Origin of the sequence: Serratia sp. EWG9 (genome assembly GCF_019913725.1) — a bacterium.
Classification (GTDB): domain Bacteria; phylum Pseudomonadota; class Gammaproteobacteria; order Enterobacterales; family Enterobacteriaceae; genus Serratia; species Serratia ureilytica.
Genome location: NZ_JADNRO010000012.1, coordinates 1 through 56525, shown reverse-complemented (window position 1 = coordinate 56525; position 56525 = coordinate 1). Strand labels below are relative to the sequence as shown.

Genomic DNA, 56525 nt, shown 5'->3' with positions numbered 1-56525 from the left:
CTCTACACCCTGGAGTCCACTCCAGAGTCAAGCGCCGGATGAGAATTATTGCTAACGGCGTACGGGCGTTATGGGGGGATTCATTCAATAATGAATAATGCGAATTTTAATCTATTGCTTTTTCTTATTACCTATTTCGAGAAAAAGTCTCGCCGCCGTTAGTTTAAATAAGAAAATAATATTCCTATAGAAACTAAAAAGTCGCCCGGTCTAATAATAAAGAGTTATTTATCTATAACGCGTTAGCAAAATTTATCTTTTTGCGCCTGATTAGCCAGCATGATTCGCTTGTGTCTGCAAGCCGCATTGCTATTGAAGTTTGGTGCCAACTTCTCCTCTCTAAGTTTCATTTGTTTTGTAAATAAGCGCAAAAAGTAGCATAACAAACTTTCGTTGCGATAATAAATGGTTGATTATTTTATGTGCAGTTTTGCGGTCCTGCCTATAATTGGAATCGATTACCATTTTTAATGGTGATCTTATTTGCTGATATATATGCATTAATTCTACCAAACACACTGCCGGCAACGGCGCATAAGCCCCTTCCAGCAAGCTTAAGGTTCATTAACCGTGGCTTACGGGGAGGTTATGTCTATCTGTCTGATTGATATCAATCAGGTAATGAGTGGAATCGAACCAATGCAATCTACTAAAAAGGCAATTGAAATTACTGAATCCAACTTCGCGGCCGCCACAACCGGCTACGATGCTGTAGACGACCTGTTGCATTATCATGAGCGGGGCAACGGGATTCAGATTAATGGCAAGGATTCATTTTCTAACGAGCAAGCTGGGCTGTTTATTACCCGTGAGAACCAAACCTGGAACGGTTACAAGGTATTTGGCCAGCCGGTCAAATTAACCTTCTCCTTCCCGGACTATAAGTTCTCTTCCACCAACGTCGCCGGCGACACCGGGCTGAGCAAGTTCAGCGCGGAACAGCAGCAGCAGGCTAAGCTGTCGCTGCAGTCCTGGGCCGACGTCGCCAATATCACTTTTACCGAAGTGGCGGCCGGACAAAAGGCCAACATCACCTTCGGTAACTACAGCCAGGATCGTCCCGGCCACTATGATTACGGCACCCAGGCCTACGCCTTCCTGCCGAACACCATTTGGCAGGGGCAGGATCTGGGGGGCCAGACCTGGTACAACGTCAACCAGTCCAACGTGAAGCATCCGGCGACCGAAGACTACGGCCGCCAGACGTTCACCCATGAGATTGGCCATGCGCTGGGTCTGAGCCACCCGGGCGATTACAACGCCGGTGAAGGCAACCCGACCTATCGCGACGTCACTTATGCGGAAGACACCCGCCAGTTCAGCCTGATGAGCTACTGGAGCGAAACCAACACCGGTGGCGATAACGGCGGTCATTACGCCGCCGCTCCGCTGCTGGATGACATTGCCGCCATTCAACATCTGTATGGCGCCAACCTGTCGACCCGCACCGGCGACACCGTGTACGGTTTTAACTCCAACACCGGTCGTGACTTCCTCAGCACCACCAGCAACGCGCAAAAACTGATCTTTGCGGTGTGGGATGCGGGCGGCAACGATACCTTCGACTTCTCCGGTTATACCGCTAACCAGCGCATCAACCTGAACGAGAAGTCGTTCTCCGACGTGGGCGGCCTGAAAGGCAACGTCTCGATCGCCGCCGGTGTGACCATCGAGAACGCCATTGGCGGTTCCGGCAACGACGTGATCGTCGGCAACGCGGCCAATAACGTGCTGAAAGGCGGCGCGGGTAACGACGTGCTGTTCGGCGGCGGCGGGGCGGATGAGCTGTGGGGCGGTGCCGGTAAAGACATCTTCGTGTTCTCTGCCGCCAGCGATTCCGCGCCGGGCGCTTCAGACTGGATCCGCGACTTCCAGAAAGGGATCGACAAGATTGATCTGTCGTTCTTCAACAAAGAGGCGCAGAGCAGCGATTTCATTCACTTCGTCGATCACTTCAGCGGCGCGGCGGGTGAAGCGCTGCTGAGCTACAACGCGTCCAACAACGTGACCGATTTGTCGGTGAACATCGGTGGTCATCAGGCGCCGGACTTCCTGGTGAAAATCGTCGGTCAGGTAGACGTCGCCACTGACTTTATCGTGTAACGCAGCAACGGAGCGCCCGGCGCAGTCTCGGCCGGGCGTGATGTGGGAGCCGGTATGAAAGGTACTTTAACGCGCGCCGCCCTGGCGGCGGGAGGCATGATGGTGACGAGTGCGGTGATGGCCGGCAGTCTGGCGCTGCCGACCGCGCAGTCGCTGGCGGGGCAATGGCAGGTAGCCGACAGCGAACGGCAATGCCAAATCGAGTTTCTGGCCAATGAGCAAAGCGAGACCAACGGCTACCAGCTGGTGGATCGGCAGCGTTGTCTGCAAAGCGTATTTGCGGCCGAGGTGGTGGGCTGGCGCCCGGCGCCGGACGGCATCGCCCTGCTGCAGGCGGATGGCAGCACGCTGGCGTTCTTCTCGCGCGACGGCGATCTGTACCGCAATCAACTGGGTGCGGGTGATGCCCTGACGTTGAAAGCGCTGGCTTGATGAAGAAACGGGTTCGGCGCGCCGAACCCGCGGCAGGTCTCTACAGGTAGAGCGAACGCACGATCAGGAAGTGGCCGGAGAAGTAACAGAAAGCCACGATGGCGTCCGCCGCGCGGAAGGTGAAGCGGTAGCGGTTGAGCAGCCAAACCACGTTGGCCAGCAGCAGCAGCGAGGTGCCGGTCAGCAGCGAGAAGCCGAAATCGGTGCTGCGCAGGAAATATTGCTCGCCCGCCAGCCAGACCATCAGCAGCGTCATCGCCACATAGGTGACGATCGGCCAACGCATCTCTTCCAGCCGGGTCCAAAGGGCGGCCAGCAGCAATGCGCCGATCGCCAGCAGCGCCAGCGGCAGCGGCCAGAACAGACTGAACGTCATCTGGCTGGCGAAACTCAGGGTGTACAGCAAGTGGGACAGGAAAAAGGCGCCGATGGCGTACAGCACCCGCTCGCGCGGCAACAGAAGCAGCGCATCGCCGATCAGCGTTGCCAGCAGGCCGAGTACGATCAGATAGCCCGCGGCGCTGAGCACCGGTGCCTGCCAGGCCAACAGCAACAGCAGCAGCAGCGTGACGGGTTTGAACACCCAACGCTGCCAGCGCGGCCCACGGTAAGAGGCGTCGACGAACAGCCAACCGGAAAAGAATACGGCAAGGAACGGCCAACTCATTTATGTCTTCCTTATGTAGGAGGGAGCCGCAACCACCGGCTCCAAACTGTCACCCATGTCACTTCTTCATTTCAGTGTAGGTAGCCTGCCGACGATCGACAATGCTTTCTTGCGTGTGTGCGTGCGGCGGCCAGTCTGATGGGCAGTTTCTCTTGTGAGTGGCATTCTGGCAAGGGGGAGTATGCGCTATCGCATTTTGAATTAAAAAAACAGCGAGGGAGATATTCCCCCTCGCTTTATTATTAGCTGCGGTGTCACGGCACTATTTCTGCGTGGCGATTTTTGCGATGACTTTTCCAAACTCCTCCTGCTGATGCTTTCTTTTTAGGATGGTGCTGGTTCTATCAACGCCGCCAGATTTGATTTGCAACTTAAATGATTGAGGCTTGTCTTGTATCAGCGTGACATCGCTTATTGGAATGATGAATGTTTCGGCATATAGCGCCGGCGTGATAATCAATTTATCCTGTGAGAGGCCGATCATTATGCGGTTTTCCAAGCGGGATGAATTGATCAGTGCTACCACCCCGACGGCAACTATCAGCCAACCGACGTTGATACCGATCAGGCCGATAACGATGCCGAGGACGATACATAATATCCCGGATAATGAAAATTGCTTCAAATTGAACCCCAGGCTGACATCAAGCGGAGGGGGAACATCGGCGTTGAAGGGCGTCAATCCTCGGTTGTAACGCCATTCATAGCTGAACAAATAGCCGATGAAGAAGATCATGCTCAACGGCAACATCAGGACAGTGCTGATAAAGGCGAGCACGCGGCCCGCTTTTGGCGCTTTAGATAAGAGCAGCAGGCTGATACCTTGCATAGGTATTGATATTGCAAATATAATAAGCAGTATTGAAATGAATTCGTCGAGAAGTTCTTCTTCGTAGCTCTCAACCAACCCATCCTGAGATAAATAAAGAACGATGACCGTCGCCACAGCGATATTAATCGCCAGGCCGGCCCAAGCCAGCTTGCTGATTTTCATTATGTCAAATTCCATTTTTAAGTTTGATTGTTTAGCTGGCTTTTATATTCTTCGTTTTAGGAAATTAAATATGCCGCTGATTTCAGGTTAGCATAATAAATCCATCACTTTCAAATGGAGGCGTATCCTGAGCGCCGTTCTTATTTTGGGAGGCCAACATTCGTGGATTAACGCTCCGGGATAAAAGGGAAGGGCACACCAGGCATACGGGAGTGTGCTATGTTTACGCCGATTTGACCGTGAAGGAAATGGGAAACCGATGAGTAAGCCACCGCTATTTTTTGTCGCCGTCATTGCGTTGATCGCCGTGCTGGCCACGCAACGTTACTTCAAACAGCGCCAGCAGGAGGCGGAAAACGATCGCGCGCCGATGCGCAGTCTGCAGGTGACGGTGAGCGACAAACGCGCGGTGCCGGTCGCCAAGACCCGTGCGCCGCAGCGCGAGCCGTTGGTCAACGAGCCGATGTATTACGAGGTGGTGTTCAGCCCTAACCAGGGCGGTGAAGACATTACGCTGCGGCTGAAGCAATGGCAGTACAACCCGATAGAAAAAGGCGCGCAGGGCACGTTAAACATGCAGGGCACGCGCTTCGTCTCGTTCACCGTTCAGCCGTAGCGGTCACTTTTTCTTGATGGGCGGCTGTTTCTTTTGCCAGGCCAGCAGCTCGAACACGCCAAAGATAAAGATCTTGGCCTCTTGCCAGTAGCTGATCGGCTGATCCTTCGGCTGGGTGGATTTCAACAGCACCAGCTGCAGGCCGTGCATCACCACCATAAAGAACAGCGCCACGTCGATGAAATACTTCAGCGGCTTGGGAAACGGATGGAACAGGTTAGAGAGCAGGAAGCCCCACACGCACAGCATCAGCAGGCGGCCCAGATTAATCAGCATGGTCGGTTTTCTCTTGCGAACGAAGATAAAGGCGATAAGCCACCTGGCCGGCGACCTTCTCCCGGTGCAACTGCCAGCTGGCAGGCACGTCCGCCGCGGCGCTTTCCGCCTCGGCTTCTACATAGATCCAGGCCTCGTCGGCCAGCCAGCCCCGCTGCTCCAGCAACAAGACGGTTTCCGCCAGCAGGCCTTTGCGAAACGGCGGATCGAGGAACACCACGTCGAACGGTTGACCGTCGCCCGCCAGCCAGCTCAGCGCGTTGGTGTTGATAACCACCCCTTTGCCCTGCAGCAGCGCCAGATTTTTTTCCAGCTGCTGCGCCACCGGCCGCTCGAATTCCAACAGCGTGGCGCTGCCGGCATAGCGCGACAGCGCTTCCAGCCCTAATGCGCCGCTGCCGGCGAAGCAGTCCAGGCAGCGCGCGCCCTGAATCACCGGCGCCAGCCAGTTGAACAGGGTTTCGCGTACCCGATCGGTCGTGGGGCGCAGCCCCGGGCTGTTCGGCACCGGGAGCTTACGGCCGCGCCATTGGCCGCCGATGATGCGGATCTGTCCGGCTGCGGCCTGGGGCGGTTTTTTGGCCGCCGCCCGTGGCGAGAGTCTTGTCATAAGCGTTGTTTGATTTCTTTTGCGGCGCGGGGCCGCAGAGGTCAATGAAAAGTTGTCCCTATTCTACCGGTGACGGGCGTCGGGGGGAACGGTAAAACTTTGTTGTCTGATTTCACACCGGAAAGCATGCCGGATGCGTGTTGCTGCGCGAGGGAAAGTGATAGACTCGGCGGATTATTGTCAGCATATATCCTTCAGGTATGTAGGGTAAGCGAGCCTTCGGTACGGAGTAGAGTCATAACATGGCAAAAGATAAGAAACGTGGGTTTTTCTCCTGGCTGGGCTTTGGCCAGAAGGAAAAGGAAGAAGAGCAACAGCAACCTGAGCAGCCGGTAGAGCAGGCGGAAGCTCAGGCCGCGGAGACGCCGGCTGCACCGGCCGCCGCCAAGCTGGACGACAAGCTCCCCGCCCAGGAATCTGAACCTGCCGCCTCCGTCGACACCCCGGGAGAGTGGGATAACGGTCAGGCCGGCGAGCAAATCGCGGAAAATTTGCCGGCGGCGGCTGAACAGCCGGCGGCGCAAGCGCTGGCCGAAGAGATCGTCAGCGTCACCGAACAGGTGGCGGTGCAACAGCAACCGGTCGTTGAACCTGAGCCGGTCGTTGAGCCTGAGCCGGTCGTCGAGCCTGAGCCGGTCGTCGAGCCTGAGCCGGTCGTCGAACCTGAGCCGGTCGTCGAACCTGAGCCGGTCGTTGAGCCTGAGCCGGTTGTTGAGCCGGTGCCGGTCGTTGAACCTGAATCCGTGCCGGAAGTGGAAGAAGAACCGCTTGAGCCGGTGGTGCCGGCCGCGGCGCAAGAGCAGGAGCGCCCGACCAAAGAAGGCTTCTTCGCCCGCCTGAAGCGCAGCCTGCTGAAGACCAAACAAAACCTCGGCTCCGGTTTTATGGGGCTGTTCCGCGGTAAAAAGATCGACGACGATCTGTTCGACGAGCTGGAAGAACAGCTGCTGATCGCTGACGTCGGCGTGGATACCACGCGCAAAATCATCACCTCCCTGACCCAGCACGCCAGCCGCAAACAGCTGAAAGACGCCGAAGCGCTGTACGGCAAGCTGAAGGAGGAAATGTCCGAAATTCTGGCCAAGGTCGATCAGCCGCTGGATGTCAGTGGGAAAACCCCGTATGTCATCTTGATGGTCGGCGTGAACGGCGTGGGTAAAACCACCACCATCGGCAAGCTGGCGCGTCAATTCCAGGCGGAAGGCAAGTCGGTGATGCTGGCGGCGGGGGATACCTTCCGCGCCGCCGCGGTGGAGCAGCTGCAGGTGTGGGGTGAACGTAACCGCATTCCGGTGGTGGCGCAGCATACCGGCGCGGATTCCGCTTCTGTGATCTTCGATGCGGTGCAGGCCGCCAAGGCGCGCGGCATCGATGTGTTGATCGCCGATACCGCCGGCCGTCTGCAGAACAAATCGCACCTGATGGAAGAGCTGAAGAAGATCGTCCGCGTCATGAAAAAACTGGACGACCAGGCCCCCCATGAGGTTATGCTGACGCTCGATGCCAGCACCGGCCAGAATGCGGTCAGTCAGGCGAAATTATTTAATGAGGCCGTGGGCTTAACCGGCATCACGCTGACTAAACTGGACGGTACCGCCAAGGGCGGGGTGATCTTCGCCATCGCCGATCAGTTCGGTATCCCGATCCGCTATATCGGCGTCGGGGAAGGCATCGAAGATTTGCGGCCGTTTAAGGCTGACGATTTTATTGAGGCACTTTTTGCCCGAGAGGATTAATACGGATGATTCGCTTTGAACAGGTCAGTAAAGCTTATCTGGGCGGACGGCAAGCGCTGCAGGGGGTTGATTTCCATCTGCGCCCGGCGGAGATGGCGTTTCTGACCGGCCATTCCGGCGCGGGGAAAAGTACCCTGCTGAAACTGATTTGCGGTATCGAACGGCCCAGCGCCGGCCACATCTGGTTTGGCGGTCACGACATCAGTCGCTTGAAAAACCGCGAGGTGCCGTTCCTGCGTCGGCAGATCGGCATGATCTTCCAGGATCACCACCTGCTGCTGGATCGCACGGTGTATGACAACGTGGCGATGCCGCTGATCATCGCCGGCGCCAGCACCGAAGATATCCGCCGCCGCGTTTCCGCCGCGCTGGACAAGGTCGGTTTGCTGGATAAAGCGAAAAACTTCCCGATTCAGCTGTCCGGCGGTGAGCAGCAGCGCGTGGGCATCGCCCGTGCGGTGGTGAACAAGCCGGCGGTGCTGCTGGCGGATGAACCGACCGGTAACCTGGATGATGCGCTGTCGGAAGGCATTCTGCGCCTGTTTGAAGAATTCAACCGCGTCGGCGTGACCGTACTGATGGCGACGCACGACACCGGGCTTATCGCCCGCCGCAATTACCGCATCCTGACGCTGAGCCAGGGCCGCATGCAAGGGGGCGCTCACCATGGCCAATAACGCAAAAACCGCCAAGAGCAAGGCGCTGCGCGGCGGCTGGCGCGAACAGTGGCGTTACGCCTGGATGAACGCCATCAAAGACATGCTGCGTCAGCCGTTGGCGACGCTGCTGACGGTGATGGTGATCGCCATTTCCCTGACGCTGCCGAGTGTGTGCTACATCGTGTGGAAAAACGTCAGCACCGCGGCCAGCCAGTGGTATCCAACGCCGCAGCTGACCGTTTATCTGGATAAATCGCTCGATGACGACGCCGCGCTGAAAGTGCTCGACGCCATCAAGGCGGAAGCCGGCGTGGAGAAGGTCAATTACCTGTCGCGTGAAGAAGCGCGCGGCGAGTTCCGCAACTGGTCGGGCTTTGGCGGCGCGCTGGACATGCTGGAAGAGAACCCGCTGCCGGCGGTGGCGATCGTCACGCCGAAGATGAGCTTCCAGAGTTCGGATACCCTCAACACCCTGCGCGATCGCGTAGCGGCGGTGCAGGGCGTGGAAGAAGTGCGTATGGATGACAGCTGGTTTGCCCGCCTGGCGGCGCTGACCGGGCTGGCGGGCCAGATCGCGGCGATCATCGGCGTGCTGATGATCGTGGCGGTGTTCCTGGTGATCGGCAACAGCGTGCGTCTGAGCATCTTCAGCCGCCGCGACACCATTAACGTGATGAAGCTGATCGGCGCCACCGACGGCTTTATTCTGCGGCCGTTCCTCAACGGTGGGGCGATGCTGGGTTTTGCCGGCGCGCTGCTGTCGCTGGTGTTGTCCGGCGCGCTGGTGTGGCAGCTGGAGTCGGTGGTCGCCGGGGTGGCCAAGGTATTCGGCACCACCTTCACCTTGCACGGGCTGGGCTGGGATGAGGCGCTGCTGCTGCTGATCATCTCCGCGATGATCGGCTGGATCGCCGCCTGGCTGGCGACGGTGCAACATTTACGCCGATTTACACCACAGTAAGATTTTTTTGGTATACTCTTCTCCTGCTGCTTTTGATCGCGTTGCGGGAGAAGAGTGACCTCAAGCGAAGTCAGCACCATCCCTCTCTTCTTAGCGCACAAATTCCCTATCGGCCTGCACCCTCGTCACGTATTGTCAGCAACAATGCTTGCAAAAAAGGGTGAACTTTTAGGGCGGAGTACGGTCAAAAATTGCAGCAAATGTTAAGGTGCCCGGCGTGTGGAACCGCTTTTGCTTCAGCAACTGCCGTAGAATCAATCATTTCCCCGCTGTAATAATCACCTGCATGATTTTGTATTCTCATAGAGAGGGTTTGAATGACCAAAGAAATGCAAACTTTAGCCTTAGTACCCCAAGGTAGCTTGGAAGCCTATATCCGGGCAGCCAACGCCTATCCGATGCTGACGGCAGAGGAAGAGCGGGAGCTGGCTGAACGGCTGCATTATCAGGGCGATCTGGATGCCGCTAAGCAGCTCATCCTGTCTCACCTGCGCTTTGTCGCTCATATTGCCCGCAACTATTCAGGCTATGGTCTGCCGCAGGCGGATCTGATTCAGGAAGGCAACATCGGCCTGATGAAAGCCGTTCGCCGCTTCAACCCGGAAGTCGGCGTGCGTCTGGTTTCCTTTGCGGTGCATTGGATTAAGGCGGAAATCCACGAGTACGTATTGCGCAACTGGCGCATTGTGAAAGTGGCGACCACCAAAGCGCAGCGCAAGCTGTTCTTTAACCTGCGCAAAACCAAACAGCGTTTGGGCTGGTTCAACCAGGACGAAGTGGAACTGGTGGCCCGTGAGCTGGGCGTCACCAGCAAAGACGTGCGCGAGATGGAATCGCGCATGGCGGCGCAGGACATGACGTTCGATCCGACTCCGGACGACGAGGCCCGCGATGGCCAGTCGATGGCGCCGGTGCTGTACCTGCAGGACAAGAGCTCGGACTTCGCCGAAGGCATCGAGGAAGATAACTGGGAAAGCAACGCCGCAGACAAACTGGCCTATGCGCTGGAAGGTCTCGACGAGCGCAGCCAGCATATCATCCGCGCCCGTTGGCTGGATGACGACAATAAGTCGACGCTGCAGGAGCTGGCCGATCAGTACGGCGTTTCCGCCGAACGCGTGCGCCAGCTCGAAAAGAACGCCATGAAGAAACTGAAAATGGCGATCGAAGCCTGAGTCGATGCGAGATTCGATAAAAAAAGCCCGGCAAGCCGGGCTTTTTAGTGCCTGAAATTCGGCGTTATGGCGCCACGGTGGCGAAGTCCGGCGCCGGGCAGTCGTAGCCGAATTTCGCCGCCCACGGATAACGGGTGCCGGTGTTGATATAGCGCTGATAAAGCGCCCGGCCGGTTTTGGCATCGCGTTTGATAACCCAGCTGGCGGCGTTACACAGCACGGCGGCATAGGCCTGGCTCTTCGGCGGCAGCAGATCGGCCGCCTGTTGCGCCAGCCCCACCGCCTGCCAGCGATAGTGCAGGAAACGGTTGTCTTCCTCCGGTAGCGCTGCCTTGGCGCGCGCCGCTTCGGCGCTGTCGATCCAGCTTTTATGCTTCAGCTCGCGGGTATCGAACGCATCCCCCAGATAGGAATAGCCGGCGCCATAGATGGCGTAATCCGGCGTCATCTCATAGCCGGTAAACTCCAGCCCCTGGGCGCGCAGCAGGTTGGCGGCGCGATAGTAAGCCTGTGCGCGCGCCAGCGGCGCAGCGGATTTGTCCTTGGCGGCCTTCAGCTCGTCGGCGAACTGCTGCGCCGCTTGCCGGTAGTTGGGGATATCGAAGTAGGCCAGCGCCTCCGGCGATCGCCCGGCGCGCATCAGCCGCCGCGCCAGCAGTTCGCGCAGCTGCACCTCCGGCGTGATCTGCTGGCCGCCGTAATCGTCCGGATTAACCGGCTTGAGCGGCGTCGTCGGCGCCGGGGCGTGCTTATCGACAAAGCCTTTCAACTCATCGACGGTCAGCACCCGTTCCGCCACGTCGGCCACGTCGGCCCAGTAGAGCGCTTTGCCGCGATACAGCAGGTCCATCGCCTGCAGATAGTCGCCGCGGTTCAGCGCCAGGATGGCCTGTTCGCCGGCCACCCGGCACTCGGGCACGATGGTTTCCGCGACGAAGTCGGCGTTGCGCTGTTCACCCCAGCTTTCGTCGGCGGGGAACGCGCTTGCCGCCTTGGCGTAGGCGGCGGTGGCGGCTTTCACGTCACCGTCGCGCAGCGCCATTTTGGCGCGCAGCCACCATGCGAGGCCGCTGTCGCCGGCGTTTTTCAGCAGGCTCGCCGCCATCGGGTACTGCCCCGAACGGTAAGCCAGCGCCGCCAGCCGATCGCTGCCGGCGAAGCCGCTTTTCACTGAGCCGTCCAGCAGCGTCAGGATCTGGTTGATGATTTGCGCGGAGCGGCCGTTGTCGTCGGTATCCGCCATTTGCAGGTTGCCGCTGCGGGCGAACAGCTCAATGGTCACCAGCTGCTGGATCAACGGATCGCCGATAATCCGTTTCAGCGTGTCCAAATGGTCGGGGTTGACCAGGAAGCTGGAGACGTACTGCAGCGACTGCCCGCCGCTCGGATCGCCCTGCGCCGCCTGTTGCGCGTACAGATGGGCGGCGGGGGCGACGTCACCCAGCCACAGGTGGATGCGCGCCTGCTGCCCAAGGCTGCTCAGCGCCAACTGATCGGGATCGGCGGCGCCGCTTTTCACCCGGTCGATCACCTGCTGGAATGCCGTCAGCGCCTGTTCAAGCGCGGCTTTTGGCGGGTGCTCGGCGGCGGGGGCCGCTTCACCGGATTCGTTTACCGGCGTCCCGTGGTCAGCCATCAGTACGCGGCCAAGCGAATACTGCGCCCGCAGTCCCCAGTCGCCCTGCTCGGCGGCCGGTAGCTTCAGCACCTGTTGGAAATAGTCTGCGGCGCGCGGATCGTGGCTGGCGAAAGCCACGGCGCCCAGTTGATAGAGACGCGCGGCGTTGGACAACCCCTGCGTATTGACGGCGTCAGCCTCTTCCACCGTTTTGGCGGCGCGCATTTTGCCTATCGCTATCGTTTCCGGCGATTGCGGCATCGGTTTCGGCGGCATCGGCGGCGGCGGGGCTTGCCAGTGCGGCAACTGTTTATCCATCGGCACCAGCCGGCCGGCTTCGAAGGCGAAATTGCCCTCCGGCATATACAGCAGGGTGCCGTTGCGATCGATCAGCAGCCGGTTAGGAAAATCCGGGCCGCAGGCATAGCCGCCCAGCGGCAGTGCGGCGCCGATCAGCATGGCCAGCGGAAGAAGGCGGCGGGTGTTCCGTGCCGCGCGCGAATCAAGGTGTGACAAGGGTGCCTCCTGGCGTCAGTTGTTGGCAGCGCAGCCAGCCCAGCGGCCGGGATTGCCCGGCGCGCAGCTGGTCGCTGCTGATGCGAATAAAGCGTTGCCGTTGCGGTGCGGATTCCAGCCGGTAGTTGCCGACCGCGTCCGCCGCCAGGCAGTCGTCGGCGCGGATGACCACCTCTTGCGGCAGCGGGGCGTCCACCGGCCCGTTGTTATGAATTATCAGATCATACAGCCCGTTTTGCTGCGGCTGAGGCCTAAATTTTACCTGCCAGTCGACATTCAGCGGCCGCCGTTCGATCACCGCTCGTAGCGTGGCGAGCGACCAGGCGCGCCGATCGTCCGCCAGCGGCAGTCGGAACCAAATCACGCCGCGCAGCCGGGGCGGCGTTTGCTGCGCCAGCGTTTGCAGAAAATCGGCGATCTGCTGCGGCGCGACCGTCAGTTCGCGGCCGTTGCCGGCCACGCGCAGCGAGGATTCGCTCTCCACCTGCGCGCCTTGCGCATCAAACCCCAGCAGCGCCATGCCATAGGCCGGCAGCGCGACGCGAAACGGTTTCGGTGTGACGGCGGCGTACTGCCGCACCCAGCGCAGCGCCAAGGGGCCGTCAAACAGCCCCTGCTGCGGTGAGAGCACCGCATGCACTTGCAGAACGGAACTGTCGGCCTGTTGCAGTACGCCGGGCAAGTTGGGCGAGCCGATCCAGGCCGGCAGGGCGGTGATGCCGAGTTGCAAAGCGGCGGGCAGCCGTTGGCGCAGCCGCTGTAGAAAGCGTTGGTAGTCCGGCAGGCGAGCCGTGGCGGCGTCATGATCGATCTCGACGCCGGTGACGGGCAGCCCGGCCGCCTGCCAGCGCTGGGTGATCGCCAGCAGACGCTGGATAATGGCTTCTTGGTCCAGCTGCGGCAGCTGGCCGTCGAGGCGCGCTACCAGCCAGAGCGGGCGGCCGTCCCGCTTCAGCAGGCTGAGATCGGCCGGGATTTCCCGCCAGCCTTCGCGTGGATGCACCTGCAGCGCCAGCACCCGCAGCGCGCCGAACAGATCGCGGCTGCGCGCCAGCGCATCGGCGTGTTGCGGCGTCCAAACCCGCTGCCAAACGTAAACCTGCTGATCCCAGCCTGAGGCCTGGCGCAGCGCCTGCTGACGCCCGGCGAACCAGGCCGCCAACCCCAGCGCAATCAAGACCAGCGCCGCCAGCCGGCGTTTCATTTTTGCCAGAGATCGCCCTGCGGCGCGAAGCCGCAGGCGCGCATGAAGTTATCGACTTCCCCACGTTCGCGCGGCGCCAGACCGGCGGTCGACAGCTGCCAATGGGCGACCTGCGGCAGCTGACGCTGTGCATCTTGCACCAGGTAAAGACCGACGCCGCGGCGGCGCGTCACTTCGCGTACCAGCAGATCCAGCAGTTCGGCGCGGTCGTCCTGCAGCGCAATTTTCACCGCGCCCAGCAGACGCTCGTTGAAGCGGGCGGCGAACAGCGCCTTGCCGCCGCTCAGCCAGCTCTGCCACTGTTCCGGCTGCTGGTGCGGCCAAATTTTACCGAGGTCGATAAGGTCTTGCGGGGACAGCGCGGTCAGGCGCTCGATGGTCAGTTTCATGCAGAATTTCCGCGCAGCTAAATGATGCCGACAGTGTAATAGATCTTGTGCAGAGCGTTGTGTAAGTTTTTCTGTACGATTACTGTGCAATATGTTTTTTGCACGGGGCATTTTCCGAGTAAATAGTTAGTAAACGGATTGTTAACCAGCACAACGCGCTACGCCTCAAGGTAAACAGCGCAGATTTAATTCGAATTTTATCCTGTTTACACCGCTTGTTTCTGCCGGATGAAGTTGATTTGCAGCAGAAAATTCCTGTTTAATGGTATGAAAAATAAAGTCTTATTAGAAAATAATGCCAACAAAACGCCTAAATCATTATTACTTATAACAAAAGCGGTCAATAACGATCGGGCGCAGGCAAACACAACAGGTACGTTCACAACGACAGATGGGGATTTGCGGATGAAATTAACAACAGGTAAGGCACTGCTGGCGGGTTGTATTGCGATGGCCATGAGCCAGGCGGCCATGGCGAAAGACATCAAGGTGGCGATCGTCGGGGCAATGTCCGGCCCGGTCGCGCAGTATGGCGACATGGAATTTACCGGCGCGCGCCAGGCGATTGCCGACATTAATGCCAAGGGCGGCATCAAGGGCGACAAGCTGGTCGGCGTGGAATACGACGACGCCTGCGACCCGAAACAGGCGGTTGCGGTCGCCAACAAGGTGATCAACGACGGCATTCGCTACGTGATCGGCCACCTGTGCTCCTCTTCCACCCAGCCGGCGTCCGATATCTATGAAGACGAAGGCGTGATCATGATTACCCCGGCGGCCACCAACGCCGATCTGACCACCCGCGGCTACAAGATGATCCTGCGCACCACCGGTCTGGATTCGGATCAGGGCCCGACCGCCGCCAAATACATCCTCAGCGACATCAAGCCGAAGCGCATCGCCGTGGTGCACGACAAGCAGCAATACGGCGAAGGCCTGGCGCGCTCGGTGCGCGACAGCCTGAAAAAACAGGGCACCGAAGTGGCGATGTTCGAAGGCATCACCGCCGGCGACAAAGACTTCTCCACCCTGGTGGCGCGCCTGAAGAAAGAGAATATCGACTTCGTGTACTTCGGCGGTTACTACCCGGAAATGGGCCAGATCCTGCGTCAGGCCAAACAGGCCGGGTTGACTACCCGCTTCATGGGGCCGGAAGGCGTGGGCAACTCCTCACTGTCCAACATCGCCGGCGCCGCTTCGGAAGGCATGCTGGTGACGCTGCCGAAACGCTACGATCAGGTGCCTGCCAACCAGCCGATCGTCGATGCGTTGAAAGCCAAGAAGCTGGATCCGACCGGCCCGTTTGTCTGGACCACCTATGCCGCGCTGCAGTCGCTGACCACCGGCATGGAGCGCAGCGGCAGCCAGGAGCCGGCGGACATCGTCAAGGATCTGAAAACCGGCAAGCCGGTGGACACCGTGATGGGGCCGCTGACCTGGGATGACAAGGGCGATCTGAAAGGCTTCGAGTTCGGCGTGTTCGAATGGCATGCCAACGGCACGTCCACACCGATCAAATAAGCCATAATGATTAGGGTGGGGCGCAGCCCGCTGCGCCCGGCGGGTCGGCTTGCCGGCCCCGTCTCCCTTTACCCGCCGGTTCTCCCCCGGCGGGTTTCGCAGCCAAGGGTTCAGAGTATGTCAGAGCAACTCCTCTATTTTCTGCAGCAGATGTTCAACGGATTAACGTTGGGCAGCACCTATGCATTGATCGCCATCGGTTACACCATGGTTTACGGCATCATCGGCATGATCAACTTCGCCCACGGCGAGGTGTACATGATCGGCAGCTATGTCTCCTTTATCGTTATCGCCGCCCTGATGATGCTCGGCATCGACGTCGGCTGGCTGCTGATCGGCGCCGCGTTCCTGGTCTCGATCGTCATCGCCAGCGCCTACGGCTGGAGCATCGAGCGGGTGGCCTACAAGCCGGTGCGCAACTCCAAGCGCCTGATTGCGCTGATCTCGGCCATCGGCATGTCGATATTCCTGCAAAACTACGTCAGCCTGACGCAGGGCTCACGCGATCTGGCGCTGCCCAGCCTGGTCACCGGCCAGTGGGTGCTGGGGGAAAGCAACGGCTTCGCCGCCACCATCAGCACCATGCAGCTGACCATCTGGCTCGTGACCTTCCTGGCGATGCTGGCGCTGACGCTGTTTATCCGCTATTCGCGCATGGGCCGTGCCTGCCGCGCCTGCGCGGAAGATCTGAAGATGGCCAGCCTGCTGGGCATCAACACGGACCGGGTGATCTCGCTGACCTTCGTCATTGGTGCGGTGATGGCGGCGGTGGCCGGGGTGTTGCTCGGCCAGTTCTACGGCGTCATCAACCCTTACATCGGCTTTATGGCCGGTATGAAAGCCTTCACCGCCGCAGTTCTGGGCGGCATCGGCAGCATTCCGGGCGCGATGATCGGCGGCCTGGTGCTGGGCGTGGCGGAAGCGCTGACCTCCGCCTACCTGAGCACCGAATACAAAGACGTGGTGTCGTTCGCGCTGCTGATCGTGGTGCTGCTGATCATGCCGACCGGCATCCTCGGGCGTCCGGAGGTTGAGAAAGTATGAAACTCAATCTGCTCAATGCGCTGATCGCCACGGCGGTGCTGTTCGTGATGGCGTCGTTCCTGATGGGCATGCAGCTCAGCCTGGACGGCACCAAACTGGTGGTGCACGGCGCGGCGGAAGTGCGCTGGATGTGGATCGGCATCGGCTGCGTCATCGTCTTTTTCTTCCAGCTGTTGCGCCCGCTGCTGCAGCAGGGCCTGAAAAAGGTCTCCGGCCCGGCGTTCGTGCTGCCGAGCTTCGACGGCACCACGCCGCGGCAAAAGCTGCTGGCGGCTCTGCTGCTCGTCGCGGCGGTCGCCTGGCCGTTCCTGGTGTCGCGCGGCACGGTGGATATCGCCACCCTGACGCTGATCTACGTGATGCTGGGCCTCGGCCTCAACGTGGTGGTGGGCCTGTCCGGTCTGCTGGTGCTCGGCTACGGCGGTTTCTACGCCATCGGCGCCTACACCTATGCGCTGCTGAATCATTATTACGGCCTCGGCTTTTGGGAGAGCCTGCCGCTGGCGGGCATCGTCACCGCCGCCTTCGGCTTCCTGCTCGGTTTCCCGGTGCTGCGGCTGCGCGGCGACTATCTGGCGATCGTGACGCTCGGCTTCGGTGAGATCGTGCGCATTCTGCTGCTGAACAATACCGAGATCACCGGCGGGCCGAACGGCATCAGCCAGATCCCGAAACCGACCTTCTTCGGCCTGGAGTTTAACCGCAGCGTGCGCGACGGCGGCTGGGATACCTTCCATAACGTCTTCGGCCTGAAATACGATCCGAGCGATCGCATCGTATTTTTGTACCTGGTGGCGTTGCTGCTGGTGGTGCTGACGCTGTTCGTCATCAACCGCCTGCTGCGCATGCCGCTCGGGCGCGCCTGGGAAGCGCTGCGCGAAGACGAGATCGCCTGCCGCTCGCTGGGCCTCAGCCCGACGCGCATCAAGCTGACCGCCTTTACCATCAGCGCCGCGTTCGCCGGGTTTGCCGGCACGCTGTTCGCCGCGCGCCAGGGGTTCGTCAGCCCGGAATCCTTCACCTTCGTCGAGTCGGCCTTCGTGTTGGCGATCGTCGTACTGGGGGGCATGGGCTCGCAGTTCGCGGTCATTCTGGCGGCGATCCTGCTGGTGGTGTCGCGCGAGCTGATGCGCGATCTGAATGAATACAGCATGCTGCTGCTGGGGGCGCTGATGGTGCTGATGATGATTTGGCGGCCGCAGGGGCTGTTGCCGATGAAGCGGCCGCAGCTGAAGCTGCAGGCGGCGGACCTTCACGCGGGCAAGGGGGAACAGGCATGAGCGTTCAACCTTTACTGCAGGTGGAAGGCCTGTCGATGCGTTTTGGCGGGCTGCTGGCGGTCAACAATGTCGCGTTGACGCTCAATGAAGGCGAAATTGTCTCGCTGATCGGCCCCAACGGCGCCGGTAAAACCACGGTGTTTAACTGCCTGACCGGTTTCTACCGCCCGAGCGGCGGCACCATCAAATTGCGCGATTGCCATCTGGAGGGGCTGGCGGGGCAGGCCATCGCCCGTATGGGCGTAGTGCGCACCTTCCAGCATGTGCGGCTGTTCCGTGAAATGACGGTGATTGAGAACCTGTTGGTGGCGCAGCATCAGCACCTGAAAAGCGGCGTGTTCGCCGGGCTGCTGAAAACCCCGGCCTTCCGCCGCGCCGAAGCCGAGGCGCTGGCGCGCGCAGCGGAGTGGCTGGAGCGCGTCGGCCTGCTATCGATGGCCAACCGTTCGGCGGGCAACCTGGCCTACGGGCAGCAGCGTCGGCTGGAGATCGCCCGCTGCATGGTGACCCGGCCGGAGCTGCTGATGCTGGACGAACCGGCCGCCGGTCTGAACCCGAAAGAGACCGACGAGCTGGATCATCTGATCGTCGAGCTGCGCGATCGGCATAAGGTCTCGGTGTTGCTGATCGAGCACGACATGAAGCTGGTGATGGGCATCTCCGATCGCATTTACGTAGTGAATCAGGGCACGCCGCTGGCGCAGGGCACACCGGCGGAGATCCGCAACAACCCGGACGTGATCCGGGCTTATTTGGGCGAATAATAATATGTTGTCATTCAATCAGGTATCCGCCCATTACGGCAAAATTCAGGCGCTGCATCAGGTCAGTCTCACGATTAGTCAGGGCGAAATCGTGACGTTAATCGGCGCCAACGGCGCCGGTAAAACCACGCTGCTCGGCACCCTGTGCGGCGAACCGCGCGCCAGCGAAGGCAGCATTGTCTTCCAGGGGCAGGACATCACCCAGTGGCAAACCTCGCGCATCATGCGCGAAGCGGTGGCGATCGTGCCGGAAGGGCGGCGAGTCTTCTCGCGCATGACGGTGGAAGAAAACCTGGCGATGGGCGGTTTCTTCGCCGATCGTCACCAATATCAGCAGCGCATCGAACGGGTGTTCACGCTGTTCCCGCGCCTGCTGGAGCGCCGAAGCCAGCGTGCCGGCACCATGTCCGGCGGCGAACAGCAGATGTTGGCCATCGGCCGCGCGCTGATGAGCCAGCCGAAGCTGCTGCTGCTCGACGAACCTTCGCTTGGGCTGGCGCCCATCATCATCCAGCAGATTTTCGACATCATTCAGCAGCTGCGGGAAGAGGGCATGACCATCTTTCTGGTGGAGCAAAACGCCAATCAGGCGCTGAAATTGGCGGACCGCGGTTATGTGCTGGAAAACGGCCGCGTGGTGTTGGAAGATACGGGGGCTGCATTGTTAGCCAACGAAGCAGTGAGGTCGGCGTATCTGGGCGGTTAATCCGCCCCCCTACGAATTAAAATAATCAGGTACGAGAAGAAGAAATGAAGACAGAAGGGTTACTCGCGCAGCGCATCGTTAACGTAAAAAGTTCGGCCATCCGTGAATTGCTTAAGCACAGCAAGATGGAACACGTCATTTCGCTGGCGGGCGGCATCCCCTCTGATGCGTTGTTCGATTTCGAAGGATTGAGCATCGCCACCCAGCAGGCGATCACCGAACAGCCGAAAAGCGCATTCCAGTACGGCCTGACCGAGGGCAGCCCGCTGCTGCGTGAGCGCATTTGCGCGCTGTGCGCCGAGCGCGGCGTCACCGCGCGCGCAGAAGAGGTGATGGTCACCGCCGGCTCTCAGCAGGCCCTGGATTTGGTGATGCGCGCCATCGTCAACCCGGGCGACGTGTTCGTGGTGGAGCGCCCGACCTACCTGGCGGCGCTGCAAACGTTGGAGTTGGCGGAGGCCAACATCATGTCGGTCTCGTCCGACAGCGACGGCATGGTGGTGGAAGAGCTGGCCGAGCTGCTGAAAACCCAGCGCATCAAGGGCGTGTACGTGGTGCCGAACTTCGGCAACCCCAGCGGCATCACCCTCAGCGCCGCGCGCCGCGAACTGCTGGTGAAGCTGGCCGCCGAACATAACTTCCTGATCATCGAAGACGATCCGTACGGCGAGCTGCGTTTCACCGAAGAGCGCCACCCGACGCTGCATCAGGTGTCGCAGCAGGTGCTGGGCAACACCGACCACATCATCTATACCTCGACCTTTTCCAAGATCCTGGCGCCGGGCCTGCGTTTGGGCTGGGCGATCCTGCCGCCGTTCCTGCTGCATAAAGTGGCGATCATCAAACAGGCGGCGGATCTGCACGCCAGCGCCCTGTCGCAGAGCATCGTCGAATGCTACCTTGGCCTGGATCGCCTGCCGGCGCAGATCGACAAGATCCGCGCCGCCTATAAACACAAGGGCGAGATCCTGGCCGGTTTGGTGGAGCAGGAACTGGGCGACTACATCACCTTCGATAAACCGAAGGGCGGCATGTTCCTGTGGGCGCGTTTCCGCCAGCCGTTCAACGCCACCGCATGGCTGAACACCACGCTGCAGCAGGGCGTGGTGTTCGTGCCGGGGGAATACTTCTTCTCCGACAACCCGGATCGTTCGACCTTCCGCCTGTCGTTCGCCACCGCCACCGAGCAGCAGATGCAAGAAGCGGTCGCGCGCCTGCGCCGTTCGCTGTAATCCTCGCGGCGGCGGAGCCCATGCCCGCCGCCGACATCAAACCGCCATCTTCACTTCACCTTGCCGTCATGTGGCTGTCATCTAACGGTTATTTTTCTGTCATCCGCGCATGGCATGTTAGCTTCCGAACAAAAAACTGATTCTTTTCGCTCACGCGCTTTTACACCAGCTTTTTCAGGAGTTAGGCATGCTCACCTACGCTATTCGCAAAACCACGCTGTGCGTCGCATTGACCCTGGCGGTCAGCGCACAGGCGCTGGCGGCGACAGAAATCCCGTTCTGGCATTCGATGGAAGGCGAACTGGGTAAAGAAGTGGACTCTCTGGCGGATCGCTTCAACCAGTCGCACAGCGACGTCAAGATTGTGCCGGTTTATAAAGGCAACTACGAACAGAGCCTGGCGGCGGGCATCGCCGCTTACCGCTCCGGCAAGGCGCCGGCGATCCTGCAGGTTTACGAGGTGGGCACCGCCACCATGATGGCCAGCAAAGCCATCAAACCGGTCTATGAAGTGTTTAAAGAGGCCGGCATCAACTTCGACGAGTCGGTGTTCGTGCCGACGGTGGCCGGCTATTACACCGACAACAAGAGCGGCCATCTGCTGTCGCAGCCGTTCAACAGCTCCACGCCGGTGCTGTACTACAACAAAGACGCCTTCAAAAAGGCCGGCCTGAACCCGGACCAACCGCCGAAAACCTGGCAGGAACTGGCGGCGGATACCGCCAAACTGCGCGAAGCCGGCATGAAGTGCGGTTACGCCAGCGGCTGGCAGGGCTGGATCCAACTGGAGAACTTCAGCGCCTGGCACGGCGTGCCGTTCGCCAGTGAAAACAACGGCTTTGGCGGCACCAGCGCCAAGCTGGAGTTCAACCAACCGCTGCAGGTCAAACATATTGCGCTGCTCGAAGCGATGAACAAGAAGGGCGACTTCACCTATTTCGGCCGCAAAGACGAATCCACCGAGAAGTTTTATAACGGCGACTGCGCCATCACCACCGCCTCATCCGGTTCGTTGGCGGACATCAAGCACTACGCCAAATTCAACTACGGCGTCGGCATGATGCCGTACGACGCCGACGCGAAAAATGCGCCGCAAAACGCCATCATCGGCGGGGCCAGCCTGTGGGTGATGAACGGCAAAGACGCCGCCACCTACAAGGGCGTGGCCGAATTCCTGCAGTACCTGGCGCAGCCGGAAATCGCCGCCGAATGGCACCAGAAGACCGGCTATCTGCCGATCACCACCGCGGCTTACGATCTGACCAAGCAGCAGGGCTTCTACGACAAGAACCCGGGGGCCGACGTCGCCACTCGCCAGATGCTGAACAAGCCGCCGTTGCCGTTCACCAAGGGCCTGCGCCTGGGCAACATGCCGCAGATCCGCAGCGTGGTGGATGAGGAGCTGGAAGGCGTGTGGACCGGCAAGAAAACGCCTCAGCAGGCGTTGGACGCCGCCGTGCAGCGCGGTGACGTGCTGCTGCGCCGCTTCGAAGCATCGACCAAGTAATCCCGCGTCGCGGGCCCGTCTGATCGGGCTCGCGTCTTCACGCCGATCCTTCCGTACCCGATTAATGGTTTAACTGCTATGTCATCTTCCCGTCCCGGTTTCGGCTGCAGCTGGTTGCCCTATGCGCTGGTGCTGCCGCAGCTGCTGATTACCGCCGTCTTCTTTTTATGGCCCGCCGGCGAAGCGCTGTGGTATTCGGTGCAGAGCCTCGATCCGTTCGGCCTGTCCAGCCAGTTTGTCGGGCTGGATAACTTTAAACAGCTGTTCCAGGATCCTTACTACCTCAACTCGTTCTACACCACGCTGATCTTCAGCTTCCTGGTGGCCGGCATCGGGCTGGCGGTTTCGCTGTTCTTCGCTGCGCTGGTGGACTACGTGCTGCGCGGCAGCCGCCTCTATCGCACGCTGATGATCCTGCCCTACGCGGTGGCGCCGGCGGTGGCGGCGGTGCTGTGGATCTTTCTGTTCAACCCCGGTCTGGGGTTGATCACCCATTTCCTCAACGGTCTGGGCTATAACTGGAACCATGCGCAAAACAGCGGCCAGGCGATGTTCCTGGTGGTGCTGGCCTCGGTATGGCAGCAGATAAGCTATAACTTCCTGTTTTTCCTCGCGGCGCTGCAGTCGATCCCGCGTTCGCTGGTGGAAGCGGCGGCCATCGACGGCGCCGGCCCGGTGCGGCGTTTCTTCCATCTGGTGCTGCCGCTGATCGCGCCGGTGAGCTTCTTCCTGCTGGTGGTCAATCTGGTGTACGCCTTCTTCGATACTTTCCCGGTGATCGACGCCGCCACCGGCGGCGGGCCGGTGCAGTCCACCACCACGTTGATCTACAAGATCTACCGCGAAGGCTTCGCAGGGTTGGATCTCTCCAGTTCCGCCGCGCAGTCGGTGATCCTGATGTTGCTGGTGATCGGCCTGACGGTGATCCAGTTCCGCTTCGTTGAACGTAAGGTGCGCTATCAATGATTGAGAATCGACGCGGGCTGGATGTCTTCAGCCATGTGATGCTGATTATCGGCGTGCTGGTGGTGCTGTTCCCGCTGTACGTGGCCTTTGTCGCCGCCACGCTGGACGACAAGCAGGTGTTTCAGGTGCCGATGACGCTGGTGCCCGGCGGGCACCTGTGGGAGAACATCCGCAATATCTGGCAGGGCGGCGTGGGCAACCTCAAGGTGCCGTTCTCGCTGCTGCTGCTCAACAGCGTGATCATGGCGCTGGCGATCACCTGCGGCAAGATCGCGGTGTCGGTGCTGTCGGCTTACGCCATCGTGTATTTCCGTTTCCCGCTGCGCAGCCTGTTTTTTTGGCTGATTTTCCTCACCCTGATGCTGCCGGTGGAAGTGCGTATTTTCCCGACGGTGGAGGTGATCTCCAACCTCAACCTGCTGGACAGCTATACCGGCCTGACGCTACCGCTGATGGCCTCGGCCACCGCCACCTTCCTGCTGCGCCAGTTCTTCATGACGCTGCCGGATGAGCTGCTGGAGGCGGCGCGCATCGACGGCGCCGGGCCGATGCGTTTCTTCTGGGACATCGTGTTGCCGCTGTCGAAAACCAATCTGGCGGCGCTGTTCGTCATCACTTTTATCTACGGCTGGAACCAATATCTGTGGCCGCTCCTGATCACCAGCGACGCTTCGATGGGCACCGCGGTGGCGGGCATCAAGAGCATGATCTCCACTTCCGGCGCGCCGACCCAGTGGAACCAGGTGATGGCGGCGATGATTCTGACTTTATTGCCACCGCTGGCGGTGGTGCTTCTGATGCAGCGCTGGTTTGTGCGCGGTCTGGTTGATAGCGAGAAATAACGACGATGGCAGGATTAAAACTACAGGCGGTCACCAAGTCTTACGACGGTAAAACGCCGGTGATCAAACAGATCGACCTCGACGTGGCGGACGGTGAATTCATCGTGATGGTCGGCCCGTCCGGCTGCGGCAAATCCACGCTGCTGCGGATGGTGGCTGGGCTGGAGCGCACCACCAGCGGCGATATCTATATCGATACCCGGCGCGTGACCGATCTGGAACCCAAGGATCGCGGCATCGCGATGGTGTTCCAGAACTACGCGCTCTATCCGCACATGAGCGTGTACGACAACATGGCTTATGGCCTCAAGATCCGCGGTTTCGGCAAGGAGCATATCCGCCAGCGGGTGGAGGAAGCGGCGCGCATCCTGGAGCTGGAGCCGCTGCTCAAGCGTAAACCGCGCGAACTTTCCGGCGGCCAGCGCCAGCGCGTGGCGATGGGGCGCGCCATCGTGCGCGAACCGGCGGTGTTCCTGTTCGATGAACCGCTGTCCAACCTGGACGCCAAGCTGCGGGTGCAGATGCGCCTGGAGCTGCAACAGTTGCACCGCCGTCTGAAAACCACCAGCCTGTACGTGACTCACGACCAGGTGGAGGCGATGACGCTGGCGCAGCGGGTGATCGTAATGAACAAGGGCGTGGCGGAGCAGATCGGCACCCCGAGCGAGGTGTATCAGCGGCCGGCTTCGCTGTTCGTCGCCGGCTTTATCGGCTCGCCGGCGATGAACCTGTTGCCCGGCACCCTGAGCGCCGACGGCGGCCAGCTGCTGCTGGCGGACGGCATGACGCTGCCGTTGCCGGCGGCCAAGCCGCAGTGGGCGGGGCGGCCGTTGACGCTGGGCATTCGGCCGGAGCATATTCAGCTGGTGGCGCAAGGCCAGGGCGTGCCGCTGCAGCTGCAGACGCTGGAACTGCTGGGGGCCGACAATCTGGCGCACGGCCAGTGGGGCGGTCACGGGGTGATCGCGCGGTTGTCGCATGAAACCTTGCCGACGGCGGGCAGTACGCTATATTTGCAGCTGCCTGCTCAGGCGCTGCACTTCTTTGACACCCACAGCGGATTACGGATGGATTGATGACGAGACCCTGGCCTTACCCTCATATCGTTGCCCACCGCGGCGGCGGTTCTCTGGCGCCGGAAAATACCCTGGCGGCGATCGACGTCGGCGCGCGCCACGGCCACAAGATGATCGAGTTCGACGCCAAACTGGCGCAGGACGGACAAATTTTCCTGCTGCATGATGATACGCTGGATCGCACCAGCAACGGCTGGGGCGTGGCGGGCGAGCTGCCGTGGGATAAGCTGGTGCAGCTGGACGCCGGCAACTGGTACAGCTCGGCCTTCAAGGGCGAGCGGCTGCCGCTGCTGTCGGAGGTGGCGGAACGCTGCCGGGAACACGGCCTGATGGCCAATATCGAGATCAAACCGACCACCGGCAGCGACGATGAAACCGGCCGGGTGGTGGCGCTGGCGGCGCGGCTGCTGTGGCAAGGGCAGACCGACCCGTTGCTCTCCTCCTTCTCGGTGGAAGCGCTGGCGGCGGCGCAACGCACCGTGCCGGATTTGCCGCGCGGCTTGCTGCTGGAGGACTGGGACGACAACTGGCGCGAGCTGACCGAACGTCTGGACTGCGTCTCGCTGCATATCGACCACAAGGCGCTGACCGCCGAGCGGGTGAAAGCGTTGAAAGACGCCGGTCTGCGCATTCTGGTGTATACCGTTAACCAGCCGGACCGCGCGCGCCTGCTGCTCGACTGGGGCGTTGACTGCATTTGCACCGACCGGATAGATTTGATTGGCCCGGAGTTCTAATCCGGCGCCGATGAATCCTGCGACGACAAGCCTTGCCGCCGCACCACCGGAAGGAATGCGATGCCAGGCTTTATGATGTCACTGTGGCACCAGATCGTGCTGTCATTACCGCTGTTCGTCCTGATCGCGTTGGGTTATGGGCTGATTCGCTGGGGGAAATGGCCCACCAGCATCACCGATGGCCTGACGCGCTTTGTGTTTTCCCTCGCCTTGCCCGCCATGCTGTTTCGCATGATGTGCGACTTCTCGCAGCGCCCGGCGGTCGACGCCCGGCTGCTGATCGCGTTCTTCGGCAGTTGCCTGATCGTGTTCGTGCTCGGCCGTCTCGTCGCCCGGCACCTTTTCCGGCTGGATGGCGTCGCCGGGTCGGTGTTTGCGCTGGGCGGTATTTTCTCCAATAACGTGATGCTCGGTTTACCGATCGCCAGCGTGATGCTGGGGGAGGCGGCGATCCCGTCGGTGGCGCTGGTGCTGGTGTTCAACGGCCTAATCCTGTGGACGCTGGTCACGGTGTCGATCGAATGGGCGCGCAACGGCTCGCCGACGCTGGGGGGCTTTGCTAAAACCGCGCGCAGCGTGCTGACCAACCCGTTGATCGTCGGCATCCTGTCCGGCACGCTGTTTAGCCTGACCGGCCTGCCGCTGCCGGACTTCGTCGATCGGCCGGTCAGCATGCTCGGCCAGGTGGCGGCGCCGCTGTCGCTGGTGGTGCTTGGCATGGGGCTTGCCGAGTACCGCATCAGCGAAGGCTGGCAACTGAGCAGCGCCATCTGCGTGCTGAAGTTGCTGGTACAGCCGTTGGTGATTTGGCTGCTGGCCTGGATGATGGATCTGCCGCCGATGGAGACCCGCGTGGTGGTGCTGCTGGGCTCAATGGCGGTGGGGGTGAATGTCTACCTGATGTCGCGCCAGTTCAATACGCTCACCGGCCCGGCCGCCACCAGCCTGGTGATGTCCACCGTGCTGGCGGCGATCACCACGCCGCTGATCCTCACCGTTATGGGCGTGCGGGCGTAGCCGGCAGCGGGGCCTGCGGCACCGCCGGCGCGGTACGGTTGAACGGATCGCGCGGCTGGTTGCCGTTAGGCAGCAACTGGCCGCCGTTCGGCGTGGTTTGCAACAGCTGTTGCCGTTGATTGTCGAACTGGCGCTGCTGTTGCAGGCGGCGTTGATCCATCTGCCGGTTGTTCAACAAGCGCTGTTGCTGCGCCTGTTGGCTGTTTTGGTTGAGAAGCTGCTGCTGTGAACGCAGATCGGTTACGCCGTTGGCCGCTGCAGCCAGGCCGGGCAGCAACAGCAGAGCGAACAGAATGTGAGAAGTTTTCATGATGGTTACCTCGCTTTTTTATTAAGCCTAACCCAGCGGTGAAATTTTGCTGGTAGTTTGTATTTCGTTCAAATGTAAACCGCCTTTTCGCCAACGCGGTGCCCATCTTCCGTTACAATCGCCCTTTCGGTCTTTTTAGGGTGAACCCATCGTGCTGCTTTTGGTTATAACCACCATTCTGTGGGCGTTCTCTTTCAGCCTGATCGGCGAATATTTGGCGGGCCATGTCGACAGCTGGTTCTCGGTGCTGATGCGCATCGGGCTGGCGGCGCTGGTGTTCCTGCCGTTCCTGCGCTGGCGCAACATCAAACTCAAGGTGATCCTGCTGTATATGCTGGTGGGCGCCTTCCAGCTGGGCATCATGTACCTCATCAGCTTCCGCGCCTATCTCTATCTGACGGTGCCGGAGTTCCTGTTGTTCACCGTGCTGACGCCATTGTACATCACGCTGATCTACGACTTGCTGAGCGGCCGTCGCCTGCGCTGGGGCTACGCCTTCAGCGCGCTGCTGGCGGTGCTGGGCGCGGCGATCATTCGCTATCACCAACTGAGCGAACATTTTTGGTGGGGGCTGTTGCTGGTGCAGGCGGCGAACATCAGCTTCGCCATCGGCATGGTCGGCTATAAGCGCCTGATGGAAGTGCACCCCTTGCCGCAGCACACCGCCTTTTCCTGGTTCTACCTGGGGGCGGCGGCGGTGGCGGTAGTGGCCTGGTTCCTGTGGGGCAATCCGCAGCAGCTGCCAACCACCAATCTGCAGTGGGGCGTGCTGATCTGGCTGGGCGTGGTGGCGTCGGGGCTGGGTTACTTCATGTGGAACTACGGCGCGACGCAGGTCGATGCCGGCACGCTCGGCATCATGAACAACATGCATGTGCCGGCCGGCTTGTTGGTCAACCTGGCCATTTGGCAGCAGCAGCCGCACTGGCCGAGCTTTATCCTCGGTGGGGCGGTGATCGTCGCTTCACTGTGGGTGCACCGCCGCTGGGTGGCGCCGAAACAGCTCGGCTAAACGGGGGCCGGCAGTTTACACGCCTGCCGCCAACGCTTTGGCGCCGGTCGCGCCGGGGCGTGCCGCGTCGCGCACGAACGGCAGATGATCGCAGGCGTGCTGGCGGGCCGAGCGGATAAAGGCTTCGGTCACCGCCTGGCGCTGTTCGCCGTCGCGCACGGCGGCGTACAGGCGGCTCCACAGGCCGTCACCCAGGGTTTTGGTCACCACCAGCCCCTGCCGTTCGAAACTTTCCACCACCCAGTGCGGCAGCGCCGCAATCCCCATCCGCGCCGAGACCATCTGGATCAGCAGCAGCGTGTTATCGACGTTCTTCAACGCCGGGTTGACGCCCGCCGGCTGCAGGAAATGCCGCCAGATATCCAGCCGCTGGCGCTGCACCGGGTAAATCAACAGCGTTTCATCGCTCAAGTCTTCCGGCTCGATGTGCGGCTTGCCGGCCAGCGGATGATCCGGCGCCAGCACCAGACGCACCTCAAAATCGAACATCGGCGAATAGTGCAGGCCGCTGCGCGGCAGGATATCCGACGTCATCACCAGATCCAGCTCGCCCTGTTGCAGGGCCGGCTGCGGGTCGAAAGTGACGCCGGAGGTGAAGTCCATCACCACCTGCGGGAAACGCTGGCGGAAGTTGTCCAGCGCCGGCGTTAGCCACTGAATGCAGCTGTGGCATTCGATGGCGATGCGTAGCGTGGTTTGATGCGGCTCGTGGCAGGCCTGCAGCGCCTGCTGGATCTGCGGCAGCACCTGTTCCGCCAGCTGCAGCAGGATCTCGCCCTGGGCGGTGAAGCGCAGGGGCTGGCTTTTGCGCACGAACAGCTTGAAGCCCAGACGTTGCTCAAGATCGCTGAACTGGTGCGACAGGGCAGACTGCGTCTGATGAAGTTGGGCCGCCGCCCCCGCCAACGAACCGCTGTTGCGCAGAGCCTGCAGCGTCCGTAAATGTTTCAGTTCGATCATGAGAGTCCTTCACATTGACAGTGAATAAATTGCGCTTGTGGTTAATACAGTACCTGCTGATTATGGATGTGTAAACATCTGGACGGCTAAATGGGGAATATGACGATGGCAATTTTGAATCACACACTGGGTTTTCCTCGCGTTGGGCTACGACGTGAGCTGAAAAAAGCTCAGGAAAGCTACTGGGCCGGCAACTCAACGCAGGAAGAGCTGTTGGCGGTTGGCCGCGAGCTGCGCGCTCGTCATTGGCAGCAGCAACGGCAGGCCGGGGTGGATTTGGTGCCGGTCGGCGATTTCGCCTGGTACGATCATGTGTTGACCACCAGCCTGCTGGTGGGCAACGTGCCGGCGCGCCATCAGAATGCGGATGGCTCTATTGATCTGGACACGCTGTTCCGCATCGGCCGTGGCCGCGCACCGACCGGCGAGCCGGCGGCCGCGGCGGAAATGACCAAATGGTTTAACACCAACTATCACTACATGGTGCCCGAATTCCAGCAAGGCCAGCAGTTCAAGCTGGGCTGGACCCAACTGCTGGACGAAGTGGACGAAGCGCTGGCGCTGGGGCATCACATCAAGCCGGTGCTGCTTGGCCCGGTGACTTATCTGTGGTTGGGTAAAGTGAAGGGCGAGCCGTTCGACCGCCTGTCGCTGCTGAAAGAGATCCTGCCGGTTTACCAGCAGGTGCTGGCGGAGCTGGCGAAGCGCGGCGTCGAGTGGGTGCAAATCGACGAACCTGCGCTGGTGCTGGAGCTGCCGCAAGCCTGGCTGGACGCCTTCAAACCGGCGTATGACGCGTTGCAGGGACAGGTTAAGTTGCTGTTGACCACGTATTTTGACAGCGTCGGCCACAACCTCGACACCATTCGCACGCTGCCGGTGCAGGGGCTGCACGTCGATCTGGTCGCCAGCCATGACGATATCGCCGCGCTGAGCGCCGCATTGCCGCAAGACTGGCTGCTGTCGCTGGGCGTGATCAACGGCCGCAACGTTTGGCGCGCCGATCTGAGCCGCTGGTTCGAACGTCTGCAGCCGCTGGTGGGGCAGCGCCCGCTGTGGATCGGCACCTCCTGTTCACTGCTGCACAGCCCGATCGATCTGAGCGTGGAAAGCCGTCTGGACGAAGAAGTGAAAAGCTGGTTCGCCTTCGCCCTGCAAAAATGCGCCGAGCTGGCGCTGTTGAGCTCGGCGCTGAACGCGCCTGACGCGACGAAACAGGCCGAGCTGGACGCCTACAGCGCGCCGATCCGCGCCCGTCGCCAGTCGAACCGCGTGCATAACCCACAGGTTGAGCGCCGTCTGGCCGCGATCACCGCGCAGGACTGCGAACGCCGCAGCGCGTACGCCGAGCGCGCCAGGGCGCAGCGCGAGCGTTTCAAGCTGCCGGCCTGGCCGACGACGACCATCGGTTCGTTCCCACAGACCACCGAAATCCGCGGCCTGCGTCTGGACTTCAAACAGGGCCGTTTGGACGGCAGCAACTACCGCACCAGCATCGGTGAGCACATCAAACAGGCGATCGTCGAGCAGGAGCGTCTCGGGCTGGACGTACTGGTGCACGGTGAAGCCGAGCGCAACGACATGGTGGAATATTTCGGTGAGAACCTCGACGGCTTCGTGTTTACCCAGAATGGTTGGGTGCAGAGCTACGGTTCCCGCTGCGTGAAGCCGCCGGTGATCATCGGTGACGTCAGCCGCCCGGAAGCCATTACCGTCGAATGGGCCAAATTCGCCCAGTCGTTGACCGACAAGCCGGTGAAAGGCATGTTGACCGGGCCGGTGACCATCCTGTGCTGGTCGTTCCCGCGTGAAGACGTGACCCGCGAAGTGATCGCCAAGCAGATTGCGCTGGCGCTGCGCGACGAGGTGGAGGATTTGGAAAAAGCCGGCATCGGCATCATTCAGATCGACGAACCTGCGCTGCGCGAGGGGCTGCCGCTGCGACAATCCGACTGGGCCGCCTACCTGAACTGGGCGGTGGACGCCTTCAAATTGAACGCCGCCGTGGCGCAGGATGACACCCAGATCCACACCCACATGTGTTACTGCGAGTTCAACGACATCATGGACTCCATCGCCGCGCTGGACGCCGACGTGATCACCATCGAGACCTCGCGTTCCGATATGGATCTGCTGGAAGCCTTCAAAGAGTTCGAATACCCGAACGAAATCGGGCCGGGCGTCTACGATATCCACTCGCCGAACGTGCCGAGCGTGGAATGGATCGAAGCGCTGCTGCGTAAAGCGGCGCAGAACATCCCGGCGGAACGCCTGTGGGTCAACCCCGATTGCGGCCTGAAAACTCGCGGTTGGCCGGAAACCCGGCAGTCGCTGGCCAACATGGTATTGGCGGCGCAGCGCCTGCGCGAGCAAGCGTGATGCCGTGCGGCGGGTAAACCGCCGCAGATAGATTTACTGGTGTGATGATTGGGCGCTTCGGCGCCCTTTTTTATGCGAGGAGGATTACTTGACGCCGTGCTGGGCGAACCACGCCAGCATGCGCTGCCAGCCGTCTTCCGCCGCTTCGGCGTTGTAGCTGGGGCGATAGTCGGCGTTGAATGCGTGCCCGACGCCAGGATACACCACGATTTCGGCATCGGCGTTGGCGGCGCGGATCGCCTGACGCATGTTTTCCACCGTATCCAGCGGAATGCCGCTGTCCTGCCCGCCATACAGCCCCAGCACCGGCGTTGACAAGTGCGTGGCGACATCGACCGGATGCTTCGGCGAATTCAGCGTTTTTTCACCCACTAGTTTGCCGTACCAGGCGACGGCCGCTTTTAACTGCGGGTTGTGCGCCGCGTACAGCCAGGTAATGCGGCCGCCCCAGCAAAAACCGGTGATCGCCAGCTTGCCGGCGTCGCCGCCGTGGCGGATAGCCCAGTGCGCGGCGTGATCCAGATCCGACAGCACCTGACGATCCGGCACCTTGGTCACCAGCTGCTGGAACAGCTCGCCGATATCGGTGTAGTCGTTGGCGTCGCCCTGGCGGAAATAGAGCTCGGGGGCAATCGCCAGATAGCCCTGTTTGGCCAGACGACGGCACAGATCCTGAATATGTTCATGGACGCCGAAGATTTCCTGCACCACCAGCACGATGGGGAAGGGGCCGTTGTGGTCGGCGGGTTTGGCGACGTAGGCCGGCAGCGCGTCTCCCTGGGAAGGAATAGTCGTTTGCCCGGCGTGAATGCCCTGTTCATCGGTGATAATCGCGGAGGCGGCTACCGGCGCGGCGGCCGGGGCGAATCCTCCCTGAGCCTGTTCTAATGTCATCACATGTTCGGTTTTCATTGCGGTCTCCGTGCAATAGAAAAAAGCGCTGAGATTAACTATAGGAAAGATTACCCATTATTGGCGCTGCGTGGCGCACTTTCGGACAAGTCGATAAAAAACGGCTAATTATCTGGCTTTACGGCATTTTTAAGCGCTTTTTATCATGTTATTACGCGTTTTGGCCCGCGTAAGTGCCATAAGGTGCGTTAGAGGGCTTTTTTGTCCCTAAGCAACCGATAAGATGGGGGTATTTCGAATTGATGAGCTAAATAGTTTCAGCCGGCAATCAACGGGCAGGGAGCGGCAAGGTTTGTCGGCTAGACTGAGGTTTAGCGGTGCGTTCTGGATGCCTTATAGTGCTTTTTTTGTGATAAAAATCACAAAAAATATGTAGCATGTAATTTGTTTCTCTTTTCATAGTGACTATCGTCACGAAATTAAGCGGCGATTTTCAGTAGAGTGCTTTTTTGTTCCTCCCAATAAACATGATCCATGAGGAGTCTCGTATGTCTCAGTCTGATGTTTTTCATCTCGGCCTCACCAAGAACGATTTACAAGGGGCCCAGCTTGCCATCGTGCCGGGCGATCCGCAGCGCGTAGAGAAAATTGCCAAGCTGATGGAAAATCCGGTGCATCTGGCCTCCCATCGTGAATTCACCACCTGGCGCGCAGAGCTGGATGGCAAGGCGGTGATCGTCTGCTCCACCGGCATCGGCGGCCCGTCTACCTCTATCGCGGTGGAAGAGCTGGCGCAGCTGGGCATCCGCACCTTCCTGCGTATCGGCACCACCGGCGCCATTCAGGCGAACATCAACGTCGGCGACGTACTGGTGACTACGGCAGCGGTACGCCTCGACGGCGCCAGCCTGCACTTTGCGCCGATGGAGTTCCCGGCGGTCGCGGACTTCGCCTGCACCACCGCGCTGGTGGAAGCGGCCAAAGCCAGCGGCGCCACCACCCACATTGGCGTGACGGCTTCTTCCGATACCTTCTATCCGGGCCAGGAACGTTACGATACCTACTCTGGCCGCGTGGTCAGCCGTTTCAAAGGCTCGATGGAAGAATGGCAGGCGATGGGCGTGATGAACTATGAAATGGAATCCGCCACGCTGCTGACCATGTGCGCCAGCCAGGGCCTGCGCGCCGGCATGGTGGCCGGGGTGATCGTTAACCGCACCCAGCAAGAGATCCCGAACGCCGAGACCATGAAAAACACCGAAAGCAAAGCGGTGCAGATCGTGGTGGACGCCGCCCGCCGTCTGCTGTAATCGCCTTCCCTCAATGGGCCGCCGACGCGGTCCGTTGAGATTGATGACAAACCTCATGCCATTGCCCGGTTTGCAGAAAGCAGCGGATAACAAACAGGGAAAATCAATTTATTGAGTTTCGGCTGATAACCACAAAGGAGGAAAAACCGCGTTTTTTCCTCCTTTGTCAACGGACTGAACGGGCCGCCGACGCGGTCCGTTTTTCCATTCGCGGCTAATCTGTTACGGTGATACTCCTCAGCGCTGCGCCGATGGCTGCCGCGCGTTGTCAGAACAAAAACAACGAGGACGTTTATGACCGCCCAGATCCTGCTTCATCCTTCGCTTGCGCCGCTCGACGGCGGCATTAACTTCCGTGACTTCGGCGGCAACGGCGTGGCCGACGGGCGCCGCATCAAACGCGGCCTGCTGTTCCGCTCCGGTTCTCTCGAGCGGCTGACGGAAAACGACTGCACTTTCCTCGCTGGGGTGCCGGTGCGTTCGGTGCTGGACTACCGCGATGCCGACGAAGTGCAGGCCAAACCGGATATTCTGTGGAATGGCGCCGACTATCACCACGTGCCGGCCAACCCGCTGAGCAGCGAAGTCAACGCCAACCTGGAAAAGCTCACCAACGAAACGCTGGCCGCTTTCGACGCCCGCGCGTTCATGCTGGAGCTGTATCGCCGCCTGCCGTTCGGCAATGCGGCCTATCAGCGGTTGGCGCAGCTGTTGAGCAACCCCGGCGGCGGCGCAATCGTGCAACACTGCGCGGTCGGCAAGGATCGCACCGGGGTCGGTTCGGCGCTGGTGCTGTTCGCGCTGGGGGCCGACGAAGCGACGGTGCTGGAAGACTATCTGCTGACCGAAACCACGCTGGCCGCTTTCCGCGAGCAGATGCTGGATCAGCTGTCTATCAAGTTGAATGCGGCGGCGCTGGAGCAATTCGCCTACGTGCTCAGCGCGCGCGAGGAGTTCCTGATGACGGCGCTGGGCTGCATCCGCCAGCAATACGGCTCCACTGACCGCTGGCTGGAAGCGGAATACGGCCTGGGCGCGGCCCAGCGCGAAGCGCTGCAGGCGTTCTACCTCGAGTAAATTGCCGCGCGTTTAGCCGGGGTTTAACTCGCCCCGGCTTATCCTAGGCGGCGAACCATCGCGTATCAGGAGCCCCGCATTGAGCCTCAATGACGTTATTAACTGGGTCAGCGACGTCGTGCGTCAGCACGAAGGCTGGGCCATTCCCATCATCTTCTTCCTGGCGTTCGGCGAGTCGCTGGCGTTTTTGTCGCTGCTGCTGCCGGCCACGGTGATCCTGCTGGCGCTGGGCGCGCTGATCGGCGAAAGCGGCATCGCCTTTTGGCCGATTTGGGCCGCCGCCGCCGCCGGGGCGTTTTTCGGCGACTGGCTCTCGTACTGGATCGGCTACCACTATCAGGATCGGGTGGCCCATATGTGGCCGCTGTCGCGCAATCCGCAGCTGCTGGCGCGCGGCCACGCCTTCTTTGAGCGCTGGGGCGTGCTGGGCATTTTCATTGGCCGCTTCTTCGGCCCGCTGCGCGCCGTGGTGCCGCTGGTGGGGGGCATTTGCGGCATGCCGCAGCGCTACTTCCAGTTGGCCAACGTCACGTCGGCGATGATCTGGGCGTTCGGCATTCTGGCGCCGGGGGCGTTCGGCATCAAGTGGCTCAGCCAGTGGCTGGGCTGATTTCTCGCTAAATTGCGCAGCGCCGCGCAATATTGTGCGCGGCGGGCAAAATCAGGCTGGACATCCATACAGCCTCCCCTTAACGTGACGGGCAATGGGCGTGCGAAACGCCGGAACGGCAAGGTGCAACAGGAGGCAGGGTGGATACCAGTCTGATTTATGGGATTGGCGGCGTCGCGATCGGCATGCTGTTAGGGTGGCTGATCGCCAGCCTGCGAGTGCAGCAGACGAACGCGCAACATGAAACCGAACTGCGGTTGCTGGAGCAAGCGTTGCAGCAGGCGCAACAGGAGACGGCCGTGCGGCAGGAGGCCCTGCTGCGCCACGAACAGCAGTCGCGCCAGAACGAGCTGGAGCAGCGCAACCTGCACAGCCAGCTGGCGGCCGGGCATGAAAAACTGCAACAGCTCAACCATTGGCGCAACGAATGCGAGCTGCTCAACCAAGAGCTGCGCGCCCAGCGCGAGGTGAACAGCGCGCAGGAGGCCGAGCTGCGCGAAGTCACCATCCGTCTGGAAGAGACGCGCATGGCGGCGGAGGAGAAGCAGCGTCTGCTGATCAACAGCGAACAGCGCCTCACTACCCAGTTTGAAAACCTCGCCAACCGCATTTTTGAACACAGCGGCCGCAAGGTGGACGAGCAAAATAAGCAAAGTTTGGATCGGTTACTGCTGCCGCTGCGCGAACAGCTGGACGGTTTCCGCCGGCAGGTGCAGGACAGCTTTGGCCAGGAGGCGCGTGAGCGCCATACGCTGACGCACGAGATACGCAATCTGCAGCAGTTGAATGCGCAGATGGCGCGGGAGGCCATCAACCTCACCAAGGCGCTGAAAGGCGACAACAAGACCCAGGGCAACTGGGGCGAAGTGGTGCTGAGCCGGGTGCTGGAAGCCTCCGGCCTGCGCGAAGGGCACGAGTATGAAACGCAGGTCAACGTGCGGGTAGATCATCAGAGCCGCATGCAGCCCGATGTGATCGTGCGCCTGCCGCAGGGCAAGGATGTCGTGATCGACGCCAAGATGTCGCTGATCGCCTACGAGCGCTATTTCAACGGTGAAGACGAGGCGGAGCGCGAAGCGGCGCTGAGCGAACATATCGCTTCGCTGCGCGGCCACATTCGCATGCTGGGCCGCAAGGACTACCAGCAGCTGCCGGGGCTGCGTTCGCTGGACTATGTGCTGATGTTCATTCCGGTCGAGCCGGCCTTCCTGCTGGCTATCGATCGCGAGCCGGAGCTGATCAGCGAAGCGCTCAAGCACAACATCATGCTGGTCAGCCCGACCACGTTGCTGGTGGCGCTGCGTACCATCACCAACCTGTGGCGCTATGAGCATCAGAGCCAGAATGCCCAGCGCATCGCCGAGCGCGCGGCGAAACTGTATGACAAGATGCGGCTGTTCGTGGACGATATGTCCGCGCTGGGGCAGAGCCTGGACAAGGCGCAGGGCAGTTATCGTCAGGCGATGAACAAACTGAGCGAAGGCCGTGGTAATCTTATCGGCCAAATTGAAGGTTTCCGCGCGCTGGGGGTTGAGGTCAAGCGGCCGATAAACCCGCTGCTGGCGCAGCAAGCCGGCGCGCAACACGATGAAGCGGAAGAGGCGAACGACGACGAGGTCGCCGCGCTGCCGCAGACGAACGACGATGATGATACCACCGGGGAACCGGGCTTCGTTTCGCACGGCTGAGGCCGTGGCGAGGTGGGGTATTCCTCGGGCTTCTGGTACACTCATCCACACAAAATTGACTGAATAGCAGGCAGGACAATGGCAGATCAATCGCAGGAAACCACCGATTTCGGTTTTCGCACCGTCGCTAGAGACGAAAAACAGGCCATGGTGGCGGACGTTTTTCATTCGGTAGCGGCAAAGTATGACGTGATGAACGACCTGATGTCGTTCGGCATCCACCGTATCTGGAAGCGTTTCACCATTGACTGCAGCGGCGTGCGCCGCGGGCAGCGCGTGCTGGATCTGGCCGGTGGTACCGGCGACCTGGCCGCCAAGTTCTCCCGCATGGTTGGCGAGCAGGGGCAGGTGGTGCTGGCGGACATTAACGATTCGATGCTGAAGATGGGGCGCGAGAAGCTGCGCGACCGCGGCATCGTCGGCAACATCAATTACGTGCAGGCCAACGCCGAAGCGCTGCCGTTCCCGGACAATTACTTCGATTGCATCACCATCTCCTTTGGCCTGCGTAACGTCACCGACAAAGACAAAGCGCTGCGTTCGATGTTCCGCGTGCTGAAGCCGGGCGGCCGCCTGTTGGTGCTGGAGTTCTCCAAACCGCTGCTGGCGCCGCTGAGCAAAGCTTACGACGCATACTCTTTCCACGTGCTGCCGAAGATCGGCGAGCTGGTAGTGAAAGATCCGGACAGCTATCGCTATCTGGCGGAATCGATCCGTATGCACCCCGATCAGGAAACCCTGAAGGGCATGATGGGCAACGCCGGTTTTGAAAACGTCACCTATTTCAACCTGACCGGTGGGATTGTCGCCCTGCATCGCGGCTTCAAGTTCTGAGAGGGAGATGCCGATGCTGTTTACCCCTCTGCTGACCGGTGCGCTGGAAACCTCGTTGAATAACCTGCTGTTTCGCGATCGCAGCATGAAAGCCGCTCGCCAACGCCTGGCGGGCAAGGTGCTGCGCATCGAACTGGAAGAGTTGGCTTCACCGCTGGTGCTGGTGTTCAGCGAACTGCGCGTGGATGTGCTGGGGCAGTCTGAAGACAGCGCCGATTGCACGGTGCGCAGCCGCATTCCCTCCTTACTGAAGCTGCGCGATCGCCAGCAGTTGCCGGTGCTGATGCGCAGCGGCGAATTGACGGTGGAAGGGGATATTCAGGTGGTGCAACAGCTGGTTGGCCTGCTCGATCTGGCGGAGTGGGATCCGGCGGAATGGCTGGCGCCCTATATCGGCGATATCGCCGCTCAAGGCATTACGCAGGCGCTGGGCAAAGGTGCTTCGTTACTCAAGGCCGGATTGATGCGTCGGCAGCAAGACATGGCTGAGGCGCTGACGGAAGAGTGGCGTCTGGCGCCGGGGCCGCTGGAAGTGGTGTGGTTCAATGAAGAAGTGGATGCGCTCGCCCGCAGCGCGGAAGCGCTGATTGCCCGCATGGATAAGTTGGAGGGCAAGCGATGACCCCAGGCGAACTGCGTCGTTTGTATTTTATCGTCCGCGTTTTTCTCAGCTATGGGCTGGACGAGCTGATCCCGACAATGCGTTTGACGCTGCCGCTGCGCTTCGGCCGCCGGCTGCTGTTCTGGATGCCTAATCGGCACAAGGACAAACCGCTGGGCGAACGTCTGCGGCTGGCGCTGCAGGAATTGGGGCCGGTCTGGATCAAGTTCGGCCAGATGATGTCGACCCGCCGCGATCTGTTCCCGCCGCACATTGCCGATCAGCTGACGCTGCTGCAGGATCGGGTGGCGCCTTTCGACGGTGCGCTGGCGCGCAAGCATATCGAGCTGGCGATGGGCGGCCCGCTGGAAACCTGGTTCGACGACTTCGAGCAGCAGCCGCTGGCGTCCGCCTCGATCGCGCAGGTGCATACCGCGCGGCTGAAAACCACCGGCCAGGAAGTGGTGCTGAAGGTGATCCGGCCGGATATCGGGCCGATTATCAAAGCCGACGTGCGCTTGATGTACCGGCTGGCAGGCTGGGTGCCGAAGCTGTTGCCGGACGGCCGCCGCCTGCGTCCGCGCGAAGTGGTGCGCGAGTACGAAAAAACCCTGCTGGACGAATTGAACCTGCTGCGTGAAGCGGCCAACGCCATTCAGCTGCGTCGCAATTTCGATGGCAGCCCGATGCTGTACGTGCCGGAAGTCTACTCCGACTACTGCCGCGAAAGCGTGTTGGTGATGGAGCGTATCTACGGCATTCCGGTCTCGGACATCGCCACGCTGGAGCAGCAGGGCACCAACATGAAACTGTTGGCGGAACGCGGCGTTCAGGTGTTCTTTACCCAGGTATTCCGCGACAGCTTCTTCCATGCGGACATGCATCCCGGTAATATTTTCGTCAGCTACGAACATCCGGAAGATCCTTGCTATATCGGCATCGACTGCGGCATCGTTGGTTCGTTGAACAAGGATGACAAACGCTATCTGGCGGAAAACTTCATCGCCTTCTTCAACCGCGATTACCGCAAGGTGGCGGAACTGCACGTCGACTCCGGCTGGGTGCCGCGCGACACCAACGTGGAAGACTTCGAATTCGCCATCCGTACCGTGTGCGAACCGATTTTCGAGAAGCCGCTGGCGGAGATCTCCTTCGGCAACGTGCTGCTGAACCTGTTCAACACCGCGCGCCGCTTCAATATGGAAGTGCAGCCGCAGCTGGTGTTATTGCAGAAGACCTTGCTGTATGTTGAAGGGCTGGGGCGTCAGCTTTACCCGCAGTTGGATCTGTGGATCACCGCCAAGCCGTTCCTCGAGAGTTGGCTGCGCGATCAGGTCGGCATTCCCGCCGTGGTGCGCGCGCTGAAAGAGAAAGCGCCGTTCTGGGCGGAGAAATTGCCCGAGCTGCCCGAGCTGTTTTACGACAGCCTGCAGCAGCATAAACTGTTGCAACAAAGCGTTGATAAGCTGACCAACCAGATGCAGGCTCAGCGGGTTCGTCAGGGGCAGTCACGTTATTTGTTCGGCGTTGGCGCTACACTGTTGGTAAGCGGCACGCTGTTGCTGCTGGGGCAAATCGAGGTGTTCCCCGCCTGGATGATGGCCGCCGGCATCGTATGCTGGGTGATTGGCTGGAAGCGAACCACCTGATTTAATTCGTTACTCTGGTAAAGTCGGCTCTATAATGCGGGCTGGCTTTAAAAGACCCCTTAAAATTAGAGGTAATTAAAATGGGCGGTATTAGTATTACGCAATTGTTGATCATCGCAGTGATCGTGGTGCTGCTGTTCGGTACCAAAAAACTGCGCACGCTGGGTTCCGATCTCGGCGCCTCGATCAAGGGCTTCAAAAAAGCGATCGGCGACGATACGCCGTCGACTCCCAACACGGCTGAAAAAAGCAGCCTGGATGACGCTGATTTCTCGGCCAAGCCTATTACCGATAAGCAGCCGGAAGTGAAACCGGAAGAGTCGAAGAACAAAGAGCAGGTATAAACCGTGTTTGACATTGGGTTTAGTGAGCTGCTGCTGGTGCTGGTGATCGGCCTGGTTGTTCTGGGGCCGGAACGCTTGCCGGTTGCGGTCAGAACGGTATCGGGCTGGATCCGCGCGCTGCGCTCGCTGGCGGCCTCGGTGCAGCACGAACTGTCTCAGGAGCTGAAGCTGCAGGAGCTGCAGGACAGCCTGAAGAAAGCCGAACAGGCCGGCCTGCAGAACCTGACGCCGGAGTTGAAGGCGTCGATGGATGAGCTGAAAGACGCGGCGGAATCCTTGAAACGCACCTACCGGGGCGAGAAAGAAGAGCTGGCGAACACCATCCATAACCCGCAGGCCATCGATCCGGAAGCCTTGCACGACGGCGTGACGCCGGCGGAAGCGGCAACCAGCGCCAGCGCGCCCGCCGCCGTGCCAAAACCGGCAGTGGAACCTGAAGCCGTCGTGGCTGCGCCAGTGGCGGCGCAACCCGCTAAAGCGCCGGTGGAAACCGCGCCTGCTCCTGTCGAACCTGTTGCGGATAAAACCCCAGCGTCTCACCAACCTAGTGGCGATCGTTAATACATGGCTGTTGAAGATACCCAACCCCTTATCAGTCATCTGATAGAGCTGCGCAAGCGGCTGTTGAACTCGATTATTTGCGTACTGGCGGTGTTCGTGGTGCTGGTGTTTTTCGCCAACGACATCTACCAGCTGGTTTCTGCGCCGCTGCTCAAGCAGTTGCCGGCCGGCGCGAGCATGATCGCCACCGACGTGGCGTCACCGTTTTTCACCCCGATCAAGCTGACCATGATCGTTTCGGTGTTCGTCTCCGCGCCGATGATCCTGTATCAGGTATGGGCGTTTATCGCGCCTGCGCTGTACAAGCATGAACGCCGCCTGATGATGCCGTTGCTGGTGTCCAGCAGCCTGTTGTTTTACCTCGGCATGGCCTTCGCCTACTTCATCGTGTTCCCGCTGGCCTTCGGCTTCTTCGCCAAGACCGCGCCGATGGGGGTGACCATTGCGACCGACATTAAAAACTACCTCGATTTCGTCATGGCGCTGTTTATGGCGTTTGGCGTCGCCTTCGAAGTGCCGGTCGCCATCATTCTGCTGTGCTGGAGCGGCGTCACTTCGCCGGAAGACCTGAAGAAGAAACGGCCGTATGTGTTGGTCGGCGCGTTTGTGGTCGGCATGTTGTTGACGCCGCCGGACGTGTTCTCGCAAACCCTGCTGGCGATACCGATGTATCTGCTGTTTGAAGTGGGGGTATTCTTCGCTCGCTTCTATACCGGCAAACGCCGTCCGCAGGCGGAAGACGACGACGAGGGTGACGAACCCCCAGCGCCCTGATCCACATTGATTGCGAAGCCGCCCATAGGGCGGCTTTTGCTTTGGAAAAAACCATGTTTGATATCGGCGTTAACCTCACCAGCAGCCAATTCGCCAAAGACCGCGAGACCGTGGTGGAGCGCGCCCGCGCGGCGGGCGTTACCGGGATGCTGATTACCGGCACCGATCTGCCGGAGAGCCGCGAGGCCGCCAAACTGGCGCAGCAGCATGCGGGCTATTGCTGGTCCACCGCCGGTGTGCATCCGCATAACGCCGGCAGCTGGGATGAACGCAGCGCTGAGCAGATTTATGCCTTGGCCGCCGGCCCAGAAGTGGTGGCGATCGGTGAATGCGGTCTGGATTTCAACCGCAACTTCTCGACGCCGGAGCAGCAGGAAGCGGCGTTCAGCGCGCAACTGGCGCTGGCGGCGGAGTTGGCGCTGCCGGTGTTTCTTCACTGTCGCGACGCACACGCACGTTTTGCCGAGCTACTGACGCCGTGGTTGGATAAACTGCCCGCGGCCGTGGTGCACTGCTTCACCGGCACCGCCGAAGAATTAGCAAGCTGCCTGTCGCTGGGCCTGTCGATCGGGATTACCGGTTGGGTATGCGACGAGCGGCGCGGTCTGGAATTGCGCGCCCTGCTGCCGCAGATCCCGGCTGAGCGTCTGCTGCTGGAAACTGACGCCCCTTATCTGTTGCCCCGGGATTTACAGCCTAAACCCGCATCTCGCCGCAACGAACCCTGTTTCCTGCCCCACATCGTGCATCAGGTCGCCGTCTGGCGGCAGGAAGAGCCGCAATGGCTGGGGCAAAAAACCGATGAGAACGCCCGCCGGCTATTCCGGCTGGTTTGAGCTAGGAGAAAACTATGAGCTATGCATTCCCGGGCACCTTTCCTGGTCGCCGTATGCGCCGCGTGCGCCGTCATGACTTCAGCCGCCGTCTGGTCGCCGAAAACCAACTGACGGTCAATGACCTGATTTATCCGGTGTTCGTCATGGAAGGCAGCAACCGCCAGGAAGAAGTGGCCTCGATGCCGGGCGTATCGCGCATGACGATCGATCTGCTGGTCAAGGAAGCGGAAACCATCGCCAAACTCGGCGTGCCGGTGATCTCCCTGTTCCCGGTGATTGAACCGGGCTTGAAGTCGCTGCATGCGGAAGAAGCCTACAACCCGGAAGGGCTGGTGCAGCGCACGGTGCGCGCGCTGAAAGACGCGGTGCCTGAGTTGGGCATTCTGACCGACGTCGCGCTCGATCCCTACACGACCCACGGTCAGGACGGGGTGATCGATGAGCAGGGCTACGTGATTAACGACGTGACCAAAGACATTCTGGTGCGTCAGGCGCTGTCTCATGCCGAAGCGGGCGCGGAAATCGTGGCGCCGAGCGACATGATGGACGGCCGTATCGGGGCGATCCGCGATCGTCTGGAACTGCAGGGCCTGGTGAACACCCAGATCATGGCCTACTCCGCCAAGTACGCTTCCTGCTATTACGGTCCGTTCCGCGATGCGCTGGGTTCCAGCGGCAACCTGAAAGGCGGCAACAAAAAGACCTATCAGATGGATCCGGCCAACAGCGATGAAGCGCTGCAAGAGATTGCGCAGGATCTGCAGGAAGGCGCGGACATGGTGATGGTGAAACCGGGCATGCCTTACCTGGATGTGGTGCGCCGGGTGAAGGATACCTTCGGTGTGCCGACTTTCGCTTATCAGGTGTCCGGCGAGTACGCCATGCACATGGCGGCGATTCAGAACGGCTGGCTGCAGGAGCAGCCTGCGGTGATGGAGTCGTTGATGTGCTTTAAACGCGCCGGCGCCGACGGCGTGCTGACCTACTTCGCCAAACGTGTCGCCCAATGGCTGCATGAAGAAGCGCTGCGCCGCTAAGCGCGATACCGTAAAAAAGGCGCCTGAGGACGCCTTTTTGCATTACATTTTCTGGAATTGCCGATTGTCGATGCTTTGACTGACCTGTTTGTTGATCAGGTTGAGCAACAGCATCGAGCGGGCCTCGCCGTCCGGCTCGGTGTAGATCGCCTGCAGCCCTTCGAATACGCCGTCGACGATCAGAACGGTATCGCCCGGCTGCGGGGTTTCCGGATCGACATAGGTCTCGCTGGTGTGCGTGCGCAGCTCATCGATCACCTTGCTCGGGATGACGCTCGGCAGCGCGCCGAAACGCACGAAGTGGCTGACGCCGCGGGTGGCGCTGATGGTGGTGGTGTGAATGCGCTCCGGGTCGAATTCCACAAACAGATAATTGGGAAACAGGGGTTCGCTGACCGCGATGCGCTTGCCACGCACGATTTTTTCCAGCGTGATGATCGGGCTGAGGCAGTTTACCTGCTGCCGCTCCAGATGTTCCTGCGCTCGCAACAGCTGACCGCGTTTGCAATAAAGTAGATACCAGGATTCCATAATTTCACATGCCTTTCTGCCAGCCGGTAAGCATATCAAAAGCTATTCCGGATACATAGTGATGCAAGTTTCAGCATGTAACATCGCCTATCTTTCTGAATCTACGGCTATTAGCGAGGGGTCACACACTTATCGATACGGCGCTGGTATAACAGAGGGCTAAAAATTTGTTACCGTCACAGTATGGCAAGGCGTTGCGCCGCCGGCTGTGACGCTATTCATCGTTTTTGACCGAGGGGAGAAAAATGGAGCTGTTTCTGTTGAGCAACGGCAAGCTGTCTGGCGAAGCCGAGCTGCTGGGGTACGCCAAAAGCCAACTGCTGGCGATGATTGCGCGCCGCGGCATCAAATCCGCCGTCTTTATCCCTTACGCGCTGATCCGTTACGACTACGATCGGCGCGCGCAGGAGCTGGCGCAAACATTGGGCATTGAAGTCACCAGCATTCACCACGCCGCTTCACCGGCGGCGGCGATCGCGCAGGCCGAATGCATTTTGGTCAGCGGCGGCAACACCTGGTTGCTGAACCAGATGCTGCACGAACAAAGCCTGATCGTGCCTATCCAGCGCGCGGTGCGCGAGCGTGAAGTGCCTTACGTCGGCTGGAGCGCAGGTTGCAACGTGGCGACGCCGAGCATTCGCACCACCAATGACATGCCGGTGCGCTGCAGCGTGGTGTTGCCGGCGCTGGGATTGTTCCCGGTGCAGATTAACCCGCATTACATCGATGCGCACATCAGCGGCCACATGGGCGAAACCCGTGACGAGCGTCTCGCGGAGTTTTGTGCGATCAACCCGAGCGAATCGGTAGTGGCGTTGCGTGAAGGCAGTCTGTTGCACGTTGAAGGCAATGCGCTGCGTTATTTCAGCGCCAACGGGCAGGGCTTTAAGGTGTTCCGCCACGGCGAAGAGACGCGCGAATATCAGGATACGCGCGCACTGGCTGCGCTGGTGCCGTTCAACTGTGGCTGAGGGCCACCCGGCAGCGGGCGGCGTTAACAAAATTGCAGCAACAACCTTGAAGAGGGCTTATAATGCCCTCCCCACTGGCCGCTATAATGATCAGCATGAAATACCGTGACTTACGCGATTTCCTCTCGTTGCTGGAGAAGAGAGGGGAACTAAAACGCATCAGCCAGCCGATCGATCCTTACCTGGAAATGACGGAAATTGCCGATCGCACCCTGCGGGCGGGCGGCCCGGCACTGCTGTTTGAAAACCCGAAAGGGTACGACATGCCGGTGCTGTGCAACCTGTTCGGCACCGCCAATCGCGTGGCGATGGGCATGGGGCAGGAAGACATCAGCGCGCTGCGCGAAGTCGGCAAACTGCTGGCTTTCCTCAAAGAGCCGGAACCGCCGAAAGGTTTCCGCGATCTGTTCGACAAAATACCGAAGTTCAAGCAGGTGCTGAACATGCCGACCAAGGTACTGGGATCCGCGCCTTGTCAGGAGCAGGTATGGCAGGGCGATGATGTCGATCTGGGCCGCATTCCGGTGATGCACTGCTGGCCGGAAGACGCCGCGCCGCTGATCACCTGGGGGCTGACGGTGACCCGCGGCCCGCATAAGGAACGGCAAAACCTCGGTATCTATCGTCAGCAGGTGCTGGGCAAGAATAAAGTGATCATGCGCTGGCTGTCGCACCGCGGCGGCGCGCTGGATTACCAGGAGTGGTGCCAGGCGCACCCCGGCGAGCGTTTCCCGGTTGCGGTGGCGCTGGGCGCCGATCCCGCCACTATCCTCGGCGCGGTGACGCCGGTGCCGGATACCCTATCTGAATATGCCTTTGCCGGGCTGCTGCGCGGCAATAAAACCGAAGTGGTCAAGTGCCTTTCCAACGATCTGGAAGTGCCCGCCAGTGCCGAAATCGTGCTGGAAGGCTATATCGAGCCGGGTGAAATGGCGCCGGAAGGCCCCTACGGTGACCACACCGGTTACTACAATGAAATCGACCAGTTCCCGGTATTCACCGTCACGCACATCACCCAGCGTCGCAACGCGATTTACCACTCGACCTACACCGGTCGGCCGCCGGATGAGCCGGCGATCCTGGGCGTGGCGCTGAATGAAGTGTTCGTGCCGATCCTGCAAAAACAGTTCCCGGAAATCGTTGATTTTTATCTGCCGCCGGAAGGGTGCTCGTATCGCCTGGCGGTGGTGACCATGAAAAAACAGTACGCCGGCCACGCGAAACGCGTGATGATGGGCGTCTGGTCGTTCCTGCGGCAGTTTATGTACACCAAATTTGTTATCGTCTGTGACGATGACGTCAATGCGCGCGACTGGAATGACGTGATTTGGGCGATTACCACACGAATGGATCCGGCAAGGGATACGGTTCTGGTGGAGAATACGCCGATCGACTATCTGGACTTCGCCTCGCCGGTTTCCGGACTGGGTTCGAAGATGGGGCTGGACGCCACCAACAAATGGCCGGGTGAAACCGATCGCGAATGGGGCCGTCCGATTCAGATGGATGAAAAGGTACGTGCGCGCGTCGACGAAATCTGGGATGAGCTCGCAATTTTCAGTGACAGGGAACCGACGTTATAGCGTCAGGCCCTGTTCTCAGCTTTGCATTGATGACCCGACAGAGGGAACGCATGACAATATTGAGCTGTAAAGTGACCTCGGTAGAGGCCATTACCGATACGGTTTATCGGGTACGTCTGGTGCCCGAGCAGCCGTTTTCTTTCAAGGCAGGGCAATATCTGATGGTGGTGATGGACGAGCGCGACAAACGTCCGTTCTCGCTGGCATCAACCCCGACGCAGCAAGATTATATCGAGCTGCATATCGGTGCTTCGGAGCTGAATCTGTACGCCATGGCGGTGATGGATCGCATTCTGAAAGAGCAGGCGATCACCGTCGATATGCCGCACGGCGACGCCTGGCTGCGGGAAGAGGGCAGCCGTCCGCTGGTGCTGATCGCCGGCGGCACCGGCTTCTCCTATGCGCGCTCAATCCTGTTGACCGCGTTGGAGCAGCAGCCCGATCGCGACATTTCCATCTACTGGGGCGGGCGTGAGCTGAAGCACCTGTACGATCTGAGCGAGCTGGAAGCGCTGTCGGTGCAACACCCGAACCTGAAGGTGATCCCGGTGGTCGAGCAGCCGGAGGCGGAATGGCGTGGCCGCAGCGGCACCGTGCTCAGCGCGGTGTTGCAGGATTTCGGCACGTTGGCGGAGCATGACATCTACATCGCCGGGCGTTTCGAGATGGCGAAAATCGCCCGCGAGCGTTTCTGCGCCGAGCGCGGCGCGCAGGAAGCGCATATGTTTGGCGACGCGTTTTCGTTTATCTGACAGAGGCGATGCGCAGTGAACGGGGTGGCCGAGGGTCGCCCCGTTTTTATTTGGGCGTCGGCAAATTTCAGGCATAAAAAACCCGCCCCTGACAGGCGGGAAGAACGGCAACTAAACTTGGCGGGATGCCGCGATTTGAAGTGGTGACGCGGTCATCCCAAGATAGACACAGCTAAACGCGTTCAAACACGGTGGCGATACCCTGGCCCAGGCCGATGCACATGGTCGCCAGGCCGAACTGCGCGTCGCGACGTTCCATGTTGTTCAACAAGGTGGTCGAGATGCGGGAGCCGGAACAGCCCAGCGGGTGGCCGAGCGCGATGGCGCCGCCGTTCAGGTTAATCTTGTCGTCGATGCTGTCCATCAGCCCCAGATCTTTGATGCACGGCAGCGACTGGGCGGCGAACGCTTCGTTCAGCTCGAACAGATCGATGTCCTGCACGCTCAGACCGGCGCGTTTCAGCGCCAACTTGCTGGCCGGCACCGGGCCGTAGCCCATGATGGAAGGATCGCAGCCGACGACCGCCATCGAGCGGATGCGGGCGCGGGCTTTCAAACCGAGCGCTTTGGCGCGTGATTCGCTCATCAGCAGCATGGCGGAAGCGCCGTCCGACAGGGCGGAAGAACTGCCGGCGGTGACGGTGCCGTTGACCGGATCGAACGCCGGACGCAGGGCCGACAGGCTTTCGACGGTGGTTTCCGGGCGGATGACTTCATCAAAATCGTAACGGGTCAGCACGCCGTCGGCGTCGTGGCCGTTGGTCGGAATGATCTCGTTCTTGAAGTAACCCGCCAGCGTCGCCGCATGTGCGCGTTGGTGGGAGCGCGCGGCGAACTCATCCTGCATCTGGCGGCTGATGTTGTGCATCTTGGCCAGCATTTCAGCGGTCAGCCCCATCATCCCGGCGGCCTTGGCCACGCTGCGGCTCAGGCCCGGATGGAAATCCACGCCGTGGTTCATCGGCACATGGCCCATGTGTTCCACGCCGCCGATCAGGCTGATGTGCGCGTCGCCAACCATGATGGCGCGCGCCGCGTCGTGCAGCGCCTGCATCGAAGAGCCGCACAGGCGGTTGACGGTCACCGCCGGCACACGGTGCGGGATCTCGGCCAGCAGCGCGGCGTTGCGGGCGATATTGAAGCCTTGTTCCAGCGTCTGCTGCACGCAGCCCCAGTAAATGTCATCGATCTCGTCGGCGTTCAGCGCCGGGTTGCGGCTCAGCACTTCACGCATCAGATGAGCGGAGAGATCTTCGGCGCGCACCTGGCGGAAGGCGCCGCCCTTGGAGCGGCCCATCGGCGTGCGTACGGCATCAACAATAACTACGTTTTCCATCTTTATGACCTCATGCCGGTTGGCGGGTTGCGACGTCGGACAGCGGTGTCGCCACCGGGTAGTAGCTTTCATTGCGTTCGGCCTTGGCGCGCAGACCGGCCGGCACCTGATACAGGGCGCCGAGGTGTGCGTAACGCTGGGCCAGCTCAACGTAGTTGGCGGTGCCGAGCGTATCCAGGTAGCGGAACGCGCCGCCGTGGAACGGAGGGAAACCGATGCCGTAGACCAACGCCATATCGGCTTCGGCCGGGCTGGCGACGATCTTCTCTTCCAGGCAACGCACCACTTCGTTGATCATCGGGATCATCATGCGCGCAACGATCTCTTCGTCGCTGATGGTCTGGCGCGGTTGGCTCACTTCGGCCAGCAGCGCATCGGTCTGCTCGTCGTTGTCCTTGCGCGGCTTACCTTTGTTGTCCTGGCTGTAGCGGTAGAAGCCCAGCTGGTTTTTCTGACCGAAGCGCTGGTTGTCGAACATCACGTCAATGGCGTCGCGATAGTCTTTGCTCATGCGCTCCGGGAAGCCGGCCGCCATTACCGCTTGCGCGTGGTGTGCGGTGTCGATGCCCACCACGTCGAGCAGGTAGGCCGGGCCCATCGGCCAACCAAACTGTTTTTCCATCACTTTATCGATCTGACGGAAGTCGGCGCCGTCGCGCAGCAGCAGGCTGAAGCCGGCGAAGTATGGGAACAGCACGCGGTTGACGAAGAAGCCCGGGCAGTCGTTCACCACGATCGGCGTTTTGCCCATGCGGCTGGCGTAGGCCACCACTTTGGCAATGGTCTCGTCGCTGGTTTGTTCGCCGCGGATGATTTCGACCAGCGGCATACGGTGTACCGGGTTAAAGAAGTGCATGCCGCAGAAGTTTTGCGGACGCTTCAACGATTTTGCCAGATGATTAATCGGAATGGTCGAGGTGTTCGACGCCAGAACGGTGTCTTCGCCGATCAGGTTTTCCACTTCCGACAGCACGGCGGCTTTGACCTTCGGGTTCTCCACGACCGCTTCGACGATCACCTGCGCGCGCTCGATGCCGGCGTAGTCCAGCGTCGGCTGAATGGTCGACAGCACCTGCGCCATTTTCAGGCCGTCCAGCTTGCCGCGTTCCAACTGCTTATTGAGCAGCTTGGCCGCTTCGTTCATGCCCAACGTCAGCGATTTGTCGCTGATGTCCTTCATGATCACCGGCACGCCTTTCAACGCCGATTGGTAAGCGATGCCGCCGCCCATGATGCCGGCGCCCAACACCGCCGCCTGTTTCGGCGCGTCCACATTCTTGGCCAGCTTTTTCGCCTGGCCTTTCACGAACTGATCGTTAAGGAAGATGCCGACCAGCGCACGCGCTTCGTTGGAGCGCGCCAACGGCACGAAGCTGGCGGTTTCCAGTTTCAGTGCTTCATCGCGGCCCAGCTTGGCGGCGGCTTCAATGGTTTTCACCGCGGTCATCGGCGCCGGGTAATGTTTGCCGGCGGTCTGCAGCACCATGCCTTTGGCGGTGGTGAAGCTCATTGCCGCCTCGATCGGGCTGAGCTTCAGCGGCTCCAGCTTCGGTTGACGCGCGGCGCGCCAGTTCAGCTTGCCGTCGATCGCCTGTTGCAGCATGTTGAGCGCGGCTTCGGCCAGTTTTTCCGGCGCCACTACCGCATCGACCAGGCCGACTTTCAACGCGTCTTTGGCGCTGACGTCTTTGCCGGCGGCGATGATTTCCAGAGCGCTGTCGTTACCCAGCAGGCGCGGCAGGCGGACGGAGCCGCCGAAGCCCGGCATGATGCCCAATTTGGTTTCGGGCAGGCCGATGCGCGCGTCCGGTGAGGCGACGCGGAAATCGGTCGCCAAAATGCATTCGCAACCGCCGCCGAGCGCATAGCCGTTAATGGCCGAAATGGTCGGCACCGGCAAATCTTCCAGCCGGTTAAAGACGTTGTTGGCGAATACCAGCCACTCCTGCAGCTTTTCAGCCGGCGCGGCGAACAGAGAAAGGAATTCGGTGATATCGGCGCCGACGATAAATGCGGCTTTGGTGGAGCGCAGCAGCAGCCCCTTGAGCTCTGGCTGGTTTTCCAGCACGGTGAGCGCTTCGCCCAGGCTGGCGACGGTGCGGGTGTCCAGCTTGTTGACCGAGCCCGGTGCGTTGAACACCAGCTCGGCGATGCCGTTATCGAGCCAGTGCAGTTGTAATGTTTCGCCTTGGTAGAGCATGTCTATCTCCTGAATCAGCGTATGATCTGGTATGACCAGATGAAGAGGAGTGTGGTTTTTATGTTAACAATATGCAAATGAGAGATTGCATTTTTGCTGGTCTGATCACATGTCGCCAAGTTAGTTTTTTGATTTGAAACGAAGTTATATTTTATGTGCTATCGGCATTTGCCGGAGCTTGTCGGCCCTCATACACTTGCTCGCAGCGAATGAACATTCAGACGAGGTTACGCATGACTAAGGCGGCTTGTGTTAAACGCAGCGGCTTATGGAGCATTCCCGCCAGAACCATGACGCTGGCGTGTCTGTTGGTGTTTATGGCGCAAATGGCGACGACCGTGTACTTGCCTTCGCTGCCGACGGTGATGCGGGAGCTGGCGATGAGCCGGCGCGCTACCGAGTTGTCCATTTCAATCTTCGTCATCGGCGCCGCCTTGCCGGTGCTGTTCTGGGGCGCGGCCGCCGATCGCTTTGGCCGCCGCGCGCCCCTGACGCTGTCTTTATTTCTTTTCATTGGCTGCAGCGGGCTGTTGGCGCTGTGCAGCAACGGCGCCCAATTGCTGACGCTGCGTGCGCTGCAGGGCGTGGGTGCCGGCGGTGCGGCGATCATCGCGCGCATCATCGTGCGGGATAACTGGAGCGGGGACGAACTGGCGCGGCGTCTGTCGGTGCTCTCCATCGCCTTTATCACCGCGCTGGGCGGCGGTCAGTTTATCGGTGGCCTGCTGAGCCAATATACGCACTGGCAGATGGGCTTCGTCCTGATGGGCGCCACCGGTTTGATCATTCTGGCGCTGATGGCGACGCTGCCGCTGGAGGCGGGACGGGCAGGGGGCGTGCGCCCGGCGATGGCGGCAACCAACTTTGCCATCCTGCGGCGGCCTGGGTTCTTTTGGCCGGCCTGCGTCGGCGGGCTGGGGTTTGCCACCACGGTGACACTGCAGGAAGTGAGTCCGTTCGTCATGCAGCAGGAGTTTGGTCTCAACGTCACGGCGTTCGGCGCCCTGGGGCTGGTGATCGGCGTCGCCTACTTCAGCGGGGTGCTGACGGTGAACCGTACGGTGGCGCGTCTCGGCGGGAAAAAACTGATGCAGGCCGGCAGCGGCATCGTGGCGCTGGCGACGGCGGCGATCCTGCTGCTGTGGTGGAGCGGCGTTCTGGCCGGCCTTTCCGGCATGGCGCTGTTCATCGCGCTGTATTGCCTGACCATTTTTGGCCAGGCGGTGCTGTTTCCCAACAGCATGGCGATGGCGGTCAGCGATGCCAAAGAGTACGGCGCTTATGCGATGGCGCTGTGTGGCTTTCTGCAGCAGTGTCTGGCGGGCGTCGCCGCGGCCGGCGCGGTGTTGTTGGAACACCATGGCCTGTGGGCGCTGGCGATAGCGCTGCTCGGTTTGGGCGGCTGGTTAATGGTTAAGCTGCGGATGTAACGGCATTTGCAGGGAATTGCGAGCTGCTCCGCATGCCCAACGCGATGAGGTTGGTGCGTCGGAGCGCTGTGTTAAGATGGCTTCTTTCGTGCTAAGGCATAAGGGTACTGTGATGGAAACGCTGGCTTCTTTGTATAACGACCACCTGGCAGAACTGCAAAAACGCGCGCGTGAAGTGCTGGAGCGCAACAAGTTGGATGCGCTGCTGATTCACTCCGGGGAACTGCAAAAGGTATTTTTGGACGACCATAGCTACCCGTTCAAAGTGAACGCGCATTTCAAAGCCTGGGTGCCGGTGACGTCGGTGCCGAACTGCTGGTTGTGGATAGATGGCGTCAACAAGCCGAAGCTGTGGTTCTACTCCCCGGTTGACTACTGGCACAGCGTTGAGCCGCTGCCGAACAGTTTCTGGACCAAGTCCCTCGAATTGATGCCGCTGGCCAACGCCGATGCGATCGCGCAGCAGCTGCCGCCGCAGCGTGAGCGCGTCGGCTATATTGGTTATGCCCAACAGCGCGCCCGCGATCTCGGCATCCCTTCGGAAAACATCAACCCGAAAGCGGTGCTGAACTACCTGGATTTCCACCGTTCGATTAAAACCGGCTATGAGCTGGCCTGCATGCGCGAAGCGCAGAAGACGGCGGTAACCGGCCATCGTGCCGCGCATGAGGCCTTCCTCTCCGGCATGAGCGAGTTCGACATCAATCTGGCCTACCTGACGGCTACCGGCCATCGCGATACCGATGTGCCTTACGACAACATCGTGGCGTTGAACGAGCACGCTTCGGTGCTGCACTACACCAAGCTGGATCATCAGCCGCCGGCCGAGTCCCTGAGTTTTCTGATCGACGCCGGGGCGGAATATAACGGCTACGCCGCCGATCTGACGCGTACCTATGCGGCGCAAAGCGGCAGCGAGTTCGCTCATCTGGTGAAAGATCTCAATAGTGAACAGCTGGCGCTGATCGACACCATTAAAACCGGCGTGCGTTACACCGACTATCATGTGCAGATGCATCAGCGCATCGCCAAGCTGCTCAAGAATCACAAACTGGTGAATGGCCTCAGCGAAGAGGCGATGGTCGAAACGGGTATCACCACGCCGTTCCTGCCGCACGGGTTGGGCCATCCGTTGGGCCTGCAGGTGCACGACGCCGCCGGTTTTATGCAGGATGAGCAAGGCACCCATCTGGCGGCGCCGTCCAAATACCCGTTCCTGCGTTGCACCCGCGTGTTGCAACCGGGCATGGTGTTGACCATCGAACCGGGTCTGTACTTCATCGAGTCTCTGTTGGCGCCGTGGCGCAGCGGCGAGTTCAAGCAGCACTTCGCCTGGGATCGCATCGATGCGCTGAAACCGTATGGCGGTATTCGCATCGAAGACAACATCGTGATCCATGAAAAGCGCATCGAGAACATGACGCGCGATCTGAACCTGGCTTGATGCGGCCGTACCCGATACCGGCGGAAGCAACCTGCTTTACCGAAGAGATAAAGAAGAGCCGTTTCATCACCCTGCTGGCGCCGACCGGCGGGGTGGAGGCGGCAAAGGCGTTTATTCAGCAGGTGCGGGATGAGCACCCGGCGGCGCGGCACCACTGTTGGGCTTTCGTCGCCGGTAGCCCCGATGATTCGCAGCAGCTGGGGTTCTCCGACGATGGAGAACCGTCGGGCACCGCTGGCAAACCTATCCTCGCGCAGCTGATGGGCAGCGGTATCGGTGAAGTGACCGCCGTAGTCGTTCGGTACTACGGCGGTGTCAAGCTGGGCACCGGCGGGCTGGTGAAAGCTTATGGCAACGGTGTTCAACAGGCATTGAAGCAGCTGGCGCTGGCGCAAAAGGTGCCCGAAGCCGAATATATCTTGCAGTGCGACTATGCGCAGTTGGCGCTGGTGGAGAACTTGTTGCAGCAAATCGCAGGTCGGATCCTGCAGGGCGAATACGGCGCCGCCGTCGTGCTGCATTTGGCGCTGCCGGCGACTGAGGTCGAGCTGTTTGGGAATAAATTGCGTGATCTCAGTCGCGGTAATTTGCAATTAACCCCCATTTCGCAATAATTCCTCCCAATTGAATTGCTAAGGATCGTGCTGAAATGCATTTTCGCGCCATAACCCGTATCGTTGGTCTGCTGGTCATCCTGTTCTCCGGGACGATGTTTATTCCCGGCCTGGTGGCATTGATTTATCGCGATGGGGCGGGGCGAGCGTTCAGCCAAACGTTCTTCGTGGCGTTGACCATCGGGCTGATGCTGTGGTGGCCGAACCGTAAGCAGAAACACGAGCTGAAGCCGCGTGAAGGTTTCCTGATCGTCGTGCTGTTCTGGACCGTGCTGGGCAGCGTGGGGGCATTGCCGTTCCTGTTTTCGGAACGTCCTAATTTGTCGCTGACCGACGCCTTCTTTGAATCCTTCTCGGGATTGACGACTACCGGCGCAACGACGCTGGTGGGGCTGGACTCGTTGCCTAAGGCCATCCTGTTCTATCGCCAAATGCTGCAATGGATGGGCGGGATGGGGATCATCGTGTTGGCGGTGGCGATACTGCCGATACTCGGCGTCGGGGGCATGCAGCTGTATCGGGCGGAAATGCCCGGGCCGCTGAAAGATAACAAGATGCGTCCGCGTATTGCCGAAACCGCCAAAACCCTGTGGCTAATCTATGTGTTGCTGACCGTCGCCTGTGCGCTGGCGCTCTGGGGGGCCGGGATGTCGGTGTTCGACGCCATCGGCCACAGTTTCTCGACCATCGCCATTGGCGGGTTTTCTACCCACGATGCCAGTATCGGTTATTACGCCAGCCCGACCATCAACACCATCATTGCCGTGTTCCTGCTGATTTCCGGCTGTAACTACGGTCTGCACTTCGCTTTGCTAAGCGGCCGCAGTCTGAAGGTCTATGGGCGCGATCCTGAATTCCGCATGTTTATCTTCGTTCAACTGACGCTGGTGGTGGTGTGCACGTTGGTGCTCTGGGGACATGGCGTCTATAAGAGCGGTATGGAAACGCTCAATCAGGCGTTCTTCCAGGTGGTATCGATGGCGACCACGGCCGGTTTTACGACCGACAGCATCGCCAAGTGGCCGCTGTTCCTGCCGATGCTGTTGCTGTGTTCGGCATTCATCGGCGGTTGCGCCGGTTCGACCGGCGGCGGCCTGAAGGTGATCCGTATTCTGCTGTTGTACCTGCAAGGCTCGCGCGAATTGAAAAGGCTGGTGCACCCCAACGCGGTCTATACCATCAAATTGGGCAATCGCGCACTGCCGGAACGTATTCTGGAAGCAGTGTGGGGATTCTTCTCCGCCTATGCGCTGGTGTTTATCGTCAGCATGCTGGCGATCATTGCGACCGGCGTTGATGATTTCTCCGCGTTTGCGGCAGTGACGGCAACGCTGAATAACCTTGGTCCTGGTCTGGGCGTGGTGGCGGACAACTTCACCACGATGCCAGCGGCGGCCAAGTGGATCCTGGTGGTGACGATGCTGTTCGGGCGCCTGGAAGTGTTTACATTGCTGGTGCTGTTCACGCCAACCTTCTGGCGTGAGTGAGCCTGTTATAAGGAGTACGCCATGAAGGCATTGATACTTTATTCGAGCCGTGACGGGCAAACACGTGCTATCGCTTCTTATATAGCAAGCAAATTGCAGGATACGCTGCGCTGTGAGGTTATCGATCTGTTGCAGGCGGAACAGATCGACCTTAGCCAGTATCAGCAGGTGATGATCGGCGCTTCTATTCGCTACGGGCACTTTAACCCGGTGCTGGATAAATTCGTTAAACGTCATGCCGAACAGTTGAATCGGATGCCCAGCGCATTCTTTGCCGTCAATCTGACCGCGCGCAAACCGGAAAAGCGTTCGCCGCAAACCAACGCCTATACCCGCAAGTTCCTGTTGGCGTCGCCGTGGCAGCCAAAACAGTGTGCGGTGTTTGCCGGGGCATTGCGTTATCCACGTTATCGCTGGTTCGATCGCATCATGATTCAATTTATTATGCGTATGACCGGTGGAGAAACGGATACCAGTAAGGAAGTTGAGTACACAGATTGGCAGCAAGTCGATCGTTTCGCCCAGGAATTTAGCCAGATTCAGTACGAAAAGTGACAAAAATGCGGGTTTGGTCAGCGTTTTGCCGAAAAAATCCGCGCTTGAAAAGTTTTTTGCATTTAGGGGTTGCGGCCTGCCGAGAACTCCCTATAATGCGCCTCCACTGACCGGGAACAACGACTGACAAGCCGCCGGGT

General features: G+C 60.2%; 54 protein-coding genes. 41 read left to right on the top strand and 13 right to left on the bottom strand.

Going from position 1 to position 56525, the window contains the following annotated elements; translation table 11 throughout:
- The first annotated feature begins 639 nt into the window (after positions 1 to 639).
- Positions 640 to 2103, top strand: a complete 1464-nt coding sequence (locus ITX55_RS21400) for a serralysin family metalloprotease (protein ID WP_033652421.1) — start codon at positions 640 to 642, stop codon at positions 2101 to 2103.
- Between the two features lie 54 nt (positions 2104 to 2157).
- Positions 2158 to 2535, top strand: a complete 378-nt coding sequence (locus tag ITX55_RS21395; protein WP_025304893.1) for an AprI/Inh family metalloprotease inhibitor — start codon at positions 2158 to 2160, stop codon at positions 2533 to 2535.
- A gap of 40 nt (positions 2536 to 2575) precedes the next feature.
- Here the strand turns inward: ITX55_RS21395 and ITX55_RS21390 are convergent, their stop codons facing one another.
- Both ITX55_RS21390 and ITX55_RS21385 read right to left on the bottom strand, forming a co-directional pair.
- Entirely contained in the window at positions 2576 to 3202 is a 627-nt protein-coding gene (locus ITX55_RS21390) for a lysoplasmalogenase (protein WP_033644998.1), read from the bottom strand.
- Positions 3203 to 3464: 262 nt separating this feature from the next.
- Complete coding sequence (locus tag ITX55_RS21385; RefSeq protein WP_145957781.1) at positions 3465 to 4196, bottom strand: hypothetical protein; 732 nt, start codon at positions 4194 to 4196, stop codon at positions 3465 to 3467.
- Between the two features lie 259 nt (positions 4197 to 4455).
- On the opposite strand from ITX55_RS21385, the gene ITX55_RS21380 reads away from it, so the two are divergent.
- On the top strand, positions 4456 to 4812 hold the full coding sequence (locus ITX55_RS21380; protein ID WP_089192358.1) for a DUF2500 domain-containing protein: 357 nt from the start codon (positions 4456 to 4458) through the stop codon (positions 4810 to 4812).
- A gap of 3 nt (positions 4813 to 4815) precedes the next feature.
- On the opposite strand, the gene ITX55_RS21375 is transcribed toward ITX55_RS21380, so the two are convergent.
- Together ITX55_RS21375 and rsmD are read right to left on the bottom strand one after the other, a co-directional pair.
- On the bottom strand, positions 4816 to 5088 hold the full coding sequence (locus ITX55_RS21375) for a DUF1145 family protein (RefSeq protein WP_004934327.1): 273 nt from the start codon (positions 5086 to 5088) through the stop codon (positions 4816 to 4818).
- Complete coding sequence (rsmD, locus tag ITX55_RS21370; protein ID WP_042783457.1) at positions 5078 to 5698, bottom strand: 16S rRNA (guanine(966)-N(2))-methyltransferase; 621 nt, start codon at positions 5696 to 5698, stop codon at positions 5078 to 5080. Before rsmD ends, ITX55_RS21375 begins: the two co-directional genes overlap by 11 nt.
- 242 nt (positions 5699 to 5940) lie before the next feature.
- Between rsmD and ftsY the strand changes: the two genes are divergently transcribed.
- From ftsY to rpoH, 4 genes are all read left to right on the top strand, one after another.
- Positions 5941 to 7434, top strand: a complete 1494-nt coding sequence (gene ftsY, locus ITX55_RS21365) for a signal recognition particle-docking protein FtsY (protein WP_223085371.1) — start codon at positions 5941 to 5943, stop codon at positions 7432 to 7434.
- A gap of 5 nt (positions 7435 to 7439) precedes the next feature.
- On the top strand, positions 7440 to 8111 hold the full coding sequence (ftsE, locus tag ITX55_RS21360) for a cell division ATP-binding protein FtsE (protein WP_004934337.1): 672 nt from the start codon (positions 7440 to 7442) through the stop codon (positions 8109 to 8111).
- Entirely contained in the window at positions 8101 to 9054 is a 954-nt protein-coding gene (gene ftsX, locus ITX55_RS21355) for a permease-like cell division protein FtsX (protein ID WP_033636680.1), read from the top strand. The genes ftsE and ftsX overlap by 11 nt, the downstream gene beginning before the upstream one ends.
- A gap of 317 nt (positions 9055 to 9371) precedes the next feature.
- The gene (rpoH, locus tag ITX55_RS21350; protein ID WP_004934345.1) at positions 9372 to 10229 is read left to right on the top strand and encodes an RNA polymerase sigma factor RpoH; all 858 of its coding nucleotides are present in this window, start codon (positions 9372 to 9374) and stop codon (positions 10227 to 10229) included.
- Between the two features lie 64 nt (positions 10230 to 10293).
- Here rpoH and ITX55_RS21345 read toward each other — a convergent pair whose 3' ends face one another.
- From ITX55_RS21345 to panM, 3 genes are read right to left on the bottom strand one after another with little or no spacing between them, the layout of a single operon-like run.
- Complete coding sequence (locus tag ITX55_RS21345; protein WP_370632725.1) at positions 10294 to 12306, bottom strand: hypothetical protein; 2013 nt, start codon at positions 12304 to 12306, stop codon at positions 10294 to 10296.
- A 43-nt stretch (positions 12307 to 12349) separates the two neighbouring features.
- On the bottom strand, positions 12350 to 13567 hold the full coding sequence (locus ITX55_RS21340) for a DUF3142 domain-containing protein (protein ID WP_072626518.1): 1218 nt from the start codon (positions 13565 to 13567) through the stop codon (positions 12350 to 12352).
- A complete protein-coding gene (gene panM, locus ITX55_RS21335; RefSeq protein ID WP_033644987.1) occupies positions 13564 to 13956 on the bottom strand; it encodes an aspartate 1-decarboxylase autocleavage activator PanM in 393 nt (130 codons plus the stop codon). Before panM ends, ITX55_RS21340 begins: the two co-directional genes overlap by 4 nt.
- Before the next feature lie 405 nt (positions 13957 to 14361).
- Here panM and ITX55_RS21330 point away from each other — a divergent pair, with 405 nt between their 5' ends.
- The 12 genes from ITX55_RS21330 (at position 14362) to ITX55_RS21275 (ending at position 26648) form a co-directional block, all read left to right on the top strand.
- Positions 14362 to 15477, top strand: a complete 1116-nt coding sequence (locus ITX55_RS21330) for a branched-chain amino acid ABC transporter substrate-binding protein (protein WP_004934358.1) — start codon at positions 14362 to 14364, stop codon at positions 15475 to 15477.
- 117 nt (positions 15478 to 15594) lie between these two features.
- Positions 15595 to 16521: a high-affinity branched-chain amino acid ABC transporter permease LivH gene (gene livH / locus ITX55_RS21325; RefSeq protein ID WP_015376290.1), complete on the top strand. Its 927-nt coding sequence runs from the start codon at positions 15595 to 15597 to the stop codon at positions 16519 to 16521.
- Positions 16518 to 17801 (top strand): high-affinity branched-chain amino acid ABC transporter permease LivM, encoded by a 1284-nt coding sequence (locus ITX55_RS21320; RefSeq protein WP_033652641.1) that lies wholly within the window; start codon positions 16518 to 16520, stop codon positions 17799 to 17801. The genes livH and ITX55_RS21320 overlap by 4 nt, the downstream gene beginning before the upstream one ends.
- Positions 17798 to 18565 carry a high-affinity branched-chain amino acid ABC transporter ATP-binding protein LivG gene (gene livG / locus ITX55_RS21315; RefSeq protein WP_042783463.1) on the top strand — a complete coding sequence of 256 codons (768 nt, stop codon included), beginning with the start codon at positions 17798 to 17800 and terminating at the stop codon, positions 18563 to 18565. Before ITX55_RS21320 ends, livG begins: the two co-directional genes overlap by 4 nt.
- A 4-nt stretch (positions 18566 to 18569) precedes the next feature.
- Positions 18570 to 19271 (top strand): high-affinity branched-chain amino acid ABC transporter ATP-binding protein LivF, encoded by a 702-nt coding sequence (gene livF, locus ITX55_RS21310; protein WP_015376292.1) that lies wholly within the window; start codon positions 18570 to 18572, stop codon positions 19269 to 19271.
- 44 nt (positions 19272 to 19315) lie between these two features.
- Positions 19316 to 20503, top strand: a complete 1188-nt coding sequence (locus ITX55_RS21305; RefSeq protein WP_016929462.1) for a PLP-dependent aminotransferase family protein — start codon at positions 19316 to 19318, stop codon at positions 20501 to 20503.
- Positions 20504 to 20690: 187 nt separating this feature from the next.
- Positions 20691 to 22010: a sn-glycerol-3-phosphate ABC transporter substrate-binding protein UgpB gene (gene ugpB / locus ITX55_RS21300; protein ID WP_004934396.1), complete on the top strand. Its 1320-nt coding sequence runs from the start codon at positions 20691 to 20693 to the stop codon at positions 22008 to 22010.
- A gap of 78 nt (positions 22011 to 22088) precedes the next feature.
- On the top strand, positions 22089 to 22976 hold the full coding sequence (gene ugpA, locus ITX55_RS21295) for a sn-glycerol-3-phosphate ABC transporter permease UgpA (RefSeq protein ID WP_223085369.1): 888 nt from the start codon (positions 22089 to 22091) through the stop codon (positions 22974 to 22976).
- Positions 22973 to 23818 (top strand): sn-glycerol-3-phosphate ABC transporter permease UgpE, encoded by an 846-nt coding sequence (ugpE, locus tag ITX55_RS21290; RefSeq protein WP_042783464.1) that lies wholly within the window; start codon positions 22973 to 22975, stop codon positions 23816 to 23818. The genes ugpA and ugpE overlap by 4 nt, the downstream gene beginning before the upstream one ends.
- Before the next feature lie 5 nt (positions 23819 to 23823).
- Complete coding sequence (locus tag ITX55_RS21285) at positions 23824 to 24894, top strand: sn-glycerol-3-phosphate import ATP-binding protein UgpC (protein WP_043137521.1); 1071 nt, start codon at positions 23824 to 23826, stop codon at positions 24892 to 24894.
- The gene (gene ugpQ, locus ITX55_RS21280) at positions 24894 to 25631 is read left to right on the top strand and encodes a glycerophosphodiester phosphodiesterase (protein WP_015376295.1); all 738 of its coding nucleotides are present in this window, start codon (positions 24894 to 24896) and stop codon (positions 25629 to 25631) included. Before ITX55_RS21285 ends, ugpQ begins: the two co-directional genes overlap by 1 nt.
- A gap of 60 nt (positions 25632 to 25691) precedes the next feature.
- Positions 25692 to 26648, top strand: a complete 957-nt coding sequence (locus tag ITX55_RS21275; RefSeq protein ID WP_042783466.1) for an AEC family transporter — start codon at positions 25692 to 25694, stop codon at positions 26646 to 26648.
- On the opposite strand, the gene ITX55_RS21270 is transcribed toward ITX55_RS21275, so the two are convergent.
- Entirely contained in the window at positions 26629 to 26958 is a 330-nt protein-coding gene (locus ITX55_RS21270) for a hypothetical protein (protein ID WP_016929457.1), read from the bottom strand. The genes ITX55_RS21275 and ITX55_RS21270 overlap by 20 nt on opposite strands.
- Positions 26959 to 27109: 151 nt before the next feature.
- Here ITX55_RS21270 and ITX55_RS21265 point away from each other — a divergent pair, with 151 nt between their 5' ends.
- Positions 27110 to 27970 (top strand): carboxylate/amino acid/amine transporter, encoded by an 861-nt coding sequence (locus ITX55_RS21265; protein ID WP_033652651.1) that lies wholly within the window; start codon positions 27110 to 27112, stop codon positions 27968 to 27970.
- Between the two features lie 15 nt (positions 27971 to 27985).
- On the opposite strand, the gene metR is transcribed toward ITX55_RS21265, so the two are convergent.
- Positions 27986 to 28930, bottom strand: coding sequence for an HTH-type transcriptional regulator MetR (gene metR / locus ITX55_RS21260; RefSeq protein ID WP_016929455.1), 945 nt, complete (start codon positions 28928 to 28930; stop codon positions 27986 to 27988).
- Between the two features lie 90 nt (positions 28931 to 29020).
- Between metR and metE the strand changes: the two genes are divergently transcribed.
- Positions 29021 to 31309, top strand: coding sequence for a 5-methyltetrahydropteroyltriglutamate--homocysteine S-methyltransferase (metE, locus tag ITX55_RS21255; protein WP_223085366.1), 2289 nt, complete (start codon positions 29021 to 29023; stop codon positions 31307 to 31309).
- 84 nt (positions 31310 to 31393) lie between these two features.
- Here the strand turns inward: metE and ITX55_RS21250 are convergent, their stop codons facing one another.
- Positions 31394 to 32221 (bottom strand): dienelactone hydrolase family protein, encoded by an 828-nt coding sequence (locus ITX55_RS21250; protein WP_033652652.1) that lies wholly within the window; start codon positions 32219 to 32221, stop codon positions 31394 to 31396.
- A 488-nt stretch (positions 32222 to 32709) separates the two neighbouring features.
- On the opposite strand from ITX55_RS21250, the gene udp reads away from it, so the two are divergent.
- The 12 genes from udp to hemB all read left to right on the top strand — a co-directional run bounded on the left by udp (position 32710) and on the right by hemB (position 43482).
- Entirely contained in the window at positions 32710 to 33471 is a 762-nt protein-coding gene (udp, locus tag ITX55_RS21245) for a uridine phosphorylase (RefSeq protein ID WP_004934432.1), read from the top strand.
- 294 nt (positions 33472 to 33765) lie between these two features.
- The gene (locus tag ITX55_RS21240) at positions 33766 to 34548 is read left to right on the top strand and encodes a tyrosine-protein phosphatase (RefSeq protein WP_046898862.1); all 783 of its coding nucleotides are present in this window, start codon (positions 33766 to 33768) and stop codon (positions 34546 to 34548) included.
- A gap of 79 nt (positions 34549 to 34627) precedes the next feature.
- Positions 34628 to 35158 (top strand): DedA family protein, encoded by a 531-nt coding sequence (locus ITX55_RS21235; RefSeq protein WP_004934438.1) that lies wholly within the window; start codon positions 34628 to 34630, stop codon positions 35156 to 35158.
- A 140-nt stretch (positions 35159 to 35298) separates the two neighbouring features.
- Positions 35299 to 36846 carry a DNA recombination protein RmuC gene (rmuC, locus tag ITX55_RS21230; protein ID WP_089192349.1) on the top strand — a complete coding sequence of 516 codons (1548 nt, stop codon included), beginning with the start codon at positions 35299 to 35301 and terminating at the stop codon, positions 36844 to 36846.
- Between the two features lie 78 nt (positions 36847 to 36924).
- The gene (gene ubiE, locus ITX55_RS21225; RefSeq protein WP_004934443.1) at positions 36925 to 37680 is read left to right on the top strand and encodes a bifunctional demethylmenaquinone methyltransferase/2-methoxy-6-polyprenyl-1,4-benzoquinol methylase UbiE; all 756 of its coding nucleotides are present in this window, start codon (positions 36925 to 36927) and stop codon (positions 37678 to 37680) included.
- Positions 37681 to 37693: 13 nt separating this feature from the next.
- Complete coding sequence (locus ITX55_RS21220) at positions 37694 to 38302, top strand: SCP2 domain-containing protein (protein ID WP_033644973.1); 609 nt, start codon at positions 37694 to 37696, stop codon at positions 38300 to 38302.
- Positions 38299 to 39930 carry a ubiquinone biosynthesis regulatory protein kinase UbiB gene (gene ubiB, locus ITX55_RS21215; RefSeq protein WP_108680053.1) on the top strand — a complete coding sequence of 544 codons (1632 nt, stop codon included), beginning with the start codon at positions 38299 to 38301 and terminating at the stop codon, positions 39928 to 39930. The genes ITX55_RS21220 and ubiB overlap by 4 nt, the downstream gene beginning before the upstream one ends.
- Positions 39931 to 40010: 80 nt before the next feature.
- The gene (gene tatA, locus ITX55_RS21210) at positions 40011 to 40274 is read left to right on the top strand and encodes a Sec-independent protein translocase subunit TatA (RefSeq protein ID WP_004934452.1); all 264 of its coding nucleotides are present in this window, start codon (positions 40011 to 40013) and stop codon (positions 40272 to 40274) included.
- A 3-nt stretch (positions 40275 to 40277) separates the two neighbouring features.
- Positions 40278 to 40835, top strand: a complete 558-nt coding sequence (gene tatB, locus ITX55_RS21205) for a Sec-independent protein translocase protein TatB (protein WP_033644970.1) — start codon at positions 40278 to 40280, stop codon at positions 40833 to 40835.
- 3 nt (positions 40836 to 40838) lie between these two features.
- Positions 40839 to 41609 (top strand): Sec-independent protein translocase subunit TatC, encoded by a 771-nt coding sequence (gene tatC, locus ITX55_RS21200; protein ID WP_033644968.1) that lies wholly within the window; start codon positions 40839 to 40841, stop codon positions 41607 to 41609.
- Between the two features lie 53 nt (positions 41610 to 41662).
- Positions 41663 to 42445, top strand: coding sequence for a 3'-5' ssDNA/RNA exonuclease TatD (gene tatD, locus ITX55_RS21195; protein ID WP_042785623.1), 783 nt, complete (start codon positions 41663 to 41665; stop codon positions 42443 to 42445).
- A 14-nt stretch (positions 42446 to 42459) separates the two neighbouring features.
- Positions 42460 to 43482 (top strand): porphobilinogen synthase, encoded by a 1023-nt coding sequence (gene hemB, locus ITX55_RS21190; protein ID WP_042783470.1) that lies wholly within the window; start codon positions 42460 to 42462, stop codon positions 43480 to 43482.
- Between the two features lie 42 nt (positions 43483 to 43524).
- Here hemB and rfaH read toward each other — a convergent pair whose 3' ends face one another.
- Positions 43525 to 44013, bottom strand: a complete 489-nt coding sequence (gene rfaH, locus ITX55_RS21185; RefSeq protein WP_033644965.1) for a transcription/translation regulatory transformer protein RfaH — start codon at positions 44011 to 44013, stop codon at positions 43525 to 43527.
- 245 nt (positions 44014 to 44258) lie between these two features.
- Between rfaH and pepE the strand changes: the two genes are divergently transcribed.
- The 3 genes from pepE (at position 44259) to fre (ending at position 47319) form a co-directional block, all read left to right on the top strand.
- Positions 44259 to 44984 carry a dipeptidase PepE gene (gene pepE / locus ITX55_RS21180; protein ID WP_033644964.1) on the top strand — a complete coding sequence of 242 codons (726 nt, stop codon included), beginning with the start codon at positions 44259 to 44261 and terminating at the stop codon, positions 44982 to 44984.
- Between the two features lie 62 nt (positions 44985 to 45046).
- A complete protein-coding gene (ubiD, locus tag ITX55_RS21175) occupies positions 45047 to 46567 on the top strand; it encodes a 4-hydroxy-3-polyprenylbenzoate decarboxylase (RefSeq protein ID WP_033644963.1) in 1521 nt (506 codons plus the stop codon).
- 50 nt (positions 46568 to 46617) lie between these two features.
- The gene (gene fre / locus ITX55_RS21170; RefSeq protein ID WP_033644962.1) at positions 46618 to 47319 is read left to right on the top strand and encodes an NAD(P)H-flavin reductase; all 702 of its coding nucleotides are present in this window, start codon (positions 46618 to 46620) and stop codon (positions 47317 to 47319) included.
- Positions 47320 to 47491: 172 nt separating this feature from the next.
- Here fre and fadA read toward each other — a convergent pair whose 3' ends face one another.
- Positions 47492 to 48655, bottom strand: a complete 1164-nt coding sequence (fadA, locus tag ITX55_RS21165) for an acetyl-CoA C-acyltransferase FadA (RefSeq protein WP_033644961.1) — start codon at positions 48653 to 48655, stop codon at positions 47492 to 47494.
- A gap of 10 nt (positions 48656 to 48665) precedes the next feature.
- Positions 48666 to 50855 (bottom strand): fatty acid oxidation complex subunit alpha FadB, encoded by a 2190-nt coding sequence (fadB, locus tag ITX55_RS21160; protein WP_033644960.1) that lies wholly within the window; start codon positions 50853 to 50855, stop codon positions 48666 to 48668.
- A gap of 233 nt (positions 50856 to 51088) precedes the next feature.
- On the opposite strand from fadB, the gene ITX55_RS21155 reads away from it, so the two are divergent.
- The 5 genes from ITX55_RS21155 (at position 51089) to hemG (ending at position 56385) form a co-directional block, all read left to right on the top strand.
- A complete protein-coding gene (locus ITX55_RS21155) occupies positions 51089 to 52285 on the top strand; it encodes an MFS transporter (RefSeq protein ID WP_223085364.1) in 1197 nt (398 codons plus the stop codon).
- Between the two features lie 112 nt (positions 52286 to 52397).
- Entirely contained in the window at positions 52398 to 53729 is a 1332-nt protein-coding gene (gene pepQ, locus ITX55_RS21150; RefSeq protein WP_033644957.1) for a Xaa-Pro dipeptidase, read from the top strand.
- Positions 53729 to 54343 (top strand): IMPACT family protein, encoded by a 615-nt coding sequence (locus ITX55_RS21145; protein ID WP_033644956.1) that lies wholly within the window; start codon positions 53729 to 53731, stop codon positions 54341 to 54343. The genes pepQ and ITX55_RS21145 overlap by 1 nt, the downstream gene beginning before the upstream one ends.
- A gap of 35 nt (positions 54344 to 54378) precedes the next feature.
- Complete coding sequence (gene trkH / locus ITX55_RS21140) at positions 54379 to 55830, top strand: Trk system potassium transporter TrkH (RefSeq protein WP_004934492.1); 1452 nt, start codon at positions 54379 to 54381, stop codon at positions 55828 to 55830.
- Positions 55831 to 55851: 21 nt separating this feature from the next.
- Positions 55852 to 56385 carry a menaquinone-dependent protoporphyrinogen IX dehydrogenase gene (gene hemG, locus ITX55_RS21135; protein ID WP_033652659.1) on the top strand — a complete coding sequence of 178 codons (534 nt, stop codon included), beginning with the start codon at positions 55852 to 55854 and terminating at the stop codon, positions 56383 to 56385.
- Positions 56386 to 56525: the final 140 nt, after the last annotated feature.

Coding starts and splice junctions, on each gene's coding strand:
- ITX55_RS21400 (WP_033652421.1), top strand. CDS start 640: ATGCAATCTACTAAAAAGGCAATTGAAATTACTGAATCCAACTTCGCG.
- ITX55_RS21395 (WP_025304893.1), top strand. CDS start 2,158: ATGAAAGGTACTTTAACGCGCGCCGCCCTGGCGGCGGGAGGCATGATG.
- ITX55_RS21390 (WP_033644998.1), bottom strand. CDS start 3,202: ATGAGTTGGCCGTTCCTTGCCGTATTCTTTTCCGGTTGGCTGTTCGTC.
- ITX55_RS21385 (WP_145957781.1), bottom strand. CDS start 4,196: ATGAAAATCAGCAAGCTGGCTTGGGCCGGCCTGGCGATTAATATCGCT.
- ITX55_RS21380 (WP_089192358.1), top strand. CDS start 4,456: ATGAGTAAGCCACCGCTATTTTTTGTCGCCGTCATTGCGTTGATCGCC.
- ITX55_RS21375 (WP_004934327.1), bottom strand. CDS start 5,088: ATGCTGATTAATCTGGGCCGCCTGCTGATGCTGTGCGTGTGGGGCTTC.
- rsmD (WP_042783457.1), bottom strand. CDS start 5,698: ATGACAAGACTCTCGCCACGGGCGGCGGCCAAAAAACCGCCCCAGGCC.
- ftsY (WP_223085371.1), top strand. CDS start 5,941: ATGGCAAAAGATAAGAAACGTGGGTTTTTCTCCTGGCTGGGCTTTGGC.
- ftsE (WP_004934337.1), top strand. CDS start 7,440: ATGATTCGCTTTGAACAGGTCAGTAAAGCTTATCTGGGCGGACGGCAA.
- ftsX (WP_033636680.1), top strand. CDS start 8,101: ATGGCCAATAACGCAAAAACCGCCAAGAGCAAGGCGCTGCGCGGCGGC.
- rpoH (WP_004934345.1), top strand. CDS start 9,372: ATGACCAAAGAAATGCAAACTTTAGCCTTAGTACCCCAAGGTAGCTTG.
- ITX55_RS21345 (WP_370632725.1), bottom strand. CDS start 12,306: ATGCTGATCGGCGCCGCACTGCCGCTGGGCGGCTATGCCTGCGGCCCG.
- ITX55_RS21340 (WP_072626518.1), bottom strand. CDS start 13,567: ATGAAACGCCGGCTGGCGGCGCTGGTCTTGATTGCGCTGGGGTTGGCG.
- panM (WP_033644987.1), bottom strand. CDS start 13,956: ATGAAACTGACCATCGAGCGCCTGACCGCGCTGTCCCCGCAAGACCTT.
- ITX55_RS21330 (WP_004934358.1), top strand. CDS start 14,362: ATGAAATTAACAACAGGTAAGGCACTGCTGGCGGGTTGTATTGCGATG.
- livH (WP_015376290.1), top strand. CDS start 15,595: ATGTCAGAGCAACTCCTCTATTTTCTGCAGCAGATGTTCAACGGATTA.
- ITX55_RS21320 (WP_033652641.1), top strand. CDS start 16,518: ATGAAACTCAATCTGCTCAATGCGCTGATCGCCACGGCGGTGCTGTTC.
- livG (WP_042783463.1), top strand. CDS start 17,798: ATGAGCGTTCAACCTTTACTGCAGGTGGAAGGCCTGTCGATGCGTTTT.
- livF (WP_015376292.1), top strand. CDS start 18,570: ATGTTGTCATTCAATCAGGTATCCGCCCATTACGGCAAAATTCAGGCG.
- ITX55_RS21305 (WP_016929462.1), top strand. CDS start 19,316: ATGAAGACAGAAGGGTTACTCGCGCAGCGCATCGTTAACGTAAAAAGT.
- ugpB (WP_004934396.1), top strand. CDS start 20,691: ATGCTCACCTACGCTATTCGCAAAACCACGCTGTGCGTCGCATTGACC.
- ugpA (WP_223085369.1), top strand. CDS start 22,089: ATGTCATCTTCCCGTCCCGGTTTCGGCTGCAGCTGGTTGCCCTATGCG.
- ugpE (WP_042783464.1), top strand. CDS start 22,973: ATGATTGAGAATCGACGCGGGCTGGATGTCTTCAGCCATGTGATGCTG.
- ITX55_RS21285 (WP_043137521.1), top strand. CDS start 23,824: ATGGCAGGATTAAAACTACAGGCGGTCACCAAGTCTTACGACGGTAAA.
- ugpQ (WP_015376295.1), top strand. CDS start 24,894: ATGACGAGACCCTGGCCTTACCCTCATATCGTTGCCCACCGCGGCGGC.
- ITX55_RS21275 (WP_042783466.1), top strand. CDS start 25,692: ATGCCAGGCTTTATGATGTCACTGTGGCACCAGATCGTGCTGTCATTA.
- ITX55_RS21270 (WP_016929457.1), bottom strand. CDS start 26,958: ATGAAAACTTCTCACATTCTGTTCGCTCTGCTGTTGCTGCCCGGCCTG.
- metR (WP_016929455.1), bottom strand. CDS start 28,930: ATGATCGAACTGAAACATTTACGGACGCTGCAGGCTCTGCGCAACAGC.
- metE (WP_223085366.1), top strand. CDS start 29,021: ATGGGGAATATGACGATGGCAATTTTGAATCACACACTGGGTTTTCCT.
- ITX55_RS21250 (WP_033652652.1), bottom strand. CDS start 32,221: ATGAAAACCGAACATGTGATGACATTAGAACAGGCTCAGGGAGGATTC.
- udp (WP_004934432.1), top strand. CDS start 32,710: ATGTCTCAGTCTGATGTTTTTCATCTCGGCCTCACCAAGAACGATTTA.
- ITX55_RS21240 (WP_046898862.1), top strand. CDS start 33,766: ATGACCGCCCAGATCCTGCTTCATCCTTCGCTTGCGCCGCTCGACGGC.
- ubiE (WP_004934443.1), top strand. CDS start 36,925: ATGGCAGATCAATCGCAGGAAACCACCGATTTCGGTTTTCGCACCGTC.
- ITX55_RS21220 (WP_033644973.1), top strand. CDS start 37,694: ATGCTGTTTACCCCTCTGCTGACCGGTGCGCTGGAAACCTCGTTGAAT.
- ubiB (WP_108680053.1), top strand. CDS start 38,299: ATGACCCCAGGCGAACTGCGTCGTTTGTATTTTATCGTCCGCGTTTTT.
- tatA (WP_004934452.1), top strand. CDS start 40,011: ATGGGCGGTATTAGTATTACGCAATTGTTGATCATCGCAGTGATCGTG.
- tatC (WP_033644968.1), top strand. CDS start 40,839: ATGGCTGTTGAAGATACCCAACCCCTTATCAGTCATCTGATAGAGCTG.
- tatD (WP_042785623.1), top strand. CDS start 41,663: ATGTTTGATATCGGCGTTAACCTCACCAGCAGCCAATTCGCCAAAGAC.
- hemB (WP_042783470.1), top strand. CDS start 42,460: ATGAGCTATGCATTCCCGGGCACCTTTCCTGGTCGCCGTATGCGCCGC.
- rfaH (WP_033644965.1), bottom strand. CDS start 44,013: ATGGAATCCTGGTATCTACTTTATTGCAAACGCGGTCAGCTGTTGCGA.
- pepE (WP_033644964.1), top strand. CDS start 44,259: ATGGAGCTGTTTCTGTTGAGCAACGGCAAGCTGTCTGGCGAAGCCGAG.
- ubiD (WP_033644963.1), top strand. CDS start 45,047: ATGCCCTCCCCACTGGCCGCTATAATGATCAGCATGAAATACCGTGAC.
- fre (WP_033644962.1), top strand. CDS start 46,618: ATGACAATATTGAGCTGTAAAGTGACCTCGGTAGAGGCCATTACCGAT.
- fadA (WP_033644961.1), bottom strand. CDS start 48,655: ATGGAAAACGTAGTTATTGTTGATGCCGTACGCACGCCGATGGGCCGC.
- fadB (WP_033644960.1), bottom strand. CDS start 50,855: ATGCTCTACCAAGGCGAAACATTACAACTGCACTGGCTCGATAACGGC.
- ITX55_RS21155 (WP_223085364.1), top strand. CDS start 51,089: ATGACTAAGGCGGCTTGTGTTAAACGCAGCGGCTTATGGAGCATTCCC.
- pepQ (WP_033644957.1), top strand. CDS start 52,398: ATGGAAACGCTGGCTTCTTTGTATAACGACCACCTGGCAGAACTGCAA.
- ITX55_RS21145 (WP_033644956.1), top strand. CDS start 53,729: ATGCGGCCGTACCCGATACCGGCGGAAGCAACCTGCTTTACCGAAGAG.
- trkH (WP_004934492.1), top strand. CDS start 54,379: ATGCATTTTCGCGCCATAACCCGTATCGTTGGTCTGCTGGTCATCCTG.
- hemG (WP_033652659.1), top strand. CDS start 55,852: ATGAAGGCATTGATACTTTATTCGAGCCGTGACGGGCAAACACGTGCT.